Consider the following 56,979-nt stretch of genomic DNA (forward strand, 5'->3'; position numbering starts at 1 on the left):
GTTTGGCAGCATGGTGATAATCACGTCGCACTGTTCGGCAATGGCCTTCGCGGTGGATGCCGCTTCCGCACCGGCGGCAATCACCTCAGCCACCGATTCAGGGTTACGATCGGAAACCACCAGCGAGTAACCGGCTTTGATGAGGTTTTTGCTCATTGGTTTGCCCATAATGCCCAGGCCAATAAAACCCACTTTCAGCGTCATAATCTGTTTTCCTCAAGGATGGTTATTTTTTAAAAGCGTCCGCAAGCTTCTGCGTGGCGGAGCGGAAGATGCCCAGGTCGCTGCCGACGGCAACGAAAGTCGCGCCCCACTCCAGGTAGCGCCGCGCGTCCGCCTCAACCGGAGCCAGAATGCCGGACGGCTTACCGTGCGCCCTGGCGCGCGCAAAAATGTGCTGGATCGCGCGCTGCACCTCGGGATGACCGGCGTTGCCCAGATGGCCCAGCGCCGCGGCCAGGTCGCTCGGCCCGACGAAGATGCCGTCGACGCCGTCGGTGGAGGCGATGGCGTCAACGTTATCCACGCCCTGCAGGCTCTCAATCTGCACCAGGATGGTGATGTTCTTGTTCGACTGCGTAAAGTAGTCCGGCACGGTGCCAAACATATTCGCGCGGTGGGAGACGGAAACGCCGCGAATGCCCTCCGGCGGGTAGCGGGTAGAGGCCACGGCCCGTACCGCCTCTTCCTCGGTTTCCACAAACGGGATCAGGAAGTTATAGAAACCAATGTCCAGAAGACGCTTGATGATCACCGGTTCGTTGGTCGGCACGCGCACCACCGGCGCGCTGCTGCTGCCCTTCAGCGCCATAAGCTGCGGAATAAAGGTGGTGATGTCATTCGGCGCGTGTTCACCGTCCAGCACCAGCCAGTCGAATCCGGCCAGGCCAAGCACTTCGGTGCTGATGGGGTTTGCCAGCGCGGACCAACAGCCAATCTGGACCTGGTGTGCCGCAAGGGCGGCTTTAAACCTGTTCGGGAAGATATCGTTATTCATCGCGTTTACCTTTTTAATTCCGCAGCCGTATTCGGTATTAATGTTTGTCCGTTATTTATTCTCAGACTTAAATTCAGGGTGATAAAATCGTCATTCAGTATAATGCCCCCTCCCCGGCAGCACATTGTTCTAATGCTCAAGTATCGCGGCCCTTGCTAATAATAGTTTGAGCATATGCACGAACCACTGGGCGCTGATGCACAGAATCAGACATCGCGGGTTCGGGCGCGATCGCGATCACATTTTCTCGTCTATTCTCCTGACATGCTTTATTTCTGAAAGCCGCGTTTTTATTTCTGCCATAAGAAAATTGGCTGCATTTATTATCAGATTCTTTGCTGGAGAATATTGAGCAATGGCCGACATTGAAATTCGACAACCGCCGTCGACGGCGTTTTATATCAAAGTTCACGACACCGATAACGTGGCGATTATTGTTAACGACAACGGCCTAAAGGCCGGAACCCGCTTCCCCGATGGGCTGAAGCTGATTGAGCATATCCCGCAGGGGCATAAGGTCGCGCTGGTGGACATCCCCGCGGGGGGTGAAATCGTGCGCTATGGCGAAACGATCGGCTACGCGGTGCGGGCTATCCCACGCGGCAGCTGGGTCGAGGAATCGCTGGTTGAACTGCCAGAAGCCCCGCCGCTGAACACGCTGCCGCTGGCGACGCGCGTGCCGGAGCCGCTCCCGCCGCTTGAGGGCTACACCTTCGAAGGCTACCGCAACGCCGACGGCAGCGTAGGCACCAAGAACCTGCTGGGCATCACCACCAGCGTGCACTGCGTGGCGGGCGTAGTGGACTACGTAGTGAAAATTATCGAGCGCGACCTGCTGCCGAAATACCCGAACGTCGACGGCGTGGTCGGGCTTAACCACCTTTACGGCTGCGGCGTGGCGATCAATGCGCCCGCCGCCGTGGTGCCGATTCGAACCATCCACAACCTCGCCCTGAACCCGAACTTTGGCGGCGAGATTATGGTCATCGGGCTGGGCTGCGAGAAGCTTCAGCCTGAACGCCTGCTGCAGGGCACGGAGGACGTGCAGGCCATTGCGGTGGACAGCGCCAGCATCGTGCGCCTGCAGGACGAGCGTCACGTGGGCTTCAGGTCGATGGTCGACGACATTCTACAGGTCGCGGAGCGCCATCTGGAGAAGCTCAACCGGCGCCAGCGCGAAACCTGCCCCGCCTCCGAGCTGGTGGTCGGGACGCAGTGCGGCGGCAGCGACGCGTTTTCCGGCGTTACGGCCAACCCGGCGGTCGGCTATGCGTCGGATCTGTTCGTGCGCTGCGGCGCCACGGTGATGTTCTCCGAGGTGACCGAAGTGCGCGACGCCATTCACCTGCTTACGCCGCGCGCCGTCAACGAGGAGGTGGGCAAGCGCCTGCTGGAGGAGATGGCCTGGTACGATAATTACCTGGATATGGGCAAAACGGATCGCAGCGCGAACCCGTCTCCGGGCAACAAAAAGGGCGGCCTGGCGAACGTGGTGGAAAAGGCCCTCGGCTCGATTGCCAAGTCCGGCCAGAGCGCGATTGTCGAAGTGCTCTCGCCGGGGCAGCGTCCGACGAAGCGCGGGCTGATTTACGCGGCAACGCCTGCCAGCGATTTCGTCTGCGGCACGCAGCAGGTGGCGTCCGGCATTACGGTGCAGGTGTTCACGACCGGGCGCGGCACGCCGTACGGGCTGATGGCGGTGCCGGTAATCAAGATGGCCACCCGCACCGAGCTGGCAAACCGCTGGTACGATCTAATGGACATCAACGCGGGCACCATTGCCACCGGCGAAGAGAGCATCGAGGACGTGGGCTGGAAGCTGTTCCACTTCATTCTGGACGTGGCGAGCGGGCGGAAGAAGACGTTTTCCGACCAGTGGGGATTGCATAACCAGCTGGCGGTGTTTAACCCGGCTCCGGTGACGTGATTGTTCCCCTCACCCTGCCCTCTCCCCACAGGGGAGAGGGTGAAAATCGCACCGAACTGTCCCCTCTCCCCTTTGGGGAGAGGGTTAGGGTGAGGGGTAAAACTCCCTTACACCAGCACCACCTCAATCCCGCTTTTACGCAGCCCTTCCAGGCTCTCCACCGGAATATCCTCATCCACGATAATCATATCGATACGCTGCGTGTCGATAATCTTGTGCAGGCTCGAGCGGTTAAACTTGCTGGAGTCGGTCACGACGATAATCCGCTCCGCCACCTCGCACATTTTGCGGTTTAGCCGCGCCTCGTCTTCGTTGTGGGTGCTGACGCCGCGATCGAGATCGATGGCGTCGACGCCCAGAAACAGCAGGTCAAAGTGGTAATTCTGCAGCGACTGCTCCGCCTGGTCGCCGTAGAACGATTGCGACTGGCGGCGTAAATGCCCGCCGGTCATCAGCAGCTCCACCCCTTCCGCCTCCAGCAGCGCATTCGCCACGTTCATGCCGTTGGTCATCGCGATCACGTCCGTATGCTGGCGCAGCATGCGCGCGATTTCAAACGTCGTGGTGCCCGAATCCAGAATGATGCGATGCCCCGGCTTCACCAGCCCGGCCGCCGCCTGCGCAATGCTGCGCTTCACCGCGGTATTCAGCGAGCTTTTGTCCTCGACGGAAGGCTCCGCGCCAGGGGCATTGCCCTCACAAATCAGCGCGCCGCCGTAAGCGCGAACCGCGATGCCCTGCTTCTCCAGAAACGCCAGATCGTTACGGATCGTCACCGTCGACACGCCGTAAAGCTGAGAAAGATCGTTAACCTGCACGCTTCCCTGCGCCCGCAACCGCTGAATAATGTGCTCTCGCCTTTCGCTGGTGCCGGTGATGCGCTTTTCCGCGGATGAATCGGTGCTGCTCATACGAGCTCCTTAATCAATAAACTTTCGTTTCATCTCGTTTTGCCTATTAACGCCTTTCTTTTGCGCGAATGCAAGTTCTGTCTGGCGCGTAGACGAAAGCGACACGGGCGCTGAAACCTTTCATTATGTTTCTTTTGTGAAACAGATCGGAAAACCATTATCTTTCGTTTTATTTTTACCACACCATAATGCAGTATCAAATGAAACAAAACGAAAGATGAATGCCATCACCATCCGAAATGGAGAGGAAAGTGAAACATCTGACAGATATGGTGAAACACCATAAACGGGGGAATACAAGCGGAATCTATGCCGTCTGTTCCGCGCATCCGCTGGTTCTTGAAGCCGCAATTCGTTACGCCCATACCCACCAAACGCCGCTGCTGATTGAGGCCACCTCCAACCAGGTGGATCAGTTTGGCGGCTACACCGGCATGACGCCCGCCGATTTTCACGGGTTTGTCTGCCGCATGGCCGAATCGCTCGGCTTCCCGACCTCGCAGCTGATCCTCGGGGGAGATCACCTGGGGCCAAACCGCTGGCAAAACCAGCCGGCGCAGCAGGCGATGGCGCACGCCGACGATCTGATCAAAAGCTACGTCGCCGCCGGGTTCAAAAAGATCCACCTCGACTGCAGCATGTCCTGTGAAGACGATCCGGTCCCCTTAACCGACGCCATCGTCGCCGAACGCGCGGCGCACCTGGCCAGGATTGCCGAAGAGACCTGCCGTGAGCGCTTTGGCGCATCCGACCTGGTCTACGTGATCGGCACCGAGGTGCCCGTCCCCGGCGGCGCGCACGAAACGCTGACCGAGCTGGAAGTCACCACGCCGGACGCCGCCCGCGCCACGCTTGAGGCGCATCGTCACGCCTTCGAAAAGGAAGGGCTAAGCGACATCTGGCCGCGCATCATTGGCCTGGTGGTCCAGCCCGGCGTCGAGTTCGACCACGCCCACGTCTGCGACTATCAGCCGCAGAAAGCCGTCGCGCTCAGCAGGATGGTGGAAGCCTACGACACGCTGGTGTTTGAAGCGCACTCCACGGACTACCAGACGCCGCAGGCCCTGCGCCAGCTGGTGAAAGATCACTTCGCCATCCTCAAGGTCGGCCCGGCGCTCACCTTCGCCCTACGCGAAGCGCTGTTTTCGCTTGCCGCCATTGAAGAGGAGCTGCTGCCCGCCAAAGCCAGCTCCGGCCTGCGCCACGTGCTGGAAAACGTCATGCTCGACCGCCCGGAATACTGGCAAAGCCACTACCACGGCGACGGCCACGCCCGGCGGCTGGCGCGCGGCTACAGCTACTCTGACCGCGTGCGCTACTACTGGCCCGACGCGCAGATCGATGACGCGTTCGATCGCCTGGTGCGCAACCTGGCGGACGAGCCGATCCCGCTGCCGCTGATCAGCCAGTACCTGCCGTTGCAGTACGTAAAAGTTCGCGAGGGTGCTCTCAAGTCCACGCCGCGGGAACTCATCATTGACCACATTCAGGACATACTCCAGCAGTACCACGCCGCCTGTGAAGGCGTAACGGCTCAAAACGCATAATTAAAAACGAGGAAAACGCTATGCCAAACATTGTTTTATGCCGCATCGATGAGCGCCTGATCCACGGTCAGGTCGGCGTGCAGTGGGTGGGGTTTGCGGGGGCAAACCTGGTGCTGGTGGCCAATGACGAGGTTGCAGAGGATCCGGTTCAGCAAAACCTGATGGAAATGGTGCTCGCGGAAGGGATCGCCGTGCGCTTTTGGTCGCTGCAAAAAACGATCGACAACATTCACCGCGCCGCCGATCGGCAGAAAATTCTGCTGGTCTGCAAATCGCCCGCGGATTTTCTCAGGCTGGTGGAGGGCGGCGTTCCCGTCGCCCGTATCAACGTGGGAAACATGCACTACGCCAATGGCAAACGGCAAATTGCCAAAACGGTATCTGTAGACGCTAACGATGTTGCGGCCTTTAACGGTTTGAAGGCCGCCGGTGTGGAATGCTTCGTTCAGGGCGTTCCAACAGAAACTGCTTTGGATCTCTTTACACTACTTTGAGGGATTCACAATGGAAATCAGTCTATTGCAGGCATTCGCGTTAGGCATCCTTGCCTTTATCGCGGGCCTGGACATGTTTAACGGGTTAACGCATATGCACCGCCCGGTGGTGCTCGGGCCGCTGGTTGGCCTGATTCTGGGCGATTTGCATACCGGCATTTTGACCGGCGGTACGCTGGAGCTGGTCTGGATGGGGCTGGCCCCGCTGGCGGGCGCGCAGCCGCCGAACGTCATTATCGGCACCATCGTTGGCACCACGTTCGCCATCACCACGGGCGTGAAGCCGGACGTCGCCGTTGGGGTCGCCGTGCCGTTTGCGGTGGCGGTTCAGATGGGGATCACGTTCCTGTTCTCGGTGATGTCGGGCGTGATGTCCCGCTGCGACCGCATGGCGGCCAATGCCGATACCCGCGGCATCGAGCGGGTTAACTACCTCGCGCTGCTGGCGCTCGGCGTCTTCTACTTCCTGTGCGCTTTCCTGCCGATCTACTTCGGCGCGGAACACGCGAAAACCGCCATTGACGTCCTGCCGGAGCGCCTGATTGACGGCCTCGGCGTGGCGGGCGGCATCATGCCCGCGATCGGCTTCGCCGTGCTGCTGAAGATCATGATGAAAAACGTCTATATCCCCTATTTCATTATCGGCTTTGTCGCCGCGGCCTGGCTGAAGCTGCCGGTGCTGGCGATTGCCGCCGCCGCGCTGGCCATGGCGCTGATCGACCTGATGCGAAAATCGCCTGAACCGTCTGCTCCCGCTGCGCAAAAAGAGGAATTTGAAGATGGCATCTAACCACACCGTTCTGCCGGGCGCGTCCGAGAGCGAGGAAACCCTGCTCACCGGCGTCAATGAAAACGTCTACGAAGACCAGGGCATCGGCGCCGAGCTGACGAAAAAAGACATCAACCGCGTGGCCTGGCGCTCCATGCTGCTGCAGGCCTCGTTTAACTACGAGCGTATGCAGGCCTCCGGCTGGCTTTACGGACTGCTGCCCGCGCTGAAAAAGATCCACACCAACAAGCGGGACCTGGCGCGCGCCATGAAGGGCCACATGGGCTTCTTCAACACCCACCCGTTCCTGGTGACGTTTGTGATCGGCATTATCCTGGCGATGGAGCGCTCCAAGCAGGACGTGAACAGCATTCAGAGCACCAAGATTGCCGTGGGCGCGCCGCTCGGCGGCATCGGCGACGCCATGTTCTGGCTAACGCTGCTGCCCATCTGCGGCGGCATCGGCGCCAGCCTGGCGCTCCAGGGTTCCATACTCGGCGCCGTGGTCTTTATCGTGCTGTTTAACGTGGTCCACCTCGGCCTGCGGTTTGGCCTGGCGCACTACGCCTACCGCATGGGCGTGGCGGCGATCCCGCTGATAAAAGCCAACACCAAAAAGGTCGGACACGCCGCCTCCATCGTCGGGATGACGGTCATCGGCGCGCTGGTGGCAACCTACGTGCGCCTCAACACCACGCTGGAGATTAAGGCCGGGGATGCGGTGGTCAAGCTGCAAGCCGACGTTATCGACAAGCTGATGCCCGCCTTCCTGCCGCTGGTCTACACCCTGACCATGTTCTGGCTGGTGCGCCGCGGCTGGAGCCCACTGCGCCTGATTGGCATCACCGTGGTGCTGGGCGTGGTCGGCAAGTTCCTTCACTTCCTGTAAAAGCAAAGAGGTTGCGATGTTAGGCATTATTTTGACGGGCCACGGCGGCTTTGCCAGCGGGCTTGAGCAGGCGATGAAGCAGATCCTCGGCGAGCAGCCGCAGTTTATCGCCATCGATTTTCCCGAGTCGTCCACCACCGCGCGGCTCACCGAGCAGCTTGAGCAGGCGGTGAACAGCCTGGACGCGCGGCACGATATTGTGTTTCTCACCGACCTGCTGGGCGGCACGCCGTTTCGCGTGGCCTCGACGCTGGCGATGCAAAGACCGGGTAGCGAAGTGATAACCGGCACCAATCTTCAACTCTTACTGGAGATGGTGCTGGAGCGCGACGGGCTCAGCAGCGAAGCGTTTCGCCTGCAGGCGCTGGCGTGCGGGCACCGCGGGCTGACTAGCCTGGTTGACGAGCTGGCGCGCTGTCGCGAGGACGCGCCCGCCGAGGAAGGCATATGAGCCAGCTGCTGCGCGCGCGTCGGCTGCTCACGGAAGCGGGCTGGCTGACCGACCACCAGCTGCGCATGGATGACGGCGTCATCACCGCAATCGAACCGATTCCCGCGGGCGTGACGGCCCGCGAGGCCGAGCGCCTTTGCCCGGCCTACATCGACATCCACGTCCACGGCGGCGCGGGCGTGGATGTGATGGACGATGCGCCCGGCGCGCTTGATACCTTAGCCATGCACAAGGCGCGCGAAGGCGTGGGGGCGTTTGTGCCCACGACCGTTACCGCGCCGCTGGCGGCCATTCACGCGGCGCTCGGGCGCATCGCCCGTCGGGTTGCGTCCGGCGGTCCCGGCGCGAACGTTTTGGGCAGCTACCTGGAAGGGCCCTATTTTACGCCGCAGAACAAAGGCGCTCACCCGCCGGAGCTGTTTCGGGAGCTGGACATCGCCGAGCTGGACGCGCTGATTGCCGTCTCGCGGAACACGCTGCGCGCGGTGGCGCTGGCCCCCGAAAAAGCGGGCGCGCTCGCGGCAATTCGCCACCTCAAGCAGCGGGGCGTGCGCGTCATGCTCGGGCACAGCGCCGCCACGTGCGAGCAAACCCGCGCCGCCTTTGACGCGGGGGCGGACGGGCTGGTGCACTGCTACAACGGCATGACCGGGCTGCACCATCGCGAGCCGGGCATGGTGGGCGCAGGGCTTACCGATGCGCGGGCGTGGCTGGAGCTGATTGCCGACGGCCACCACGTGCATCCGGTCGCCATGCGGCTTTGCACCTGCTGCGCGAAGGATCGCGTGGTGTTAATCACCGACGCGATGCAGGCCGCAGGCATGCCCGACGGGTGCTACACGCTGTGCGGTGAGGACGTTGTTATGCAAAGCGGCGTGGTGCGCACCGCGTCCGGCGGGCTGGCGGGCAGCACGCTTTCGCTGGATGCCGCCGTGCGGAATATGGTCGAGCTGGCAGGCGCAGCGCCTGAAGAGGCGATACATATGGCTTCGCTGCATCCGGCCCGCCTGCTGGGCATCGACGGCAAGCTTGGCTCGCTGAGGCCGGGCAAGCGCGCAAACCTGATCGCGCTAGACGACGGTTTACACCTGCAGAATATCTGGATTCAGGATCAGGCTCTCCCCCTTTAGACCTTTCTTTGTCTGTCCATTTGGCCTTGCGACGCCCAATCGTAAGGCCTTTCTTTTCCTTTCCTTCGTTGTTCGCATTTCCTTTGCGATCACACTTTTCGTTTTATTTCCTTTCTCTCATTGAACTTTCGATTTCTTTTCTATAGATTTTATTTAACTGCTTACGTGAACAAGTGAAACGAAACGAAAGATAGCAACCTGTTTGCCTGCGTCTGAAGTGACATTCACGCGACTAAGGACTGAGTTATGCCTGAAATGAATACCGCCGCCACCGGCACATGGACAGAAAGCGAGATCCGCCAGCAGCCCGACAGCTGGATCCGCTCGCTCAACAATATCGACAACCTGCGATCGTCGATCGACGGCTTCCTGACGCCGCTGCTGCGCAAAAGCGATCTGCGGATCGTGCTGACCGGCGCGGGAACCTCCGCGTTTATCGGCGACATTATTGCCCCGTGGCTCGCCAGCCGCACCGGGAAAAACATCAGCGCCGTGCCCACCACGGACCTGGTCACCAACCCGATGGATTACTTCAGCCCGGCGCGCCCGCTGCTGCTGGTCTCGTTTGCCCGCTCCGGCAACAGCCCGGAAAGCGTCGCGGCCGTCGAGCTGGCAAACCAGTTCGTGCCGGAGTGCTACCACCTGTCGATCACCTGTAACGAAGCGGGAAGCCTCTACCAGAACGCCATCGACAGCGATAACGCCTATGCCCTGCTGATGCCCGCCGAGACGCACGATCGCGGCTTCGCGATGACCAGCAGCATCACCACCATGATGGCGAGCTGCCTGGCGGTATTCGCGCCCGAGACGATCAACGCCAGCACCTTCCGCGACGTGGCCGATCGCTGCAGGGCGATCCTCACCTCGCTAGGCGATTTCAGCCAGGGCGTGTTCGGCAGCGAGCCGTGGAAAAGGATTGTTTACCTCGGCAGCGGCGGGCTGCAGGGCGCGGCGCGCGAGTCGGCGCTGAAGGTGCTGGAGCTGACGGCGGGCAAGCTGGCCGCGTTTTATGACTCCCCTACCGGCTTTCGCCACGGGCCGAAATCGCTGGTGGACGGTGAGACGCTGATCGTCGTGTTTGTTTCCAGCCATCCGTATACCCGCCGGTACGATCTGGATCTGCTGGCCGAGCTGCGACGGGATCGCCAGGCGATGGGCGTGGTGGCGATTGCCGCTGAAAGCGATCCGATCGTCGAAGCCGGGCCGCACATTCTGCTGCCGCCGTCGCGGACGTTTATCGACGTGGAGCAGGCGTTTTGCTTCCTGATGTATGCCCAGGTCTTCGCGCTCACCCAGTCCCTGAGCGTGGGCAACACCCCCGATACGCCGTCCGCCAGCGGCACCGTAAACCGCGTCGTGCAGGGCGTCATTATTCATCCGTGGCAGGCTTAAGAGGATCGCACCATGAGCATTATCTCAACCAAATACCTTCTGCAGGACGCGCAGGCCAAAGGCTACGCCGTGCCCGCGTTCAACATTCACAACGCCGAGACGATCCAGGCGATCCTCGAAACGTGCAGCGAAATGCGATCGCCGGTGATCCTCGCTGGGACGCCCGGCACCTTCAAGCACATTGCGCTGGAAGAGATCTACGCCCTGTGCAGCGCCTACTCCCAGACCTACGACATGCCGCTGGCGCTGCACCTCGATCACCACGAGTCGCTGGACGACATTTGCCGCAAGGTGAACGCGGGCGTGCGCAGCGCGATGATCGACGGCAGCCACTATCCGTTCGAGCAAAACGTGAAGCTGGTGAAATCGGTGGTCGATTTCTGCCACCTCAACGACTGCAGCGTAGAGGCCGAGCTGGGCCGCCTGGGCGGCGTGGAGGATGACATGAGCGTTGATGCCGAAAGCGCGTTCCTGACCGATCCGCTGGAGGCGAAGCGCTTCGTCGAGCTGACCGGCGTCGACAGCCTGGCCGTCGCCATCGGCACCGCGCACGGGCTGTATACCAAACGCCCAAAAATCGACTTCCAGCGGCTGGCGGAGATCCGCGAGGTGGTCAGCATTCCGCTGGTGCTGCACGGCGCGAGCGACGTGCCGGACGAGGACGTGCGCCGCACCATCGAGCTGGGGGTGTGCAAAGTGAACGTGGCGACCGAGCTGAAAATTGCGTTCGCCGCCGCGGTGAAAGAGTGGTTTGCCGAAAACCCGCAGGGCAACGACCCGCGCTACTACATGCGTGTCGGCATGGACGCCATGAAAGAGGTGGTGAAAAGCAAAATCACCGTCTGCGGCTCGGCTAACCGACTGCTGCTACCGGCAGAAGCCTGATCCCATCGCGCATTACGTCAGAACCTAAAAAATAACTATAAGCCTCGCAAATATGAAGGCGCGTTCTTATTCACGACCGCGCCTTCCATTACCATAAAAAAATTCCGAGGAGTACCCTACATGACACAGGAAAAGTCATTCAAATCGAAAGCGTGGGAGTTTTTTCAAAGCCTGGGAAAGACCTTTATGTTTCCGGTCTCCCTTCTGGCGTTTATGGGCCTGCTGCTGGGCATCGGCAGCTCGGTAACCAGCCCTTCCACGATTAAAAGCTTTCCTTTTCTCGGCGGCGAACTCACGCAGCTGACCTTTGGCTTTATCGCGATGGTGGGCGGCTTCGCCTTTACCTATCTTCCGCTGATGTTCGCCATGGCGATCCCCATGGGCCTCGCCAAACACAATAAGGCCGTGGGCGCGTTTGCCGGGTTTGTTGGCTACATGCTGATGAACATGAGCATCAATTATTACCTGACCGCCACCCACCAGCTCGCCGATGCCGCCACCATGCGCCAGGTGGGCCAGTCCATCGTGCTCGGGATCCAAACCCTGGAGATGGGCGTGCTGGGCGGCATCGTCGTGGGGGTAATCACTTACTTCCTGCACGATCGCTTTCAGGACACGGTGCTGCACGACGCTTTCGCCTTCTTTAGCGGCATCCGCTTCGTGCCGATTATCACCGCCCTGACGCTCTCCCTGGTGGGGCTGTTTATTCCGCTGCTGTGGGAATACGTCGCGCTGGGCATCGCCGGGATCGGCCACATCATCCAGAGCACCAGCGTCTTTGGCCCGTTCCTCTACGGCGTGGGCGTGCTGCTGCTCAAGCCGTTTGGCCTGCACCACATCCTGCTGGCGATGGTGCGCTTCACCCCCGCGGGCGGCATTGAGATGGTAAACGGACACGAAGTCGCCGGGGCGCTGAACATTTTCTACGCCGAGCTGAAGGCGGGCCTGCCGTTCAGCCCGCACGTCACCGCGTTCCTGTCGCAGGGCTTTATGCCGACCTTTATCTTTGGCCTGCCGGCGGTCGCCTACGCCATCTACCGCACCGCGCGCCCGGAAAACCGCCCGGTGATTAAGGGCCTGCTGCTCTCCGGCGTGCTGGTGTCGGTGGTGACCGGCATTTCAGAACCGATCGAGTTTCTGTTCCTGTTTATCGCCCCCGCGCTGTACGCCTTCCACATCGTGATGTCCGGCCTGGCGCTGATGGTGATGGCGCTGCTGGGCGTGACCATCGGTAACACCGACGGCGGGATCCTCGACCTGCTGATCTTCGGCGTGATGCAGGGCATGTCCACCAAATGGTATCTGGTATTCCCGGTCGGTATCGCCTGGTTCGCCATCTACTTCTTCGTCTTCCGCTGGTACATCCTCAAGCACGATATCAAAACGCCGGGACGCGAAGTGGATCCTCAGGGCGCGCTGCAGGCCGTGGAGGCCAACACCCGCGCGCGCGGTAAATCGAAATACGATCACGGGCTGATCCTGCGCGCGCTGGGCGGCAAAGAGAACATTGATTCGCTCGACAACTGCATCACCCGCCTGCGCCTGGTGGTGAAGGATATGGGGCTTATCGACCAGCAGGCGCTGAAGGAAGCGGGCGCCCTGTCGGTGGTGGTGCTGGATGCGCACAGCGTGCAGGTGATCATCGGCCCGCAGGTGCAGAGCGTCAAAACCGGCATTGAAGCGTTAATTTAACAGGGGGTTGTTGTGTTTGATTTCGACAAAATCATTGAGCGCAAAAGCGATAAGTGCCGCAAGTGGGACCACGCGTTCGTCTGCTCGCGCTTCGGCAGCGTTCCGGAGGGGTTTATTCCGCTGTGGATTGCCGACATGGATTTCACCTCGCCGCTCGCGGTGATTGAGGGCTTTCAGCGCATCGTGGAGCACGGCACCTTCGGCTACACGTGGTGCTTCGACGAGTTTTACGACGCGGTGATGAGCTTTCAACGCACGCGCCATCGGGTTGAGGTGGAGAAATCGTGGATTACCCTCACCTACGGCACCGTTTCCACGCTGCACTACACGGTGCAGGCGTTCTGCGCGCCCGGCGACTGCGTGATGATGAACACGCCGGTGTACGACCCGTTCGCAATGGCCACGCAGCGCCAGGGCGTGCGGGTGCTCGCTAACCCGCTGCGCGTGGAGGAGAACCGCTATCAGCTCGATTTCAACCTGGTTGAAGAGCAGCTCAGGACGCAGCGTCCGAAGCTGTGGTTCTTCTGCTCGCCGCACAACCCTTCGGGCCGGATCTGGCGCGCCGAGGAGATCCGCCTGGTCTCCGATCTGTGTAAGCGCTACGGCACGATCCTGGTGGTCGATGAGGTGCACGCCGAGCACCTTCTGGACGGCGAGTTCGTCAGCTGTCTGGCACCGGGCTGCGCCGCGCGGGACAACCTGATCGTGCTGACCTCGCCGAATAAGGCCTTCAACCTCGGCGGCCTGAAAACGTCCTATTCGATGATCCCCGACCCGGTCCTGCGCCAGCGCTTTCGCCAGCAGCTGGAGAAAAACTCCATTACCTCGCCCAACATTTTCGGCGTGTGGGGAATTATCCTCGCCTACCGGCACGGCCTGCCGTGGCTGGACGCGCTGAACGACTATCTTCGCGGCAACGCGCGCTATCTGGCGGATGCCATCCAGACCCACTTCCCGGCCTGGAAAATGATGAACCCGGAATCGTCGTACCTGGCGTGGGTAGACGTCAGCGCCGACGAGCGCAACGCGACGCAGCTGACGGAACACTTCGCCCGCCAGGCTGGCGTGGTCATTGAAGACGGCAGCCACTACGTGCAAAACGGCGAAAACTACCTGCGCATTAATTTCGGCACCCAGCGCTACTGGCTGGAGCAATCCGTTCAACGAATGCTGACGCATTATTAAAGAAGGAGCAAAACCTGATGAAAAACGTGCTCGCACTCTCGATGCTTGCCCTGCTGGCTTCCCACGGCGCGCTGGCGGCGAACTACGCGCTGGAAAACGACAAGATTGCCCTCTCGTTTGACGATGCCAACGCCGCGGCGGTGGTGAAAGACAAGCTCGCCGGTCATCCGCTTGCGCCGCAGGAGCTGTTTTTCCTGACGCTGCCGGATGAAACCAAAATCCACACCGCGGATTTTAAAATCAAAGGCGTGGAAAAACGCGACAACGCGATTGTTATCAACTTCACCCGCCCGGATTTTAACGTGACCGTGGCGCTAAACCTGGTGAAGGGTAAATACGCCAGCATTGATTACACCGTCGCGGCCGTCGGCCAGCCGCGCGATGTGGCAAAAATCACCTTCTTCCCGACCAAAAAGCAGTCTCAGGCGCCCTACGTTGACGGCGCAATCAACAGCTCGCCGATCGTCGCCGATTCGTTCTTTATCCTGCCGGATAAGCCGATCGTGAATACCTACGCCTACGAGGCCACCACCAACCTGAACGTGGAGCTGAAAACGCCTATTCAGCCCGAGACGCCGGTCAGCTATACCACCTACTTCGGCACGTTCCCGGAAACCAGCCAGCTGCGCCGCAGCGTGAATACCTTCGTCAACGACGTGCGCCCGCGCCCGTATAAGCCGTACCTGCACTACAACAGCTGGATGGATATCGGCTTCTTTAACCCCTACAGCGAGCAGGACGTGCTGGGGCGAATGGACGAGTGGAATAAGGAATTTATCACCGGGCGCGGCGTGGCGCTGGACGCGTTCCTGCTTGACGACGGCTGGGACGACCGCACCGGACGCTGGCTGTTTGGCCCGGCGTTCAGCAACGGCTTTGGCAAGGTGAAGGAAAAAGCCGACAGCCTGCACAGCTCGGTCGGGCTGTGGCTCTCGCCGTGGGGCGGCTACAACAAGCCGCGCGACGTCCGCGTTTCCCATGCGAAGGAGTACGGCTTCGAAACGGTGGACGGCAAGCTGGCGCTGTCTGGCCCGAACTACTTTAAGAACTTTAACGAGCAGATCGTCAAGCTGATCAAAAACGAGCACATTTCCTCGTTCAAGCTGGACGGCATGGGCAACGCCAACTCGCACATCAAGGGCAGCCCGTTTGCCTCCGATTTTGACGCCTCGATCGCCCTGCTGCACAACATGCGCAGCGCGAATCCGAACCTGTTCATCAACCTGACCACCGGCACCGACGCCAGCCCGTCTTGGCTGTTCTACGCCGATTCCATCTGGCGGCAGGGCGACGATATCAACCTGTACGGCCCCGGCACGCCGGTGCAGCAGTGGATGACCTACCGCGACGCCGAAACGTACCGCTCCATCGTGCGTAAAGGCCCGCTGTTCCCGCTGAACTCGCTGATGTACCACGGGATCATCAGCGCCGAAAACGCCTATTACGGGCTGGAGAAGGTGCAGACGGACGGCGATTTTGCCGATCAGGTCTGGAGCTATTTCGCCACCGGCACCCAGCTGCAGGAGCTGTACATTACCCCGTCAATGCTGAACAAGGCGAAGTGGGACACGCTGGCGAAAGCGGCGAAGTGGTCGCGGGATAACGCCAGCGTGCTGGTCGACACCCACTGGATTGGCGGCGACCCGACGGCGCTTGCGGTTTACGGCTGGGCATCGTGGAGCAAAGACAAGGCGATCCTCGGCCTGCGTAACCCGTCGGACAAACCGCAAAGCTACTATCTGGATCTGACGAGAGACTTTGAGATCCCGACGGGAGAGGTGGCGCAGTTCAGCCTGAAGGCGGTGTACGGCAGCAACTCAACCGTGCCGACGGAGTATAAGAACGCGGTAGTCATTACCCTGCAACCGCTGGAAACGCTGGTGTTTGAGGCGGTGCCAGGCAAATAAAATTGCTCAACTGGCAGGTCAAGACAGGACCTGCCAGCTTCCCCCCTTTCTGGCTCCGAGGCGTTTTAATTTGCCTTTTGCCTGCAACGCCTGGAGATGACGTTCCGCAGTGCGGGACGTTACGCCCAGCGCGGATGCCAGCTTCACCGCCGTCATTTGCGGCTGAGCGGCAAGAAGCTCAAGGATAGCGCTTTCCTTTTCCGACAATTCTTCCGACACCTTTTCCGACATTGCGGAAGTGGTACCCATTCCTTCCCGCAGCGCTTCGGCCATGTTTTGCAGCATAAACTCCACGAATGGCGTGCAGTCACTGGCCCGATCGCATTGTCCTAAAATCTGGTAATAGCGCGCCTGCTGGAAGTGAATGAGCGTCTCAACGGGCAGCCAGGCAAGCTCAGCACGCCACTGGCTTAAGATCAGCGTTTGCCACAGCCGCCCCATGCGCCCATTTCCATCCGCAAAAGGGTGAATAAATTCAAACTCATAATGAAATACCGAGCTTGCAATGAGCGGGTGAAGATCGGTTTGCTTAAGCCAGGAGAGCAGATCGTCGATAAGCCGGGTCATCTGCGAGGCGGGCGGCGCCATGTGCACGAGCTGCTTTCCGCGGTATATCCCTACATCGCCATTCCTGAGCTTTCCAGGACGATCGACCAGACCCACCATTAACGTTCGGTGCGCGCTCAGTAAGTCAGCGAGCTTCCAGGGCTTCCATTCGGGCAATTTCTCATAAGCAACAATAGCGTTGCGTACTTCCTGAATATCTTTTTCAGGGGCTAGCACGCGCTTGCCATCCATGATCGCCGTTACCTGCCCGGTCGTTAGCGAGTTGTGTTCAATGGCCAGCGATGCCTGAATCGTGCGTATACGGTTCTCTTTACGAAGGAGTGGCGAAGTTCTGCCTGAACGCGCCGCCCAATGCCCCAACAGCTCACCAATCTCAACCACCTGATTGAGGATTAAGGGCGTAATGGTGAAAGGAGGCTGATAGCGGCTCATTTGGCTTACTCCCCCTGCTGCTCCAGCGCATATTTATACAGCGCATTCTTCTTCACGCCGTGGATCTCCGCGGCCAGCGCGGCGGCCTTCTTGAGCGGCAGTTCAGCCTGCAGCAGCGCCAGCGTGCGCAGCGCGTCGGCGGGCAGGGCGTCCTCCTGGGCTTTATGCCCTTCGACAATCAGCACCATCTCGCCCTTGCGGCGGTTTTCGTCTTCTTTCACCCACGCCAGCAGTTCGCCCACCGGCGCGCCGTGGATGGTTTCCCAGGTTTTGGTCAGCTCGCGCGCCAGCACCACGTAGCGGGATTCGCCCCAGACGGTCACCATATCGTCCAGGCTTTCCAGCAGGCGATGGGTGGATTCGTAAAAAATCAGGGTGCGCGGCTCGGCTTCGAGCGCTTTTAGCGCGTCGCGGCGGCCTTTGGATTTGGCGGGCAGGAAGCCTTCATAGCAGAAGCGATCGGACGGCAGGCCCGCGGCGCTGAGCGCGGCGATGGCGGCGCACGGGCCCGGCAGCGGCACCACGCGGATGCCCGCTTCGCGGCAGGTGCGCACCAGATGGTAGCCCGGATCGTTGATCAGCGGCGTTCCGGCATCGGAAACCAGCGCGATGTTCTGCCCCTCTTTCAGCTTGGCCACCAGCGTTTCGGCTTTTTGTTGCTCATTGTGATCGTGCAGGGCAAACAAACGGGCGTTAATCGCAAAGTGTTGAAGAAGCAAACCGGTGTGGCGGGTATCTTCAGCAGCAATTAAATCAACAGCTTGCAGTACGGTGAGCGCACGTTGGGTAATATCAGACAAATTCCCGATAGGAGTAGGTACAATATAAAGCTGGCCTTGAGAATTATCTGCCGATTCGTGTTGTTTCATTGTTTCGTCCGTATTGCCGATTTAATATTGAGCATTGCGAAAAAAAATTCACTGGATACAGTATGGTACCGTTAACGTTTCTTCGAAAAAAAGCCGCGCGCAGCGTGCCTGTTCTGCTGGCAGCCCTGATCTTTGCAGGCTGTGGCACCCAGGCGCCGGACCAGAGCGCTGCCCATATGCAGGGCGCAGCCCAGGCTGACTCCGGCTATTACCTGCAGCAAATGTCGCAGAGTTCAAATGATACCAAGACCAACTGGCAATTACTCGCCATTCGTGCACTGCTGAAAGAGGGCAAGACCGCGCGGGCCGCTGAGCTGTTTAACCAGCTGCCGCAGGATCTGAACGATACGCAGCGCCGCGAGCAAAGCCTGCTCGCAGCCGAGCTTAAGGTCGCGCAGAACGATGTTGACGGGGCGAAAAAGATCCTCGGCAGTATCGATATCGGCGCGCTGGATAAAAACCAGCAGGCCCGCTTCTGGCAAACCGGCATTGCTGCCGAGCAGGGCCGCCCTTCCCTGCAGCTCCTGCGCGCGCTGATCGCGCAAGAACCGCTGCTTTCAGGAAAAGATAAACAGCAAAACGTTGATGCCACCTGGCAGGCGCTCTCCTCCATGACGCAGGAACAGGCGCAGGCGCTGGTGATCAACGCTGATGAAAACGTCCTGCAGGGCTGGCTGGATCTGCAGCAGATGTGGTTTAACAACCGCAGCGATCCGAAAATGCTGAAAGCCGGGATTACCGACTGGCAGACCCGCTATCCGCAAAATCCTGGGGCAAAAATGCTGCCAACGCAGCTGGTGAATGTGCAGAACTTCACGCCGGCCTCCACCAGTAAAATCGCCCTGCTGCTGCCGCTGAACGGCCAGGCGGCGGTGTTTGGTCGCACCATCCAGCAGGGTTTTGAGGCCGCTAAAAACGGCATCACGGCCGTCACGGGCAGCGCGGTGCCGATGCAGGCCGCGCAGGCGGCCAATGTGAACGACGTGGTAAGCCCGTCCGCCGCAGAAACCACTGATTTAACCACCGCTCAGGCTCCGGCGCAGGGAACGATGCAAAACCCGGTCACCGCGCCGACTACGCCACCGGCCACAACTCCAGCGCCTGCCGCTCCGGCTCAGGCTCCGGCAGACGCCCAGGCCGCACCGGCGGCTGACGCCACCGCGGAACAGCCTCAGCCAGCGCCACAGCCCGCTGCGCAGCCGCAGGCACCGGTGACCACCAGCGCCAACCCGGGCGCCGAGCTGAAAATCTATGACACCAGCGCCCAGCCGCTGGATCAGGTTCTTGCTCAGGTTCAGAAAGACGGTGCCAGCATCGTCGTTGGCCCGCTGCTGAAGAACAACGTGGAGGAGCTGATGAAGAGCAATACCACGCTGAACGTGCTGGCGCTCAACCAGCCGGAACAGGTGCAGAACCGCGCCAACATCTGCTACTTCGCCCTCTCTCCGGAAGACGAAGCCCGCGACGCCGCGCGCCATATCCACGAGCAGGGCAAACAGGCTCCGCTGCTGCTGCTGCCGCGCAGCGCGCTGGGCGATCGCGTCGCCAGCGCCTTTGCCGACGAGTGGCAGAAGCTGGGCGGCGGCATCGTGCTGCAGCAAAAATTTGGCTCGGCCAACGAGCTGCGCGCGGGCGTGAACGGCGGCGCGGGTATCGCGCTGAACGGCAGCCCGGTGACCGCCAGCCTGCCGCAGCAGCAGAGCGTGACCATCGGCGGCCTGACCATCCCTGCGCCACCGTCCGACGCGCAGATTAGCGGCGGCGGCAAGGTGGACGCGGCCTACATCGTCGCCACGCCGGAAGAGATCGCCTTTATCAAGCCAATGATTGCCATGCGTAACGGCAGCCAGAGCGGCGCAACGCTCTACGCCAGCTCCCGCAGCGCGCAGGGCACGGCGGGCCCGGACTTCCGTCTGGAGATGGACGGCCTGCAGTACAGCGAAATCCCGATGCTCGCAGGCAGCAACCCGCAGCTGATGCAGCAGGCGCTCGGCGCGGTGCGTAACGATTACTCGCTGGCGCGCCTGTACGCGATGGGCGCGGACGCGTGGGCGCTGGCCAACCACTTTAGCCAGATGCGTCAGGTGCCGGGCTTTGAGCTCAAGGGCAATACCGGCGATCTGACCGCAACCCAGGACTGCGTGATCAACAGGAAGTTATCATGGCTCAAATACCAGCAGGGGCAAATCGTCCCGGCCAGTTAAGCCGTAAAGAGACCGGCGACGCGTGGGAGCTTAAAGCGCGCCGCTGGCTTGAAGGCAAAGGACTGCGCTTTATCGCTGCCAACGTCCGCGGGCGCGGCGGCGAGATTGACCTCATCATGAAGGACGGTCGGGTGACCGTGTTTGTCGAAGTACGCTACCGACAGTCGTCCCGTTTTGGCGGTGCTGCCGCCAGCGTGACGCTCGCCAAACAACATAAATTATTACAGACTGCCCACTTGTGGCTTGCCCGCCATAATGGGAGTTTTGATACTGTGGATTGCCGGTTCGATGTGGTAGCCTTCACCGGAAATGAGATCGACTGGCTTAAAAACGCTTTTGGCGAAGACGCATAAATAAGATTTAAAAGGGATAACGTGCTCGAACGAATTAAAGTGTGCTTCACAGAAAGCATTCAAACGCAGATTGCCGCAGCGGAAGCGCTTCCGGACGCGATCTCGCGCGCGGCCATGACGCTGGTACAGTCGCTGTTGAACGGAAACAAAATCCTCTGTTGTGGCAACGGTACATCGGCCGCCAACGCACAGCATTTTGCTGCCAGCATGATCAATCGTTTTGAAACAGAGCGCCCCAGTTTACCCGCCATTGCACTTAATACCGATAATGTGGTCTTAACAGCGATTGCAAACGATCGTCTCCACGACGAGATTTACGCAAAGCAGGTGCGCGCCCTAGGCCACGCCGGAGACGTGCTGCTGGCGATTTCCACCCGCGGCAACAGCCGCGACATTGTGAAAGCCGTAGAAGCCGCCGTGACCCGCGATATGACCATCGTGGCCTTAACCGGCTATGACGGCGGCGAGCTGGCGGGTCTTTTGGGACCGCAGGACGTGGAAATCCGCATTCCGTCTCACCGCAGCGCGCGCATTCAGGAGATGCATATGCTGACGGTGAACTGCTTATGCGATTTGATCGATAACACGCTTTTCCCTCACCAGGATGATTAAGGAGTTCTCATGAAGGCTTTATCGACCCTTGCAGTTCTTACGTCTGCACTGTTGCTTCAGGGATGTATCGCTGCGGCCGTTGTGGGCACTGCTGCCGTGGGCACCAAGGCCGCGACCGATCCGCGTACCGTGGGTACCCAGGTGGACGACGGCACGCTGGAGCTGCGCGTTAACAGCGCGCTGTCGAAAGACGAACAGATTAAGAAAGAAGCGCGCATCAACGTGACGGCTTATCAGGGCAAAGTGCTGCTGGCAGGCCAGGCGCCGAACATGGATCTTGCCAGCCGCGCCAAGCAGATTGCCATGGGCGTAGAAGGCACCACCGAGGTCTTTAACGAAGTGCGTCAGGGCCAGCCGATTGGCCTGGGCACCGCGTCGTCCGATACCTGGATCACCACCAAAGTTCGTTCCCAGCTGCTGGGCTCTGACCAGGTGAAATCTTCTAACGTGAAGGTGACCACCGAAAACGGCGAGGTGTTCCTGCTGGGCCTGGTGACCGAACGCGAAGGGAAAGCGGCGGCGGATATCGCCAGCCGGGTGAGCGGCGTGAAGCACGTCACCACCGCGTTTACCTACATCAAGTAACCTGAACCTGACAACAGGCCCGGTGCGCGCTAGCGCCACCGGGCTTTTTTTTACAGCAGCGCAATACTCCCCACCATCACCCCGCTTAACGCCACCAGCCCCGCCGTCAGCCACAGCGCTTTTGCCGGGAATGACTTACGCAGCATAATCAGCGACGGCAGGCTTACCGCAGGCAGCGTGATTAACAGCGCCAGCGCAGGCGCGGTGCCCATCCCGGCCAGCATCATGGTCTGGACAATCGGGATTTCCGCGGCGGTCGGGATCACAAACAGGCAGCCTGCAATCGCCATCGCCACCACCCACAGCAGCGTGTTGTCGATAGCGCCGTCCGCGTGCGGGAACAGCCAGACGCGCGCGGCCCCAAGCACCAGCACCGCCAGGATATAAACCGGGATCGTGCTCCAGAAAAGCTGCCACAGCGCTTTACCCCAGCGCGCGAAGAAGCCGCCCTGCGGTTCGCTGATGTCCAGCTCAACGGTTGCGGGCTCCGTCGGGCTCTCCTTCACCAGCTTTTGCACCAGCGAGGCGACGATAAGCACCGTCAGCAGCCCTGCCGCCAGGCGAATAAACGCAAAATACCAGCCCAGCACAAAGCCCATAAACACCAGCGTCGCCGGGTTGAGCAGCGGATTGCCCATCCAGAACGCCAGCGCCCCGCCCATCGAGACGCGCTGGCGACGCATGCCCGCGGTGACGGGCGCGGCGCAGCAGGAGCACATCATGCCCGGAAGCGAGAAAATCGTGCCCAAAAGCGTGCCCTGAAAGCGCGGCTGCCCAAGGGTTTTAATCAGCCAGGTGCGCGGGATCAGCACCTGGATCAGCGATCCTAAAATCACGCCGAGCACGGCCGCCTTCCAGACGGCAAGGAAGTAGACCACGGCGTAATCCCACGCCGCCTGCAGCGGGCTGGAATCAGCCTGAGCGAGAATGGATTTACCGATGCTGTGGGTGTCGGCAGCGGTGAAAGCTTTGCCGTAATACGGCTGCCATTTCACGTACCAGAGGCCAATAATGACCACAAGAAAGAAGAGCGCGGGCTTCCACCATTGAACAGGTGTTGCCGCCTGAGATGAAGACTGACCAGTCATAGCATTCCCCGGGGAGTGTTGTTTAATTAGCCGGGGGAGTTTACGCCTCGCCCTGCGCGATTTCACGCAGTTTTGCCGACGGGATAATATTCACCCCTTCCTGCGACGGCGAAAGCGCCTCTTTCAGCATCGCGCGCGCCACGTCCCGCGCCTCGATGGACTTCCAGTTGCCGGGGAAAATGCGAAACAGCGGGGCAAAAACCGACTCGTTAAAGCGCCGCTCGTCGCGGTGCCCGAGCAGCATCGACGGGCGCACGATCGTCAGACGCTCCCACTTCTGGGCGATCAGCGCCTCTTCCATCTTGCCTTTCACCTTGTTGTAGAAAAACGGCGAGCCGGCGTTGGCTCCCATGGAGCTGACCACGAGGAAATGCTTCGCGCCCAGCCTTTTCGCCGTCAGCGCCGTATCCACCACCAGCGTGTAGTCCGCATGGACAAAGGCCTCTTTGCTGCCCGCCTCGCGCCGGGTGGTGCCGAGGCAGCAAAACGCGATATCAATCGGATCCTGCACCTGCGCAAGCGCATCGGTCAGCTGGGGATCGTGCGGATTAAAGACGCCGGACACGTCGGCCAGCGGGCGGCGCGTGGGGGCCGCAATGTAGTTCACCCGACGCTCCTGAATCAGCAGCCGCAGCAGGTGATCGCCCACCAGCCCGGTGGCGCCCGTCATTAATACCTGGCTCATGTTACCTCCTTTACAGAATTGTCCGTTTGCGATCTCGTCGTGCTCGACCACACTTAAAAGTCTGTTACCGGTAAGTATTTACCACAAACGGGAAAAAAACAGTCTGAAGCGAAAACAACGGAGGAAGCATGGGTAAAAAAATCGCAGTCTTGATTACCGACGAGTTTGAAGATTCAGAATTTACGTCGCCAGCCGAGGCGTTCCGCAAGGCGGGACATGAGGTCATCACCATTGAGAAAGAGGCGGGCAAAACGGTGACGGGCCATAAGGGCGAAGCAAAAGTCACCATTGACGAAACCATCGACAGCGTGAGCCCGTCCGACTTTGACGCCCTGCTGCTGCCCGGTGGCCATTCGCCGGATTCGCTGCGCGGGGACGATCGTTTCGTCACGTTTACCCGGGACTTTGTCGCCACCGGCAAACCGGTATTTGCCATCTGCCACGGCCCGCAGCTGCTGATCAGCGCCGACGTGGTGCGCGGGCGCAAGCTCACCGCCGTGAAGCCGATCGTTATCGATCTGAAAAACGCGGGGGCGGAGTTTTACGATCAGGAGGTGGTCAATGATAAAGACCAGCTGATCACCAGCCGTACCCCGGACGATCTGCCGGCGTTTAACCGCGAAGCGCTACGCCTGCTCGGCGCGTAGCCAGTGCAGCTTCTTGCCAAAGCCCAGGGTGTTGTCGGTAAATTTGATCTCATCGAGGCGAATTTCCCACACCGGGGCTTTTAGCGCAGCGGCAACGGGGAAGCGGCGCGTGTAGCGTTTACGCGACGCGTCGCTCTCTTCTTCACCCAGGCGGCGGATCTCACCTTTAAACTGCACCCCGCGGATCAGCGCCACCGTTTTCGGCTGGCCGTTGACCGTGCCCGCCACGTTCGCCCGGCTGCCGGTCATCTGCGCGTGCCGCGTTTTGTCTTCACTTAGCACGTAAAAGGCCACGCGTTCGGGATCGTAATAGTAGAAGGCGTTCGCGCACCACATCTCACCGTCGTCGTACACGCACCAGGTCACAACGTGCTGCTTTGCCAGCCAGCGGCTAATGGCGTCCAGTGTTTCCATTTTTGCTCCCTCTCATGCTATGGTGCGCTCACCTTAACATACTGAATATGCCTACCGTGTGCTGGTTTCTCTATCTCGTCCGTACCGCGGATAACTCACTGTATACCGGAATTACGACCGACGTCGCGCGGCGCTTCCTCCAGCATCAGACTGGGAAAGGGGCAAAGGCGCTGCGGGGGAAAGGTGAGCTACAGCTGGCGTTTTCAGCGCCCGCAGGAGATAAATCGCTGGCGCTCAGGCTGGAATACCGCATCAAGCAGCTGACGAAGCGCCAGAAAGAGCGCCTCGTCACCGGGGACGGCACCTTTGAGGCGCTGCGCGAGAGCCTGACTAAAAGCGATTGAAGTGGTCGTGATACTCCACCAGGCCGTTTACGCCGTTCAGCGCATCGTCGGCAAGGCGGTGGACCTGGAACGCGGATTCCGTTCCCGGCCAGCGGCAGCGCAGATCGTACGGAGCCGCAGCCTCAAAGCCTAAGCGGCCATAGAACGCCGGATCGCCCAGCGCGACAACGGCCGCATAGCCAAACTCGTTGAGCGAATCCAGCCCTTCATAAACCAGCTGGCGCGCAAGCCCCTGACCGCGGTAGTTTTCATCGACCGCCAGCGGGGCCATTCCGACCCACTGAAGATCTTCGCCCTGCACGAGCACCGGGCTAAAGGCAACGTAGCCAACCACCTGACCTTCGTCATCGGTGGCAACCAGCCCCAGCGTGATCAGGCCATCTTCACGGAGATCGTGGACCAGTTGAGCTTCGGCATCGCTCGCAAACGCGCGGCGCAACAGTGCATCGATACCCGGTGCATCAATCCCAATTTCGACTCGAATCAGCATGGCTCACCTACTGAAGTGTGTTTACCGTCCGGCGGGGTTTTCAGCCCGGCCTCAACGAAATCTGCCATTTGCATCAACATCATGCGCAGCGCTTTCGGCATCTGCTCCAGCTCAATGGCATCCATTAAATTCTTAACGTACAGGCCAAGCTCCGTATCGCCTTCAATGACCAGACGGCGCTGGAAGAAAAGCGTATCCGGGTCCTGCTTGCGCGCGGCAATCATCAGCAGGTCGCTGGCGTTGGCGCTAAAGCTCACGTCCGCCTCGGCGGATTCGCGAACGATCAGCTGGTCATTCTCTACGGAGGTAAACCAGCGCAGCCCGATATCACGTACGTGAATACTCAGCCAGCGCCCTTCCAGAAACTCCAGCTCACCGTCCTGCAAAGCCTGACGGAACTGCCAGCTCAGCACCTGCTCCAGCACCTGACGTTTTAGCGCAAACGGCGCCAGCCTGACCGGCACGCTCAGCATTGATGGGCCAAATTGTACGAGACGCGAACGCAGTTTATCCAGCACGAGCTTTACTCCCTGATATCTATAGTCCTGATAGTTTGCCATATCCCTTGAGGAACATAGCGGCATAAATCAACAAACCGACGTCCGGCTTACTCCATTATTGGTGTCATCAATACGCCATTAGCTGCCTTAAATCAAAAATTGTCGCGTATGGGTTAATTAAAATCCCAGCTCGTTAACAATTTTGCGATCGCTTCGATCGTCAACAGCAGGATACATTATGGAGCTGCTCTGCCCAGCCGGAAACCTTCCGGCGCTTAAGGCGGCCATCGAAAATGGGGCCGACGCGGTCTATATCGGGCTAAAGGATGACACCAACGCCCGCCATTTCGCTGGCCTAAACTTTACGGAGAAAAAGCTTCAGGAAGCCGTTAACTTCGTCCACCAGCATCGCCGCAAGCTGCATATTGCCATCAATACCTTTGCCCATCCTGACGGCTACGCCCGCTGGCAGCGCGCGGTGGATATGGCTGCACAGCTGGGTGCGGATGCGCTGATCCTGGCCGACCTCGCCATGCTTGAGTATGCGGCAGAACGCTATCCGCATATTGAGCGCCACGTCTCCGTTCAGGCTTCCGCCACGAACGAAGAGGCCGTGCGTTTTTATCATCGCCATTTTGACGTGGCCCGCGTGGTGCTCCCGCGCGTGCTCTCCATTCATCAGGTGAAGCAGCTCGCGCGCGTCACGCCCGTTCCGCTGGAAGTCTTCGCCTTTGGCAGCCTGTGCATCATGGCCGAAGGCCGGTGCTATCTCTCCTCGTATTTAACCGGCGAATCGCCTAACACCGTTGGGGCGTGCTCGCCTGCCCGCTTTGTTCGCTGGCAGCAAACGCCGCAGGGGCTGGAGTCGCGCCTGAACGACGTGCTGATCGACCGCTATCAGGACGGCGAAAACGCGGGCTACCCAACCCTGTGCAAAGGCCGCTACCTGGTGGACGGCGAGCGTTACCACGCGCTGGAAGAGCCGACCAGCCTGAACACGCTGGAGCTTTTGCCGGAGCTGCTGGCCGCCAACATCGCGTCGGTGAAAATTGAAGGACGCCAGCGCAGCCCGGCCTACGTGAGCCAGGTGGCGAAAGTGTGGCGTCAGGCGATCGACCGCTGCATGGCCGACCCGCAGAACTACGCCGCGCAGCCCGCGTGGATGGAGACGCTGGGGGCGATGTCTGAAGGCACCCAAACCACGCTTGGCGCGTATCACCGTAAATGGCAGTGAGATAACCATGAAATATTCATTAGGGCCGGTGCTGTACTACTGGCCAAAAGAGACGCTGGAAGACTTTTACCAGCAGGCGGCCAACAGCAGCGCCGACGTGATTTATCTCGGCGAGGCCGTGTGCAGCAAGCGCCGCGCCACCAAAGTGGGCGACTGGCTGGATATGGCGAAAAGCCTGGCGGGAAGCGGCAAGCAGGTGGTGCTCTCGACGCTCGCGCTGGTTCAGGCCTCTTCCGAGCTTGGCGAGCTGAAGCGCTACGTTGAGAACGGCGAGTTCCTGCTGGAAGCGAGCGATCTCGGCGTGGTGAACCTGTGCGCCGAACGCAGGCTGCCGTTCGTCGCGGGGCACGCGCTGAACTGCTACAACGCGGTTACGCTGCGCCTGCTGCTGAAGCAGGGGATGACGCGCTGGTGTATGCCGGTCGAACTCTCCCGCGACTGGCTGGTTAACCTGCTGGACCAGTGCGATACGCTGGGCATCCGCGATCGGTTTGAGGTAGAAGTGCTGAGCTACGGCCATCTTCCGCTGGCCTACTCTGCCCGCTGCTTTACCGCGCGTTCCGAAGATCGCCCGAAAGACGAGTGCGAGACCTGCTGCATCAAGTATCCGAACGGGCGCAGCATGGTGTCGCAGGAGAATCAGCAGGTGTTTGTGCTGAACGGCATTCAGACCATGAGCGGCTATGTCTACAACCTGGGCAACGAGCTGGCGTCGATGGACGGTCTGGTAGACGTGGTGCGCTTATCCCCGCTGGATACCGGCGTGTTTGCGATGCTTGACGCCTTCCGCGCCAACGAAAAGGGGGCGTCGCCGCTGCCGTTAACCGCCAACAGCGACTGTAACGGCTACTGGAAACGCCTGGCGGGGCTCGAACTGCAGGCGTAAAAAAAGCTCACTTTGTTAACAACGGTTATCATTTTTTAATGCAGTATTAAAGATTCACCGTCGACAAAGTGAGCTGTTATGACTGACAAAACCATTCCGTTCTCGGTGCTGGATCTGGCGCCGATCCCACAAGGCTCCTCTGCGCGAGACGCCTTTTCGCACTCTCTCGATCTGGCTCAGCTGGCCGAGAAGCGCGGCTATCATCGCTACTGGCTGGCGGAGCATCACAACATGGTGGGCATCGCCAGCGCCGCGACCTCGGTGCTGATTGGCTATCTGGCCGCAAATACCACCACGCTTCACCTCGGTTCCGGCGGCGTGATGCTGCCGAACCACGCCCCGCTGGTGATTGCCGAACAGTTTGGCACCCTGAACACGCTATATCCGGGTCGTATCGATCTCGGGCTTGGCCGCGCGCCGGGCAGCGATCAGCCGACCATGCGCGCGCTGCGTCGCCACATGAGCGGCGATATCGATAACTTCCCGCGCGACGTGGCGGAGCTGGTGGACTGGTTCGACGCGCGCGATCCTAACCCGCACGTACGCCCGGTGCCGGGCTACGGTGAGAAGATCCCGGTGTGGCTGCTGGGTTCAAGCCTGTACAGCGCGCAGCTTGCCGCCCAGCTGGGGCTGCCGTTTGCGTTTGCCTCGCACTTCGCGCCGGATATGCTGCACCAGGCGCTGCATCTGTACCGCACTAACTTCAAGCCGTCCGAGCGGCTGAAGAAACCGTACGCGATGGTGTGTATCAACATCATTGCCGCCGACAGCAACCGCGACGCGGAGTTCCTGTTCTCCTCGATGCAGCAGGCGTTTATGAAGCTGCGCCGCGGCGAGACGGGCCAGCTGCCGCCGCCGGTGGAAAATATGCATCAGCTGTGGTCTGCGTCCGAGCAGTACGGCGTGCAGCAGGCGCTGAGCATGTCGCTGGTCGGCGATAAGGCGAAAGTGCGTCACGGGCTGGAAGCGGTGCTGCGCGAGACGCAGGCGGACGAAATTATGGTTAACGGCCAGATTTTCGATCATCAGGCGCGCCTGCACTCGTTCGATCTGGCGATGCAGGTGAAAGAGGAGCTGGTGGGGTAGCCGTTATTTTGCCCGGTGGCGCTGCGCTTACCGGGCCTACAAGACCGAGTAGGCCGGATAAGGCGCAGCCGCCGTCCGGCTTTTTGTTTACTGATACACAGGCAGCAGATTGAAGCTCGACAGCACGTGTACCAGCGCGTTGCCGATGCCAAACACCAGGATCAGCGCAATCATCGGCTTGCCGCCCCAGACGCGAAACGTCGGGCTGCCGAAGCGCTTACGCGACTTACGCGCCAGCAGCGCCGGCACCACGGCAGCCCAGACGGTAGCCGCCAGCCCTGCATAACCGATGGCGTACAGGAAGCCGTTCGGCCATAGCAGGCCGCCCACAATCGGCGGCAGGAAGGTCAGCAGCGCGGTCTTGAAGCGGCCCAGCGCGGAATCATCAAAGCCAAACAGATCCGCCAGGTAGTCGAACAGGCCCAGCGTCACGCCGAGGAAAGAGCTCGCCACCGCAAAGTTGGAGAAGATAACCAGCAGCAGATCCAGGCTGCGGCTGTTCAGCACGCCGCTCAGCGCCTGCACCAGCACGTCAATGTTGCCGCCTTTCTGCGCAATGTCGATGAACGCCGGGCGCGGAATGTTGCCCATCGTCCCCAGCAGCCAAATCACGTACAGCCCCAGCGCCAGCAGCGTGCCGTAGACCAGACATTTAACAATCGTGCGCGGATCTTTGCCGTAGTACTTCATCAGGCTCGGCACGTTGCCGTGGTAGCCGAACGACGCCAGGCAGAATGGCAGGGTCATCAGCAGGTACGGCGTGTAAGAGGCGTTAGCTTCCGCCACGTTGAACAGCGTGGTCGGCGTGACGTGCCCCAGCAGGCTGCCGAAGGTCAGGAAGAAGGTAATCACCTTCGCGCCCAGCACTATCGCCGTCATGCGGCTGACCGCTTTGGTGCTCATCCACACGATAAACGCCACGCCCAGCGCGAAGCACAGCCCGGCCAGGCGCGCCGGGACGTTCAGCGACATTTCCGAGAAGGTGTGGTGCAGAATCGAGCCGCTCGCGGAAATGTACGCGTAGGTCAGGATATAGAGCACAAAGGCGATGGACACGCCGTTGACCAGGTTCCAGCCTTTGCCGAGCAGGTCTTTGGTGATGGTGTCGAAGCTGGAACCGATGCGGTAGTTCAGGTTGGCTTCGAGGATCATCAGCCCGGAATGCAGCATGCAGAACCAGGTGAAGACCAGCGCCGCCAGCGACCAGAAGAACCACGCGCCGGACATGACCACGGGCAGGGAGAACATCCCAGCACCAATGATGGTTCCGCCGATGATCACCACGCCGCCAAGCAGCGAAGGTGACGTTTGGGTGGTGGTTAGTGTCGCCATACAGCCTTTTCTCCAGTCAATAATGCGGTGACGCATGTTAATGTGCAGCACTGTACCAGTACAAGAGTACAAAAGGAATAAAAAAAGCCCCGATAGCGTTTATCGGGGCTGTATATTTTACTTTACGTCAGAGCGTAAGGCTTACGCGTCACCGAAACGACGACGAGCGGTGCCTTCTTCGCGACGTGGACCACGGTTTTCACGGCGTTCGCCGGAGAAACGACGACCTTCACCACCGCGACCTTCGCTACGACCGCCTTCACGACGCTCGCCACCGAAGCTGCGGCCGCCGCCACGACGTTCGCCACCGCGGTCAGGACGCGGCTGCGCATCGCCCAACAGCTGCATGTTCATCGGCTTGTTCAGGATGCGGGTGCGGGTAAAGTGCTGCAGAACCTCGCCCGGCATGCCTTTTGGCAGCTCGATGGTTGAGTGGGATGCGAACAGCTTGATGTTACCGATGTAACGGCTGCTGATGTCGCCTTCGTTAGCGATCGCGCCAACGATATGACGCACTTCAACGCCATCATCACGACCCACTTCAATGCGGTACAGTTCCATATCGCCAGCGTCACGACGCTCGCGACGTGGACGGTCTTCACCACCACGCTCTGGACGGTCACCGCGCGGGCCACGATCGTTACGGTCGCCACGACGTTCGAAACGATCGTCACGGTCACGGAACTCACGCTTAGGACGCATCGGCGCATCTGGTGGCACGATCAGGCTACGTTCGCCCTGGGCCATTTTCAGCAGTGCTGCGGCCAGGGTTTCCATGTCCAGCTCTTCGCCTTCAGCGGTTGGCTGAATCTGCGACAGCAGCGCACGGTACTGATCCAGATCGCTGCTTTCCAGCTGCTGCTGTACTTTCGCGGCGAATTTCTCCAGACGGCGTTTGCCCAGCAGCTCTGCGTTTGGCAGCTCAGCTTCTGGAATGGTCAGCTTCATGGTGCGTTCGATGTTACGCAGCAGACGACGCTCGCGGTTCTCAACGAACAGCAGCGCACGACCCGCACGGCCCGCACGACCGGTACGACCGATACGGTGAACGTAAGACTCGGAATCCATTGGGATGTCGTAGTTCACAACCAGGCTGATACGCTCAACGTCCAGACCACGTGCTGCCACGTCGGTTGCAATCAGGATATCCAGACGACCGTCTTTCAGACGCTCCAGAGTCTGCTCGCGCAGGGCCTGGTTCATGTCGCCGTTCAGCGCGGCGCTGTTGTAGCCGCTACGCTCCAGGGCTTCAGCCACTTCCAGCGTCGCGTTTTTGGTACGAACGAAGATAATCGCCGCATCAAAATCTTCCGCTTCCAGGAAACGTACCAGCGCTTCGTTTTTGCGCATGCCGTACACGGACCAGTAGCTCTGGCTGATGTCAGGACGCGTGGTCACGCTTGACTGAATGCGCACTTCCTGCGGCTCTTTCATGAAGCGGCGGGTAATGCGACGAATCGCTTCTGGCATGGTGGCAGAGAACAGAGCGGTTTGATGACCTTCCGGGATCTGCGCCATGATGGTTTCGACGTCTTCGATGAAGCCCATACGCAGCATTTCGTCTGCTTCATCCAGTACCAGACCGCTCAGCTTAGAGAGATCCAGAGTACCGCGCTTCAGGTGATCCAGCAGACGACCCGGCGTACCGACGACGATCTGTGGGCCCTGACGCAGGGCGCGTAACTGCACGTCATAACGCTGGCCGCCATAAAGGGCTACCACGTTTACGCCGCGCATATGTTTAGAAAATTCCGTCATTGCTTCAGCAACCTGAACAGCCAGTTCACGGGTTGGAGCCAGGACGAGGATCTGCGGTGCGCGCAGGTCCGGATCGATGTTATTCAGCAGCGGCAGCGAGAACGCCGCAGTTTTACCGCTACCAGTCTGGGCCATGCCCAGCACGTCACGACCAGAAAGCAGGTGTGGGATACACTCAGCCTGGATCGGAGATGGTTTTTCGTAACCCAGATCGTTAAGGGCTTCAAGGATAGGAGCCTTCAGGCCCAGATCTGCAAAAGTGGTTTCGAATTCAGCCATGTAGTACAAGTGCCTCGATATTAATGGCGGCCAGTCTACTTAGCTCATCGTGAAAATGATTAGCAATTTTCATTGAAAAGTGTGAACCGGCTCAAAGTAGGTGTATTGACGAACAACAACGCCCTCACCAGTTAAGGTGATGGCAATCAAAAGATTACGGGCTGATGTTTATGTCGTCAGCTATTGCTGGTCCGATTCTGCCAGGTCGTCTTGCTCCTGGCCCAAGAGCGATAATTCCAACAATGCATAACGGTGCTCAACGAAGTTGTGTACGTTGTTAGCAACCGCTAATTTGAACAGTGCCGTGGCGCTGTCCATATCCCCCAGACTTAGGTAGTACTTACCTAAATAGAAGTTGGTTTCACTGAGATGCTCAGCGAGCGAGGTGTTATCCGTTGCGTCCGCCTTGAGGCGCTCCATTAGCGTTGCTTCGCTAATGTTCCCCAGGTAGAACTCGACAATGTTCCATCCCCACTGTTCCTTGTCCGATTTGTCGAAGCGCTGTTTCAGTGCCTCTTTTGCCTGCTTCTCATTGAGCTTCTGCTCAACGATGTAAAGCCACAGGCTGCGGAAAGGATCGTTAGGATCGTCATGATAAAACGCCAGCAGATCATCTTGCGCTAACTTATCACGACCGCCGTAGTACAATGCGATACCGCGATTCAAGTGCGCGTAGTTGTAAGTTGGATCAAGCTCAAGTACAGAATCAAACGCTTCATAGGCAGCATCAAAATTGCCTGCCTGCGTTAAATAAATGCCTAAGTAATTGAATACTTCAGGCATATCAGGTCGGATTGCCAGCGCTTGTGAAAAATCATTCCGCGCTAATGCCCTCAGACCGAGACTATCATACAACACTCCGCGCTCATATAAAAGCTGTGCGCGTTCGTCATCGGTTAAAGCCCGACTGGCAAGAATTTGTTCCATGCGTGCCAGAATCACTTCCTGCTGTAGCGTCGGTTGCAATGGCACTGCGAGGACTTCGCTCTTACGCCAGGCAGAGTTGCTGCATCCTGCCAGCGTTAAAGCTGTCGCAACGAAACACCAGCGCAAAAAAGGCTTCATTTCCCACTCCCGAAGACAACTGTTGGATGAACGTCCTGTCCCCCGGCGGCTTAACAAGGCGTCCTGCCTGATAATAGTCCCTCCGCCGAAGCGGAGGGCAAATGGCAACTTACTCGCCCTGCTGTTCTGCGGCCGGTGCTTCTGGCGCAGCAGCTGGCTGAGTCTGCTCGGTTGCTTCTTTGATGCTCAGACGGATACGGCCCTGGCGGTCAACTTCCAGAACTTTAACCGGAACTTCCTGACCCATCTGCAGGTAATCGGTCACTTTCTCAACGCGCTTATCAGCGATTTGAGAGATGTGTACCAGACCTTCTTTACCGCCACCGATGGCAACGAACGCGCCAAAGTCAACGATACGGGTCACTTTACCATTGTAGATACGGCCCACTTCGATTTCTGCGGTGATTTCTTCGATGCGACGGATTGCGTATTTCGCTTTCTCGCCGTCGGTCGCTGCGATCTTCACAGTGCCGTCATCTTCGATTTCGATGGTGGTGCCGGTTTCTTCGGTCAGCGCACGGATCACAGAACCACCCTTACCGATAACATCTTTGATCTTGTCCGGGCTGATCTTGATGGTGTGGATACGTGGAGCGAACTGAGAAATGTCGCCACGCGGCGCGTTAATCGCCTGTTCCATCACGCCCAGGATGTGCAGACGTGCACCTTTAGCCTGGTTCAGCGCAACCTGCATGATCTCTTTGGTGATACCTTCAATTTTGATATCCATCTGCAGCGCAGAGATACCGTCGCGGGAACCCGCTACTTTGAAGTCCATATCGCCCAGGTGATCTTCGTCGCCCAGGATGTCAGACAGAACAACGAAGTTGTCGCCTTCTTTCACCAGACCCATCGCGATACCCGCAACGGCTGCTTTGATTGGCACGCCAGCGTCCATCAGAGCCAGAGAAGCGCCGCACACGGAAGCCATTGAGGAAGAACCGTTGGATTCGGTGATTTCAGACACCACACGTACGGTGTACGGGAATTTGTCAGCTTCCGGCATTACGGCCAGCACGCCGCGCTTCGCCAAACGACCGTGACCAATTTCACGACGCTTCGGCGAGCCAACCATACCGGTTTCGCCTACGGAGTACGGAGGGAAGTTGTAGTGGAACAGGAAGCTGTCGGTGCGCTCGCCCATCAGTTCGTCGATGTTCTGTGCGTCACGTGCGGTACCCAGAGTCGCGGTAACCAGCGCCTGCGTTTCACCACGGGTGAACAGCGCAGAACCGTGAGTACGCGGCAGTACGCCAGTACGCACGTCCAGACCACGGATCATGTCTTTCTCGCGGCCATCGATACGCGGCTCGCCGGACAATACGCGGCTACGAACAACGTTTTTCTCGATAGCGTGCAGGATTTCGCCAATCTCGTTAGCGTCCAGCGCTTCATCTTCAGCAACCAGAGTCGCGGTAACGTCAGACTTGATCGCGTCAACCTGAGCGTAGCGCTCCTGTTTGTCGGTGATGCGGTACGCATCGCTCAGACGAGATTCAGCCAGTGCAGCAACGCGTGCGTTCAGCGCGTCGTTTACCGCTTCAGGCTGCCAGTCCCAGCGTGGTTTACCGGCTTCTTTCACCAGGTCGTTAATGTTCTGAATAACGATCTGCTGCTGGTCGTGACCGAATACAACGGCGCCCAGCATCTGGTCTTCGCTCAGCAGTTCCGCTTCGGATTCAACCATCAGCACAGCTGCTTCAGTACCGGCAACCACCAGGTCCAGCTTACTTTCTTTCAGCTCTTCCTGAGTTGGGTTCAGCACGTACTGGTCATTGATGTAACCTACGCGCGCCGCACCGATTGGGCCATTGAATGGGATACCAGACAGTGACAGAGCAGCAGACGCACCGATCATCGCCACGATGTCCGGGTTAACCTGTGGGTTAACGGAAACAACAGTTGCGATAACCTGCACTTCGTTTACGAAGCCTTCCGGGAACAGCGGACGAACCGGGCGGTCAATCAGACGCGCGATCAGGGTTTCGCCTTCGCTTGGACGGCCTTCACGACGGAAGAAGCCACCCGGGATTTTACCGGCAGCGTAGGTACGCTCCTGGTAGTTAACGGTCAGAGGGAAGAAGTCCTGACCTGGTTTTGCTTTTTTCTGGCCAACAACGGTCACGAATACCGCGGTGTCATCCATGCTTACCATAACGGCAGCAGTCGCCTGACGCGCCATCATGCCGGTTTCCAGTGTGACGGTATGTTGACCATACTGGAATTTACGAACGATCGGATTCAGCAAAATTCTGTCCTTTCTTAAATGAATGACAGCACACCACCGGTGTGCTGACGATTTAACCCGATCTTCTTCGCATCCTCGCGACTAATGACAACCAACACCCCCCTGGGTGAAGCCTCTCATTAGCCGCGCGAACCTCTGCAATGAAGATCATTTATAGCAACAATACAATAGTTTCCATTGAATTGCTGCCGTCTGGTTGAAAAAAGGGGCCATCAGGCCCCCTTTTCTGAAACTCGCAAAACTTAGCGACGCAGACCCAGACGCTCGATCAGCGCGGTGTAGCGCGCAACATCTTTACGCTTCAGGTAGTCGAGCAGTTTACGACGCTGGGAAACCATGCGCAGCAGACCACGACGGCTGTGGTGATCTTTTTTGTGCTCAGAGAAGTGACCCTGCAGGTGGTTAATCTGTGCAGTCAGCAGAGCAACCTGAACATCGGTAGAACCGGTGTCGTTTGCGTCACGACCAAACTCAGAAACGATTTTAGCTGTAGCTTCAGTACTTAGAGACATTTTAAAACTCCAAAGTAAAAAGAATGAAGGGATGCCGATCTCTAATTCAGCATTCCCAATGTGCACGCCCCGTCGATTGTTAAACAATTTTCGGAACGTTAAGCGGCGATATTCTACTCGTCTCCCCTGCTTACCGCAAGGTGAGCCGTTAAGCAGGATACTCCACCACCAGACGACGCGGAGCCACGCGGCCCTCGCCATCCATTTCGCCCATCCCGATGAACTTACCGTCCTCACCTTCGGTGACGCGTACGAGGCCGTTTTGCGGCGCATCGGCGGTGCGAACCGGATTTCCGTTTTTAAAGTAAACGGACGAGGTTAAAGGAAGATTAACGATCGGAAAGTCCGCTGCCGGACTGTCCATCGGCATGAGTAAAGGGTCCAGCAGATCGGCAGGGGCGATCCCCTGCTCTTCGGCCTGTTCAACCAGCGCACGAAGCTGCTCCAGCGTGACCATACGCTCAACCGGATATTTGCTGACGGCCAGGCGGCGCAGGTAAATCACGTGCGCGCCGCAGCCCAGCTTTTCGCCCAGGTCATCGATGATGGTGCGAATGTAGGTTCCTTTTGAGCAGTGAACCTCCAGTTCGAGCTCATCACCTTCGTGGCGAATGAAGAGCAGCTCATACACGGTAATCGGGCGCGCTTCGCGCGGCACCTCGATTCCCTGGCGCGCATATTCGTAAAGCTTCTTGCCCTGGTATTTGAGCGCCGAATACATGGACGGCACCTGCTGCGTGTCGCCACGGAAGCTTTCCAGCGCGGCGTCGAGCTGTTCCGCGCTGAAGGTCACCGGGCGCTCCTCGACCACCTGACCGTCCGCATCGGACGTATCCGTGCGCTGGCCAAGCTTCGCGATAACGCGGTAGCGCTTATCGGAGTCGAGCAAATACTGGGAAAACTTCGTCGCTTCACCCAGGCAGACGGGCAGCATGCCCGTCGCCAGCGGATCCAGCGCGCCGGTGTGTCCCGCGCGGTTGGCGTTGTAAATGCGCTTCACTTTTTGCAGCACGTCGTTGCTGGATGCGCCCTGGGGTTTATCCAGCAGCAGCACGCCGTGCACGTCGCGACCGCGACGACGAGGACGACTCATTAGTCCTCCTTGCTGTCGTCCGCTGGGTTAACACGACGCTCATCGTCATGTTTCACCACGCTGGTCACCAGGTTGGACATACGCATACCTTCAACCAGCGAGTTGTCGTAGAAGAAGGTCAGTTCCGGCACGATGCGCAGGCGCATCGCTTTGCCGAGCAGAGAGCGGATAAATCCGGAGGCTTCCTGCAGGGCTTTGATGCCGTTTTTAACGGCTTCTTCGTCTTTATCGTTCAGGAACGTCACGAATACCTTGGCATAGGCCAGGTCGCGGGACATTTCCACGCCGGATACCGTGGTCATCATGCCGACGCGTGGGTCTTTGATTTCGCGCTGCAGGATGAGCGCGATTTCTTTTTGCATCTCTTGCGCCACGCGCTGCGGGCGACCAAATTCTTTCGCCATAATAAATTCTCCAGACAAAAAAGGGGCTAAAGGCCCCTTTTGAAATAATTGCCGGGTGGCGCTTCGCTAACCCGGCCCACAATGTGGATTAATCGATGCTGCGTTGAATCTCGATGATTTCGAATACTTCGATCATATCGCCAACGCGAACGTCGTTGTAGTTCTTCACGCCGATACCACATTCCATGCCGTTACGGACTTCGTTAACGTCATCTTTGAAGCGGCGCAGGGATTCCAGCTCGCCTTCGTAGATAACCACGTTGTCGCGCAGTACGCGGATTGGGTTGTGACGCTTGATGTTGCCTTCGGTAACCATACAGCCGGCAATCGCACCAAATTTCGGTGATTTGAACACGTCACGTACTTCAGCCAGACCGATGATCTGCTGTTTCAGTTCCGGAGACAGCATGCCGCTCATCGCTGCTTTCACTTCGTCGATCAGGTTATAGATGACGGAGTAGTAACGCAGATCCAGGCTTTCCGCTTCGATCACGCGGCGAGCAGAAGCATCAGCACGCACGTTGAAGCCAACCAGAATCGCGTTGGACGCTGCGGCCAGGGTTGCGTCGGTTTCGGTGATACCACCTACGCCGGAACCGATGATCTTCACTTTCACTTCGTCCGTAGACAGCTTCAGCAAGGAGTCGGAGATCGCTTCCACAGAACCCTGAACGTCAGCTTTCAGCACGATGTTCACTTCGTGAACTTCGCCTTCAGCCATGTTCGCAAACATGTTCTCAAGCTTGGATTTCTGCTGACGAGCCAGTTTAACTTCACGGAATTTGCCCTGACGGTACAGTGCAACTTCACGCGCTTTCTTCTCGTCACGCACAACGGTCACTTCATCACCGGCAGCCGGAACGCCGGACAGGCCCAGGATTTCCACCGGAATGGATGGACCCGCTTCCAGCACTTCCTGACCCAGTTCGTTACGCATCGCACGCACGCGGCCGTATTCGAAGCCACACAGAACGATATCGCCTTTGTTCAGCGTACCTTCACGAACCAGTACGGTTGCAACCGGACCACGACCTTTATCAAGGAAGGATTCGATGACCGCTCCGCTCGCCATACCTTTACGAACCGCTTTCAGCTCCAGAACTTCAGCCTGCAGCAGGATGGCGTTCAGAAGGTCGTCAATACCGGTACCTGCTTTTGCAGACACAGGGATGAACTGCGCTTCACCGCCCCACTCTTCCGGCATAACGCCGTACTGGGACAGTTCATTTTTAACGCGATCCAGATCGGCTTCTGGCTTATCAATTTTGTTGACTGCAACAACCAGAGGCACCTGCGCCGCTTTCGCGTGCTGGATAGCTTCAATGGTCTGCGGCATCACGCCGTCGTCTGCTGCAACAACCAGTACAACGATATCCGTTGCCTGAGCACCACGAGCACGCATGGAGGTAAACGCGGCGTGGCCCGGGGTATCCAGGAAGGTGATCATACCGTTGTCGGTTTCGACGTGGTATGCACCGATGTGCTGGGTAATACCACCCGCTTCGCCGGACGCCACTTTCGTAGAACGAATGTAGTCGAGCAGAGACGTTTTACCGTGGTCAACGTGACCCATGATGGTCACAACCGGTGCGCGCGGTTCAGCCGCTGCGCCAGTGTCACGGTCGCTCATTACCGCTTCTTCCAGCTCGTTTTCACGACGCAGGATAACTTTGTGGCCCATCTCTTCGGCAACCAGCTGTGCGGTTTCCTGGTCGATGACCTGGTTGATGGTGGCCATTGCGCCCAGTTTCATCATCGCTTTGATGACCTGAGAGCCTTTAACCGCCATCTTGTTCGCTAAGTCGCCAACGGTGATGGTTTCGCCAATCACAACGTCGCGGTTAACGGCCTGCGCAGGCTTCTGGAAGCCCTGCTGCAGAGCGGAACCTTTACGCTTACCGCCTTTGCCACCGCGAACGGCCGCACGTGCTTCTTCACGGTCAGCTTTAGATTCAGCGTGCTTGTTGCCTTTTTTCGCTGGACGCGCAGCTTTCGTGCTGCGAGTACGGCCACGGCCGCCTTCAACTTCACGGTCGTTGTCGTCTTCAGCCTGACGGGCGTGCTGAGAAGTGGTCACGTGATAATCGCTGTTGTCTTCAGTCGGCTCAGCGGTATTCACGCCATTCTTCTCGTTTTCTTCTGCCATACGGCGCGCTTCTTCAGCAACGCGACGCGCTTCTTCTTCAAGCTTGCGGCGTGCTTCTTCTTCCGCTTTACGCTTAAGCTCGGCAGCTTCATTTTCACGGCGGGCTTTTTCAGCCTGGGCGGTTTTTGTCATTTCGTCGGTCTGTTGATTGCTCACTTTGTCTTTTTCCGCAGCGTCACGCTTCGCCTTATCACCGGCATCGCGTTTCGCTTTTTCTGCGGCCTCACGTTCAGCTTTTAATTCTGCTTCACGTTTGGCAGTGGCTTCTGCCTCACGCTGAGCTTGTTCTTCCGCTTCACGCTGTGCCTGCTCTTCCGCGGCAAGGCGTTCTGCCTCTTGCGGATCACGTTTTACAAAGGTGCGTGTCTTGCGGACTTCAATTTGTACCGACTTACTTTTTCCACCGGTACCCGGAATATTTAACGTGCTGCGCGTTTTGCGCTGCAGCGTTAACTTGTCAGGCGTAGAACCGTGTTCGCGGTTCAGGTGCGCTAACAAGGTTTGTTTTTCTTGCGCGGTCACCGAGTCTTCAGCGGACTTCGGGATCCCTGCATCAGCAAATTGCTGTACCAGGCGGTCCACGGAGGTCTGAATCTCAGCAGCCAGCGATTTTACAGTTACATCAGTCATGCTGTTCCTTCCTGCTACAGTTTATTACGCTTCGTCGCCGAACCAGCAAATATTACGTGCGGCCATGATGAGCTCGCCGGCTTTCTCGTCGGTTAAACCTTCGATATCAGCCAGGTCATCAACGCCTTGCTCAGCGAGATCTTCCAGCGTACAAACACCACGGGCAGCCAGCTTGAACGCAATCGCACGATCAAGACCTTCCAGATTCAGCAGGTCATCAGCCGGCTTGTTATCGCCAAGGCTTTCTTCCTGAGCCAGTGCCAGGATGGTCAGTGCGTTTTTAGCGCGTTCACGCAGGGCTTCAACGGTTGGCTCATCCAGACCGTCAATTTCCAGCAGCTCTTTCATTGGCACGTAGGCCAGTTCTTCCAGCGTAGAGAAACCTTCTTCAACCAGAACGGTGGCGAAATCTTCGTCAATGTCCAGGTATTTAGTGAAGGTATCGATCGCAGCATGGGCCTCAGCCTGGTGCTTAGCCTGCAGGTCATCAACGGTCATAACGTTGAGTTCCCAGCCGCTCAGCTGTGACGCCAGACGTACGTTCTGACCGTTACGGCCGATTGCCTGCGCCAGGTTACCCGCTTCAACGGCGATATCCATGGTGTGCTTGTCTTCGTCAACAACGATAGACGCCACATCCGCTGGAGCCATTGCGTTAATCACGAACTGCGCTGGGTTATCGTCCCACAGAACGATATCAATACGCTCGCCGCCCAGCTCGGTAGAAACCGCCTGAACGCGCGCACCGCGCATACCGACGCAAGCACCGACCGGGTCGATACGCTTGTCGTTGGTTTTCACCGCGATTTTCGCACGAGATCCCGGATCGCGCGCAGCCGCTTTGATTTCGATAACTTCTTCGCCGATTTCCGGTACTTCGATACGGAACAGCTCAATCAGCATTTCGGGTTTAGCACGGGTAACGAACAGCTGTGCACCGCGCGCTTCAGGGCGAACGGCATACAGAACGCCGCGAATACGGTCGCCTGGGCGGAAGTTTTCACGCGGCAGCATATCTTCACGCTGAATCACCGCTTCAGCGCTTCCCGGCATCCCTTCGGATTTCAGTTCCAGAGAGATATTGTCGCGGTTCACTTTTTTCACCACGCCGGTGACGATTTCGCCTTCCTGATCGCGGAACTGGTCAACAACCAGCGCACGCTCGGCTTCACGCACTTTCTGCACGATAACCTGTTTCGCGGTCTGCGTGGTGATACGGTCGAAGGTGACAGATTCAATCTGATCTTCAACGTACTCGCCAACGTTCAGGCTTTCGTCTTCGTAACGCGCCGCTTCCAGCGTGATCTCTTTGGTCGGCTGGGTCACTTCTTCTACAATAACCCAACGACGAAATGTATCGAAGTCACCGCTTTTACGATCGATTTCTACGCGAACATCGATCTCTTGCTCGTATTTTTTCTTGGTTGCTGTAGCCAGTGCACTTTCCAGCGCTTCGAAAATCTTCTCACGCGGCAGTGATTTCTCGTTGGAGACGGCTTCAACAACAGCCAAAATTTCTTTGTTCATCGCGGGCTTTTCACCTCAATCCAGACTGTTAAAAGTGGGGAACCAGGTTCGCCTTCTGGATATTACTCAGCGCGAACACTTCATCTTTGCCTTCGACTGTTACCGTGATCATTTCACCATCAACGGCTTTGATAATTCCCTGCCATTTACGGCGGTTCTGTACGGCCATACGCAGAACGAGAGCCACTTCTTCACCGGTAAAGCGCACGTAGTGCTCGGCCGTGAACATCGGACGATCGAGGCCAGGTGAGGAAACTTCCAGGTTGTACGCAACGGTAATTGGGTCTTCAACATCAAGAACCGCACCCACCTGGTGGCTAACATCAGCACAATCATCAACATTGATGCCATCTTCACTATCAATATAGATGCGCAGCGTCGATGTACGGCCGCGAACAAATTCGATGCCGACCAGTTCGTAGCCCAGTGCTTCGACTGGTGCAGTAATCATCTCTGTTAATTTTTGCTCTAATGTGGACAAGCCCACCCCCAAGACATAAAAAAAGGGCGTAAAGCCCAGTTATTCTGTAGTCAGATAACAAAAAACCCCGATAAATCGGGGCTTTAGATAACTGAACCCTATAGCCACAACTGTGGCCTGGAGCACTCTCCGAAAGCGTTTTTTCAAATCCAGCTACGAAGGCTCGACGTCTTCACAGTATATTTGAAAAAGAACTTAATGGGAAAGTGGTTGCGGGGGCCGGATTTGAACCGACGACCTTCGGGTTATGAGCCCGACGAGCTACCAGGCTGCTCCACCCCGCGCCTGAAACGTGGCAAATTCTACGCGTTTTGGACAGAATTTGCAAATAATGCTGGGATTTGGTACCGAAGACGGGACGTTAAATCGGCGTTCAGTATATTGATAGTGACCCCTCTCTGTCAACCCAACTTCTGGGAGAGGAAACAGAGGGAAATTTTTACAAAAAACGCACGAGTCTCTTTCGGTCGTCGATAAAAGATGATTAAATGAATACTCACTTATTTTGCATAAACATGCATCGAGAGCGAAAGCGGTCTCTTATCAGTCAATCAAGCAGGGTTTTAATTTATGACGACGATTCTCAAGCATCTCCCGGTTGGACAACGTATTGGCATCGCTTTTTCCGGCGGCCTGGATACCAGCGCTGCACTGCTGTGGATGCGCCAGAAGGGAGCGGTTCCTTATGCATATACTGCGAACCTGGGTCAGCCTGACGAGGAAGATTATGACGCCATTCCTCGTCGTGCCATGGAGTATGGCGCAGAGAACGCGCGCTTGATTGATTGCCGTAAACAGCTGGTTGCCGAAGGCATTGCGGCTATTCAGTGCGGTGCTTTCCATAACACCACCGGCGGACTGACCTATTTCAACACCACGCCGCTGGGCCGTGCGGTAACGGGCACCATGCTGGTTGCGGCAATGAAGGAAGACGGCGTGAATATCTGGGGCGATGGCAGCACCTATAAAGGCAACGATATTGAACGCTTCTATCGTTACGGCCTGCTGACCAACGCCGAGCTGCAAATTTACAAGCCGTGGCTGGATACTGACTTCATCGACGAGCTGGGTGGCCGTCATGAGATGTCTGAATTTATGATCGCCTGCGGCTTCGACTACAAGATGTCGGTCGAGAAAGCTTACTCTACGGACTCCAACATGCTGGGTGCGACGCACGAGGCAAAAGACCTTGAATTCCTCAACTCCAGCGTGAAGATCGTCAACCCGATCATGGGCGTGAAGTTCTGGGACGAAAACGTCAAAATCCAGGCAGAAGAAGTCACCGTGCGCTTCGAGCGCGGTCATCCGGTTGCGCTGAACGGCAAAACCTTCGCTGACGACGTTGAGCTGATGCTGGAAGCAAACCGCATTGGCGGCCGCCACGGTCTGGGCATGAGCGACCAGATTGAAAACCGTATTATTGAGGCGAAAAGCCGCGGCATCTACGAAGCCCCGGGGATGGCGCTGCTGCACATTGCCTACGAGCGTCTGCTGACCGGTATTCACAACGAAGATACCATTGAGCAGTATCACTCCCACGGCCGCCAGCTGGGCAAGCTGCTGTATCAGGGCCGCTGGTTCGATCCTCAGGCGCTGATGCTGCGTGATGCGCTGCAGCGCTGGGTGGCAAGCGCGATTACCGGTGAAGTGACGCTGGAGCTGCGTCGCGGTAACGACTATTCGATTCTGAACACCGTCTCTGACAACCTGACCTACAAAGCAGAGCGTCTGACGATGGAGAAAGGTGACTCCGTATTTTCTCCGGACGATCGTATTGGCCAGCTGACCATGCGTAACCTGGACATCACCGATACCCGCGAGAAGCTGTTCAACTACGTTGAAAATGGCCTGCTTTCAGCAAGCGCCGGTAACGGCCTGCCGCAGGTAGAAAACCTGGAACATAGCGATAAGAAGTAATCGCTATTCAGAAATGCAGAAGGCACCCTTAGGGTGCCTTTTTTATGGCCTTCACAGGCCCGTTAAGCGAAGCGCGATCGGGCAAAACGGCGGGTGGCGCTGCGCTTACCCGCCCTACACAACCACCCCGTAAAATACAGACGAAAAAAAAGACGTCTTTCGACGTCTTTCTTCTGGAATATTGGTACCGAGGATGGGACTCGAACCCACAAGCCCGTTAGGGCACTACCACCTCAAGGTAGCGTGTCTACCAATTCCACCACCTCGGTACTGAATACTTAGTGCGGGATATCGCTGGTCGGCTTAGCCGGTGCAGCTGGCTGAGTCTGCTCAGTTTTCGCTGGCGCGCTCAGATTTTCCCACTCGCTTCCTTTGCTGGTCTTGTTGCTGTTGATATTGCCAAGCACCAGGCTGATGATGAAGAACAGCGTAGCCAGAATCGCCGTTGTGCGGGTCATGAAGTTCGCAGAACCACTTGAACCAAACAGCGTACCGGAAGCGCCTGCTCCGAAAGAGGCTCCCATATCAGCACCTTTACCTTGCTGCAGCATGATCAGCGCTACGAGAGCGATGGCTACAATAAGGAAAATAACTAAAAGAGCTTCGTACATAATCAACCTGTTCCTTGCGGATTTGCCGCATACCAATGCTTCGACCAATTAGCAGGATTTCGTGTTTCCCACTGAAGCGGGTGTGAATACTAACCAAAGCGAATGACCTTCGCAAGGGTATTTTACACCGACTTTATCAACTGAGGAAAAAAACAGCAAAAGCAGTTTCTTACGAACAAAAAATCAGCATAACAATGAGTAACGCTTACTTCGCGCTCGCCTTCGCGACCTCAGATTCAATCTTGCGCAGCTTATATTTGCCGAACTTGCTCACAATCCGCCACGCACCTTCTTCCGTTTCAATAATCTCTTGCGGACTGTACATCTCCATTTTGCGTCCAATACGCACGCCAACCTGGAGTGTTTTGCCCTCACCAATAATGATTGAAATCTTCGGCGTCATATCAATGGGCTCAGGAGCCGGGGCCGGAGCTGGCGTCTCTACCTCACTCGCGGGCGCAGAAAGTTCATCGGCAGATATAACAGATGAACGCTGCTCAAAGTCAATCGTCATAGGATCGATCATCTGATGGTTATGGCTGACCTCCAGATGTAAATGTGGCCCGTTTGTGCGCCCGGTATTCCCGGAGAGCCCTAAAACGTTCCCTTTCTGCAAATAGTGATTTTTGGCGGTGAGCAACTGGTTCAAATGAAGATAACGGCTGCTCCAGCCATCGGCATGCCGAACCGTCACATAAAAACCGGTTACGGGACCGTATCCCGTCTCCACCACCACACCGTCGGCAATCGCCATCACCTCACTATTAAGCGCTGCACGGAAATCCGTTCCTTCATGACGCATAAAGGAATGAATAACCGGGTGATAGCGCAAGCCATAAGGCGATGTGACAACCTTGTCAGTGGTCAGCGGGAAGAGAAAATTTTCGGATGTCGATTTCTTGCTGAACAGCGGACGCCACACGGGCGGCTCGGCGCTCGAGGTCGGGATGGTGGCATTCATCACGCTAAATACGCTGCTGCCGGCCTCGCCGTCTTCTGCCTGATTGACCTTATCTTCTTCCGTTGGCGCGGAGGATCCATCCTCTATCTTCACGCCACCCGATGCTTCATCAGCATGTTTAGCCTCCTTTAAAAGTGAGGCCGCGCTAAAGGGCTGAGTTTGCTCCAGTGCTGCCGAAAGACGAAGGGAAGACGCTGCGTGGTTATCCCAAAATGACTGGTACTCCGCCACCCCGGTAACGTCAATGCCTCGCGCCGCGTTTGCACAGTCGTTTGTCGGAACGCGTTGAGGCAGCCCCGCCCGAACGAGCAATTCATCAGACTTAAAGGTACGCGTTAAGGCCCGAAAGTGTGGAAATTCACATTCGGCCTGAATGGGATAAATGGGGTGCAGCGTAAGGAGCGCCCCTGAGAAAAGAAGGAAAGACATTAATTAAGCACCTCCATGTGCATAATCACAACCGCAGTAATGGCAATCGCAGGACCAAAAGGAATGTACCCGGCATCATCGCCGTTGTTCTGTCGCGAGCGTAGCGATCGCAGCAGGAAGAAGAGAGCCCCTAACGCAGCAGAGCCGAGCATAAGGTGCGCTATATAGTCACTGCCAACCCACGTCGCGCAGGCAGCAAAAAGCTTGACGTCCCCATTTCCAAATCCTTCACGGCCGACAATCCACGCGTATCCCTGCGCCATCAGCCACGTGAAGCCCCAGATAAATGCGGCGCCGATTACGCTATCGCGCGGTGAAACGGGTATGACATTGCGCACTGAGGCGATCAGCCCGGCCCAGAGCAGTAAAAACACCAGGCTGTCGGGCAGCAAGAATGTTTTTATATCAATCATGGCAAGCGTATAGAGCAGGCTCAGAAAGAGCGCCATAAACGCGATCTGCACCAGGCTGTAATGTGGATAGTAAGCAAAGACTAACCCATAGAAAGCGATACCGATTAACGCTTCACTCAGCGGATACTGAAGCGGTATTGAACAATGACAGCTGCGGCATTTGCCGCGCAGCAATAACCAGCTCAGCACCGGAACGTTGTCCCACGGCTTTATAGCATGGTTGCAGACCGGGCAATGCGAAGGTGGCCACCACAGATTAACGTCGGGAAGCGATGATTTTTCATTTTCATCTTCCAGTTCGCGCATCAACATCACTGGCAAACGGTAAATGACTACGTTTAAAAAGCTGCCAATCAGCAACCCTAACATCAGGGCAAGCCAGGGGTAATACGGGGCAAAAAACGCTTCCATGCGCATTTAAGTTATCCTTTACATGAATCCGGGACAGAATCAAGCTGCTGCTGAGTGTAGGTCTCCATTGCAACGGTAGGGACATGAATCCCCGCGCCAATCCCCGTCAACTCGACCATAACACCGGAAGTTAAGGAGGGATCAAATAGGTCTGGCATATTGACACTACTCAGATAAGAGTCAGGCAGTGAGGAGCCCCATTCTTTTAGTGCTAATTGGCTACCCCTGCCCGCCGCGCGATATTCAAAATAGATCGGCTCAACCAAACGCACATCATCCAAAGTCCTACTACCGGAGATCGCGTAATATTCTATACGGAGCAATTTAACTTTACGCGCAGGTAAATAGACATTAGACCAATACCCATCCGTGTCTGGGGTTAATTTGGCCACGTGGACATCTTCATTTGGAAACTCAGCAACCAGCTCATTATATTTGGTTGCCCCACGGTTGACACTACCGTCACCGTTTGGCGCACAAGCGGATGCCCCTTGACAAAACGCTTCCGTTCCCGGAATCGCGACAAGAGGAGACGTAATCCATGTGGATGTCCCATCAGGCGCATGGTAAAGTTCCTTGTATTTCGCTAAGTTCTCAACAGTATTATCGTCAATCCATATGATATTGACCTTAAAAGTCACGCCCTTGAACTTTCCGTGTGTAACTCTTAATGGAAAGAACGTTCCCCAAAGCGGGCAATTTTTATTGCTCGCACTACTGAATCCATAGGTTCCTGCAGCTAAGGTATTCCCTACAGGAAAAAGCATGCCGGCAGAAATGAGCACAGCACCTATTGTTGAAATCAATTTACGCATTCTTTATGAACCCGTCATTTTCGATAATGTATCCATCAGCGCAAACAGGGAAACGAACACCCAGATTACGCAACCGCCCAGCGTTACCGTCGCCAGGTTCTTCAACAGCGCCGCCAGCTTTTTAATATATTCCTGGATACGCTCCCTGGCGCGATTGGAAACCGCGAGCAAAACCTCATTAAATGACGGCAGTTCGGCATATAGGCTGATATTCAGTAATTCTTCCGTGCCCATCAATCCGGACGAAAGCGCCTTGCTGTAGTGCATCCCTTGCGCCATGTTGTCGATCATCACGTCCAGGTGCCAGCGTAACCATCGGTTCGCATTCAGGCGAATAATCGCCAATGAATCAGTCAACGGTATGTTGTTACTTAACATCAATGATAAGTTGTTAAGAAATATTGACGACGCCAGCTGACGATAGGTAGAAAACGGTAAAATCCTATCCAGTACTTTATTTCTCAACGGACCGTTCAGGTTTGCCATGCCTATTTTGATGGCGATAACCAGCAGAATGAATCCAATTAATATTTTCACCCAGAGGCCATGGTAAAGCGCGGTGCCAAAATTGTATAAATTCTGCGTCACTCCCGGCCATTTATCTACCGGCACAACGGAGGCAAACGCCGGGAACACTTTCATTGCGTAGCCGGCAATAACCACCAATGAGATAGAGATCATAATTAATGGGAACATAAGTGCCCCCGTAATCTTCTTACGTATCTCATCGTTATATTCAATAACGGATACCAGCGTCATGAAACCATCGGCGAGGCTACCACTCTTCTCAGCCGCCGTAATCACGCTCAGCTCGGTACTGGGAACCATGCCTGAAAAAACGGCGGAAACGGATGTTTCCTGCTTCATTTTCATCAGTACGCCAGCCAGCTTATCGCTGAACGATTTTCCTAACAACGGACGCCCCTCCTGCTGCAGCTTTTGAAGGGAGTCGAATAGCGGAAGCCCGGCTTTAACCATGTCTGCGCAAAACTGGTAAATATAAATGCGCTGTTTCTTAGCGAATTTTTTCAACGATCGTCTCCAGATCTTCCTGAGCCAGTTCGCCAAACTCCATGGCGAACCATCGGGCATCAATGCGCCCTTTTAATACGTGCGCCATGACTTTTTCCCGGATCTCGAAACCTTCCGTAAGCCCTGGCGCGGCCTTTCGTTTTTTACGCCATAGCGTAAACGTGCTCAACCATTCCTGCCGGGAGATAGTTGCCATCTCCTCATACGTAGGCAGGAAATACTCCATGACCAGCTGACGGCCCTTGATGCCGCTTTGCTTGCACTGCGGGCAACCGTTTTCCCCGGCGGTGTAAACCGTAAATTCCCGGCCCGAAATGGTGCGAGTCTCTAGCTCCGTTTTGCAATGTTCACACAGCACGGGCACCAGTTTCTGGCACTGCAAGCCTGCAATAAAGCCAGGCGTCGAAAGCTTGTCGCTTCCAATTCCAAGCGCAGACATACGCTGCAGCAGGGAGACAATGTTTCCCGCGTGAACGGTGGTAAAGCAGTAGTGGCCACTCTCAACAGCACCGGCCAGCGCGTTCGCAGAGACCGAGTCACGGATCTCACCCACCATCAGTACGTCCGGATCTCGACGCAGCGCTGATTTAATCGCCGCGTGAAAACCCCCGTTTTCAACGCCGACAACCGAGCTCTGCTTCGCCCCGTAGATTTGATATTCAACGGGGTCCTCAACGGTAAGGAAGCAGCCACGATCGTCGTAGCGGTTAATCTGCAGCCATTCCATCAGGTTTTTGAGGGTTGTCGACTTACCCGAGCCCGTTGTACCGGCAATAACATAGGCCCCATAGGGGTTACTTAATATTTTTTTGAGATCGTTAATCTCTTCTTCCGATATGTTTAGCTTATCAAGCGAGCCAACGTTGTTTTTCTGTAGCCCTGACGGAATAATCCTCAGTACCGCATGGTAGCAATCAGGCGTTTCGCCAAAGATCGGGAAATGCGCATAGCGAAAACGGAAAGATCGATTATCAAGCGTATAGAGAATGTTCGCGTTTTGGGGAATAGCACGGTTCCACGTTGTATCTCGCGTTGTAGCCTCTACGTTATACAGAACAAAGACAAGCTCATCACACAGCTGAGATTTGATTTGCATAAACGGCATTAATACACCGTTCACGCGAGCTTCCAGCAGGGCTAAAACATCGTTGCGGGTTATATGGAGGTCGCTCGCCCCCATATTAACCGCACGAAGTAGAATGCTTGCCAGCCGTTTCTGCGTATCGGTGATATCAATATCCTTGCTGGCATTTTTCAGCTCCTGCAGTGATATCAACTCAACGACCTGGAAATACTCATCCTCAGAAACTCGCGCGAAACCTACAACCTGGCGTTTGTACTGAGTTCTCAGGCGCTCAACATTGATACGCAGCTCAAAAAGTCGATCAATTGACAAATCCGTGACCAGCAGATAATCCTGCAGATCGCGGGAAGCCGTTATACCGATACCCTCGAACTCCTGATATTCCCATCCGTCCGTAAAAAGGTCATCTGGTGATATCTGGACAAACGCTAAACTCACTTTGCGGCACCCTCAACGCATAAAACTGACTTACGATCCGCGCCCAGCTTGAAGTGATATCCATCAACTTCAAAGACTTCGCCCGGCGTGACGTACATGAGATGCTCGCCAGCGACGACAGCAACCCGAGACAAGCCGCCAATCTGGCTATCTAACACTACGCGCGGGGCTGGCATTGATTTTTGAGCAGGCTGCGCGGTTTCACCCGACTTCGGTGCCACAGGCTGAGCGGCGGCCACGGGTTTATTTTTACCTTCGCCACGCAGTTTGCGAATTTCACTGCGCATTTTCTCCATCTCAAGCTCGTTCTTTAATTCGCGACGGGCTTTCTCATAGCTGTAGTCCTGCTCGACCATCTCTTTAATATGGGTTTGCATATCAGCTGCATCAGATACCGGTTTGATCTCAGGCTGCGTTGAAGCAAGCGAGAGATTATCAATAACCTTAGATACAGAAGTTTGAGAATTAGGCTGATCCGGAGAAGGCATAGCCGTTGTCGGTGCGGCTAAAGCCATACCAACGCATAATGGAATTAAGCAACCCGCTACCGTTAATTTTAACCTTTGCATACCAGTCCTCCAGAAACCTTTATTCCATTTTTCAGTGTTTCAATTTTATTAACTAAAAACGCATCTTTATAAGCCTGCTTATACAGCAGGGTTTGTAAATTTAGCTCATTCATCATATCAAGAACATGTGATGAACTGGATTGCGTTGTCATTTCCCAACTTCCGGATAGCATATCGTAGCGCTTGACACTACCCACCAGCGTCTTTTCAAGATCGGCGACTTTTGAATTCGGCGCGCTCTTAATAACCAACATCTCATCGGTATTTTTTGAACTTCCACCTTTTCCTCTTTTAACCAGAGAGTTATAGGTGTTTACATAGCTCATAATATCATTGCATGAATAAAGGCCCAGATCTTTACTTCCAGACTTATATGCAGCAAGGATTTTGCTTCCAGTCATTTTGGAATCGAGGTTGGAATACTCCAGGTCATATTTCTCATTTTTTCCTTTTTTAGCAATCGGTACGGACGCCTTGTAAGGCTTGTCCCAAAAAATGAGCTCCGGCTGAGTCAGAAGTGCATCTTTGTCAAGTTTCAAATTCAGATTGCATTTTTTGTTATCACAGCTAAAGCTTCGAGATTCAAGACTCATCAGCGAATCAATAGGGTAAATACCCTTTCGAATTTCGCCTAACACCGCGATCGCTTTATCAAAATCCGCTCCAGATAAGGATTTTGCATAGTAGTCCTTAACCGAAGCGATATTGCTTTGCCTCTCCTGAATTTCTCTCTGCTTTTGTTCAGCCTGCTGATCGGCAGGAATTTTAACAAAGTAATACCAGCCACCGCCGCCGCCCGCAGCACACAGCACGATAAGAACAAGTGCAATGATGATGATATTTAATGCACCACCGCCGCCATTCTTATTTTTCCAGAAATAAACATTTTCTAGCATAGGTTATCCTGCTACCCAAAAATGAAGCGCTAAGGCCAGCACCATTAACAATATGATGCCCCCTATAAAGATACTGCTAATAAAGAAACGTCGACGACGCTTCAGGAAGACCTGTCGCGCCTTGCATCTCTCAATTACCGCGTCAATTTGCAACTCTGTTAATGGCGTAACTTCCAGGTTGGCATAGGTATTACCGTGATTTATCAACTCGCTAAATAACATACGGTCAACAAAGCAATCCGTTCCGCCAACAATACGACCATTACTAACAATCAGAAGATAGGTTGAATTATCATCTTCATGTGCAAAATAGATCCCATCGCCATAGAGTTCTTTAACATAAATGGCAAAAGGCTCATATAGGGTTGAAATCTTACTGCTGTATCCTGTTGCAGCCTTGCCATCGCCATCCCGATATTGAAGCTTTCGGTTTCCCTTTATCATCCCGCGGAATAGGGCCTGCGTTGCAGGCTCCAGCTCCGTAAGATTGGCAGGTTCCCAATATAGTTCTGTCAGAATGTTATTGCTTTTTAGCACTTCGTTCATTGTTCCTCCGGTCATTAGCGGGAGGTCAATGGCTGACGATAATAGTCAATCCCTACGGCCATAACTACTGTGGCAGTGTCATTACTATCCTTGCTCTCAGCGCCTAATACCTGGAAGCCAAGTCCACCTTTCTCTTCTTTCACATCGTATTTAGCCACAATAAGCAAATCGCCAGGCATAATGATCGAGGAGTTGAAAGATTCCGTCGTGCTTACATTAGGTAATTGCACATCATCAAACGTTTCAATAGATTCCAGATAGCGCTTCGTGAAGCCGCTTACAACTTCAATTCGGCCATCTGACAGCACGCGCGGCGTAAGAATAAAGCTCGTACCGGTGACCATCTCAGACGTTTCGACAGCAATACTCACTTCACCATTGTCATCCGTGGTACGTGTACGACTGGAAACATAATATTGTGATTTCGTCATGTTCAGCGGTACCGGCATGTTATTACGCGTAATAAATGAACCGCTTTGAAGCGAACGACTACCCGTTAACTGATAAAGAGCATCTAAACCACCGTTGATATCTAAGTGGCTATTTTTCCATCCGGCAGATACGCCACCGCTTAGTGAACTCAGCATGCTGGACGTCAGCGTTGTGGTATTGTGCGCATCTGAAAACTTCAGATCGATTCCACCGCCGATTTCTTTCAATTTAGTTTTATCCAGCGTGAAGATTTTATACGTCACGATAAACTGGCGGCTGTTGTCCGCTTTATATCGGTCCAGCGCCTGGCTCAGCGCTTCGTACTCTGACGGACGCGCGTTGACCATCAGTACTGCGCTGTCTTTAAACAAGTTATAGTTGCCGGATGAAACGTAGTTTTTCGCCATATCTTCGACGTCATCCCAGAAGGAGGACTCAAACTTCGTTTCAGATTTTCCGGTCAGGCCGCCGCCCGACGTTGCTTCGTTTCCGGACAGATCGAGCGTGGTTTCTGATTTGTTATTCTCTCCATAGAAATCAAGCTTGATGGCGTAGGATTCAAATACATTCACCTTGAGCACGCTGTTATCATCCAGCTTTGGGCTTACATCATAGAGCGCAGCGATGTAGGTCATGAACTCTTCGAACGTACCATCAAACTTGACTGAATGTGGAATATCCCAATCTTCCGCACCTTTGGCTGCCCCCGCCGCCCCTAAAGGCGTGGTGTTGATGCGATAGCTGACGCCGGTCTGTGCAGATACCGCTTCAAGAATTGTGGCCAGTGTCGTCGGCTCGTAGGAGGCGATTTTCACATGCTTTTCCATAATTCGCTGCTGCTCAATGCTGTATTTGACCTGTTTACCCAAAAAGGCGCCATCGTACTTAATGTACGGTTTAGTCTTGGCAGACTCCTGCGATGTCACCGTCGGCATTTGTTCTTTCAAGGCATTTTCGGCGTCATATTTTTTGTCAAAATCGCTGACACAGCCCTGTAAAATGAACGTGACGAGAAGAACTCCTGCTTTAATTTTCATTGGTATATCCATTACATTTCATCGATCACAATGACGCGATTTTTTTGATAGTTTTTCACTACCAGACCATAATTTTCGGCAAAGAAGAGCTCTCCTAGCGCCTGGAAGATCTCATCATCGGAATTGCCATTAATCGTTATAGCGCTATATACAACAAAATCTTTCTTACTGTTCCAGAACAGTTTGTAGCCGCTACCGTTTACCCAGCTTTTAATACTTTCGCTGAGCAGTTGATTCTCATGAATCACCAAAGGTTTCACATTACTTTTTGCAATCATATCTGTCGTTGGCGCAAAAGGATTAACCCCACTTGTTTTCGTCGGGTTTGCCACACCGTTAGGCTGAGTAACGGGTGTATTATTCATTACCGCTAATGCATCAACTGACATCAATAAAACCATGCCACCCAAACCATAACGCCAGTATCTTACCATTCCATCAACCATACTAAACTCCATGTACTTTACTTATTGATACACATAGCTATCTAATAAATCCGCAGGGGTTCCGCTTTGAGGAACAGTGCTGCACCACCTCGTCACCGTATATGCAATACCTCTTGGATTGATAATGTTTTTACCTTCTCCAGTGTCCGGATCAAACATTCCCATTGTTGCGCTCATAATCCAGATATACTTGCTATTTTCATACCTCAAATGCTCTGCGGCATTACGTGACGCTGATGATTGTCCATGGTCTAAATTTTGTTCTGCAAAATTAATCTGGACCGTCACCCCGCCCAATTGTCCAACATGAATATTGTTACTCAACAATGTACGAGTAGTACTCGGATCATCAGTCAGGATCGACTCATTTAACTTATAAGCAGACACCGATGAAATGGCCGCGCTGAGTCTCGGGAAAAGATAGCGCTTAATTTCAATTTTTTTAACTTCACCATCACCGTCTGTAATAGGCTCACCTTTACTATCTCGCAGTACAATACTCTGCTTGACCATTGGGCATGTTTGTACCGGAAAACGAATGCCGTACATTTCAGTACCCACTTTCCCATCATCATATTCTGGATGATAATCATCTGTCGCTGGGTCCATATCTCTAAAATGGTTAGCCACATAGTCCACAACCGGCGGAGTAACCAATTCGTACGCATCCCATGTTGTCCAGAGATAGCTTGTAGTGAACTCCTCATGTGAGTCTGTCTTATTGGGATCGTTTGCCTGAGCTATCATATTTTGGTCGTCAATAGCCAACTCACCGGTAAAAGTTAGCGAGTTATCATTGGGATCGACATAAGTTATGCGTTCTGGCGAATCGACTGAAGGATACAGCGAACCATTCCAACGCTTAAAGAGATAGACACGGCGAGACGTATTTTCCATCACCACGTTACTCGCCATCGTCCCCAATTTCTGCGATGCCGGATCGTCTTTATCGGCCATGTTCAGCGCGACAACTTTGTCCTCTCCGTGATCCCCGATACCCTCATTGTTTTCAAGACACATCGTCACTTTTGATTCGTTGGCATTCCAGCAAAGACTGGCACCACCACCGGAACCACCGCTGCCATTCGGATCGTTATCGCTCATGTTAAATGAGAAGCGTACGCCGAACTGATCTGAAGCATAATTGTTCAACGTCCCAATATTGTTGGCGACATCAGCAAATTCTACCGGTGAATTAACATCATTCTTGTGCATAACGACCTGCCAGTTAGCCGATGAACTGGCCCGATGCACTACAACCGCGCTGGAGATTGCCAGGCGGGCATTGGCTAGCGCCCTACTTAGCGAAGGATAATACTCGGCAAACGTTAAATTTTCTTTTTTAGTATCGCTTTTAAACGCAACAATAATATCAAGGCGATTTACAGCAAATTTATCCGTTGTGCTGGAGCTTCCACCGCTCGTCGAGCTGTCGTCAGGGGCATAAAAACCGACCCGGTTAATTTTGGCATTATTGTTTTTTGCCACATTGCTGAGCTGACAGGGCAGATATCCCTTGCCAAACTCATACTCTGACTTCAGCGCGGACTTGCATGATTTGCTTATAAAATTAAAGCGCTGTTGGTTGACGGGGTCATTCCCATCGCCCCAAAGATAATAATTAGACGTGTTCCCCGTATCTTTATCATTAGGTTTGTTCTCAATACGACGATGATACGCATTATATTTACTATCACTCAAATACAGCGGGTTGCCATCTTCGGTTGCATCAGCGTCCAGCGTAAATGCAACTATTCCTTTCATTTCCTGAACTAATGCTGAAGAAACATTTTCGCGAGCAGTACGGTCGGCTTCCTTTCTGGCGTACACCGCGTAGAAAGTCAAGACAACACCCGTAATTGCCAGAACTATTATCATTTCCAGTAGCGTAAAACCGGAATCCTTGCGCGGCCTAATCATATTCATTCCAGTGACAAAACATAATATCCGCCCCTAATGGGACGGATATAGAGATACAATAAAAATTAACGGCTACCTAACACGATAACGTTGTCAGTACCTTCGTTTTTACAAGTTCCAACAATAGATGTAGCGTTCAGGTTGTTTGTAGTCAGAGTTTTCAGAACGTCCTTACCTGATCCACTGGTCAGGTCGGTAGGCAGGCCAGTTACTTGAGTACCTGTTTTGCCAGAAACAACTTGTACGTAATCCCATTTGTCGCCAATCTGAGAGATAAAGTTACGGCAGGTTTCAGAATCCACGCCGTTAACCAGCACGTAGAACGCTTTATTACCGCTCGCGGAAGGAGAACTCAGTACGCCACCGATCTGGAAT

Annotated in this window: 56 protein-coding genes and 2 tRNA genes (2 of these 58 running past the window's edge); 22 read left to right on the forward strand and 36 right to left on the reverse strand. The window is 56.0% G+C overall.

What is annotated here, in order from left to right; all coding sequences use genetic code 11:
* A protein-coding gene (gene garR / locus AB8804_RS12775; RefSeq protein ID WP_297116552.1) for a 2-hydroxy-3-oxopropionate reductase crosses the window boundary here: on the reverse strand, window positions 1–204 show its 5' end (the start). 690 nt of this gene lie to the left of the window's left edge; 204 of the gene's 894 nt are visible here — the first part of the coding sequence; the start codon lies at window positions 202–204; its stop codon lies off the left edge, out of view.
* A 22-nt stretch (window positions 205–226) separates the two neighbouring features.
* Window positions 227–997 (reverse strand): 2-dehydro-3-deoxyglucarate aldolase, encoded by a 771-nt coding sequence (gene garL, locus AB8804_RS12780; RefSeq protein ID WP_371186649.1) that lies wholly within the window; start codon window positions 995–997, stop codon window positions 227–229.
* A 355-nt stretch (window positions 998–1,352) separates the two neighbouring features.
* On the opposite strand from garL, the gene garD reads away from it, so the two are divergent.
* On the forward strand, window positions 1,353–2,924 hold the full coding sequence (garD, locus tag AB8804_RS12785) for a galactarate dehydratase (RefSeq protein WP_371186651.1): 1,572 nt from the start codon (window positions 1,353–1,355) through the stop codon (window positions 2,922–2,924).
* A gap of 107 nt (window positions 2,925–3,031) precedes the next feature.
* Here garD and AB8804_RS12790 read toward each other — a convergent pair whose 3' ends face one another.
* Window positions 3,032–3,835 carry a DeoR family transcriptional regulator gene (locus AB8804_RS12790; protein ID WP_371186653.1) on the reverse strand — a complete coding sequence of 268 codons (804 nt, stop codon included), beginning with the start codon at window positions 3,833–3,835 and terminating at the stop codon, window positions 3,032–3,034.
* 239 nt (window positions 3,836–4,074) lie between these two features.
* Between AB8804_RS12790 and kbaZ the strand changes: the two genes are divergently transcribed.
* The 11 genes from kbaZ to AB8804_RS12845 all read left to right on the forward strand — a co-directional run bounded on the left by kbaZ (window position 4,075) and on the right by AB8804_RS12845 (window position 16,176).
* The gene (kbaZ, locus tag AB8804_RS12795) at window positions 4,075–5,382 is read left to right on the forward strand and encodes a tagatose-bisphosphate aldolase subunit KbaZ (RefSeq protein WP_371186758.1); all 1,308 of its coding nucleotides are present in this window, start codon (window positions 4,075–4,077) and stop codon (window positions 5,380–5,382) included.
* Between the two features lie 20 nt (window positions 5,383–5,402).
* Complete coding sequence (agaV, locus tag AB8804_RS12800; RefSeq protein WP_371186655.1) at window positions 5,403–5,876, forward strand: PTS N-acetylgalactosamine transporter subunit IIB; 474 nt, start codon at window positions 5,403–5,405, stop codon at window positions 5,874–5,876.
* A gap of 10 nt (window positions 5,877–5,886) precedes the next feature.
* Complete coding sequence (gene agaW / locus AB8804_RS12805; RefSeq protein WP_371186657.1) at window positions 5,887–6,666, forward strand: PTS N-acetylgalactosamine transporter subunit IIC; 780 nt, start codon at window positions 5,887–5,889, stop codon at window positions 6,664–6,666.
* Entirely contained in the window at window positions 6,656–7,534 is an 879-nt protein-coding gene (gene agaE / locus AB8804_RS12810; protein ID WP_371186660.1) for a PTS N-acetylgalactosamine transporter subunit IID, read from the forward strand. The genes agaW and agaE overlap by 11 nt, the downstream gene beginning before the upstream one ends.
* 16 nt (window positions 7,535–7,550) lie before the next feature.
* A complete protein-coding gene (agaF, locus tag AB8804_RS12815) occupies window positions 7,551–7,985 on the forward strand; it encodes a PTS galactosamine/N-acetylgalactosamine transporter subunit IIA (protein ID WP_371186662.1) in 435 nt (144 codons plus the stop codon).
* Window positions 7,982–9,115: an N-acetylglucosamine-6-phosphate deacetylase gene (nagA, locus tag AB8804_RS12820; protein WP_371186664.1), complete on the forward strand. Its 1,134-nt coding sequence runs from the start codon at window positions 7,982–7,984 to the stop codon at window positions 9,113–9,115. The genes agaF and nagA overlap by 4 nt, the downstream gene beginning before the upstream one ends.
* A 246-nt stretch (window positions 9,116–9,361) precedes the next feature.
* Window positions 9,362–10,507 carry an SIS domain-containing protein gene (locus AB8804_RS12825; protein WP_371186666.1) on the forward strand — a complete coding sequence of 382 codons (1,146 nt, stop codon included), beginning with the start codon at window positions 9,362–9,364 and terminating at the stop codon, window positions 10,505–10,507.
* Window positions 10,508–10,519: 12 nt separating this feature from the next.
* On the forward strand, window positions 10,520–11,392 hold the full coding sequence (kbaY, locus tag AB8804_RS12830; protein WP_371186668.1) for a tagatose-bisphosphate aldolase subunit KbaY: 873 nt from the start codon (window positions 10,520–10,522) through the stop codon (window positions 11,390–11,392).
* A gap of 120 nt (window positions 11,393–11,512) precedes the next feature.
* Entirely contained in the window at window positions 11,513–13,084 is a 1,572-nt protein-coding gene (gene malX, locus AB8804_RS12835) for a maltose/glucose-specific PTS transporter subunit IIBC (protein ID WP_371186670.1), read from the forward strand.
* A gap of 12 nt (window positions 13,085–13,096) precedes the next feature.
* Complete coding sequence (locus tag AB8804_RS12840; protein ID WP_371186672.1) at window positions 13,097–14,269, forward strand: MalY/PatB family protein; 1,173 nt, start codon at window positions 13,097–13,099, stop codon at window positions 14,267–14,269.
* Between the two features lie 17 nt (window positions 14,270–14,286).
* Complete coding sequence (locus AB8804_RS12845) at window positions 14,287–16,176, forward strand: enterotoxin (protein WP_371186674.1); 1,890 nt, start codon at window positions 14,287–14,289, stop codon at window positions 16,174–16,176.
* Window positions 16,177–16,194: 18 nt separating this feature from the next.
* On the opposite strand, the gene AB8804_RS12850 is transcribed toward AB8804_RS12845, so the two are convergent.
* Together AB8804_RS12850 and rsmI are read right to left on the reverse strand one after the other, a co-directional pair.
* Window positions 16,195–17,175 carry a Fic family protein gene (locus tag AB8804_RS12850; protein ID WP_371186676.1) on the reverse strand — a complete coding sequence of 327 codons (981 nt, stop codon included), beginning with the start codon at window positions 17,173–17,175 and terminating at the stop codon, window positions 16,195–16,197.
* Window positions 17,176–17,180: 5 nt separating this feature from the next.
* Entirely contained in the window at window positions 17,181–18,044 is an 864-nt protein-coding gene (gene rsmI, locus AB8804_RS12855) for a 16S rRNA (cytidine(1402)-2'-O)-methyltransferase (protein ID WP_371186678.1), read from the reverse strand.
* Between the two features lie 62 nt (window positions 18,045–18,106).
* On the opposite strand from rsmI, the gene AB8804_RS12860 reads away from it, so the two are divergent.
* Genes AB8804_RS12860 through dolP form a run of 4 tightly spaced genes read left to right on the forward strand, consistent with a single transcriptional unit; the run spans window position 18,107 to window position 21,798 of the window.
* Window positions 18,107–20,248, forward strand: coding sequence for a penicillin-binding protein activator (locus tag AB8804_RS12860; protein ID WP_371186681.1), 2,142 nt, complete (start codon window positions 18,107–18,109; stop codon window positions 20,246–20,248).
* Window positions 20,206–20,601, forward strand: a complete 396-nt coding sequence (locus AB8804_RS12865) for a YraN family protein (protein ID WP_112010869.1) — start codon at window positions 20,206–20,208, stop codon at window positions 20,599–20,601. The genes AB8804_RS12860 and AB8804_RS12865 overlap by 43 nt, the downstream gene beginning before the upstream one ends.
* 21 nt (window positions 20,602–20,622) lie before the next feature.
* Window positions 20,623–21,213 carry a DnaA initiator-associating protein DiaA gene (gene diaA / locus AB8804_RS12870; RefSeq protein WP_003861754.1) on the forward strand — a complete coding sequence of 197 codons (591 nt, stop codon included), beginning with the start codon at window positions 20,623–20,625 and terminating at the stop codon, window positions 21,211–21,213.
* 9 nt (window positions 21,214–21,222) lie between these two features.
* Entirely contained in the window at window positions 21,223–21,798 is a 576-nt protein-coding gene (dolP, locus tag AB8804_RS12875) for a division/outer membrane stress-associated lipid-binding lipoprotein (RefSeq protein WP_371186687.1), read from the forward strand.
* Window positions 21,799–21,848: 50 nt separating this feature from the next.
* On the opposite strand, the gene AB8804_RS12880 is transcribed toward dolP, so the two are convergent.
* Window positions 21,849–22,886, reverse strand: a complete 1,038-nt coding sequence (locus tag AB8804_RS12880; RefSeq protein WP_371186690.1) for a permease — start codon at window positions 22,884–22,886, stop codon at window positions 21,849–21,851.
* Window positions 22,887–22,926: 40 nt separating this feature from the next.
* Window positions 22,927–23,571 carry an NAD(P)H-binding protein gene (locus tag AB8804_RS12885; protein WP_371186692.1) on the reverse strand — a complete coding sequence of 215 codons (645 nt, stop codon included), beginning with the start codon at window positions 23,569–23,571 and terminating at the stop codon, window positions 22,927–22,929.
* Between the two features lie 128 nt (window positions 23,572–23,699).
* On the opposite strand from AB8804_RS12885, the gene AB8804_RS12890 reads away from it, so the two are divergent.
* Entirely contained in the window at window positions 23,700–24,218 is a 519-nt protein-coding gene (locus AB8804_RS12890) for a type 1 glutamine amidotransferase domain-containing protein (RefSeq protein WP_112010872.1), read from the forward strand.
* Here the strand turns inward: AB8804_RS12890 and AB8804_RS12895 are convergent.
* Window positions 24,198–24,632 carry a YhbP family protein gene (locus AB8804_RS12895; RefSeq protein ID WP_371186694.1) on the reverse strand — a complete coding sequence of 145 codons (435 nt, stop codon included), beginning with the start codon at window positions 24,630–24,632 and terminating at the stop codon, window positions 24,198–24,200. The two genes, AB8804_RS12890 and AB8804_RS12895, sit on opposite strands and share 21 nt — an antisense overlap.
* A gap of 14 nt (window positions 24,633–24,646) precedes the next feature.
* Between AB8804_RS12895 and AB8804_RS12900 the strand changes: the two genes are divergently transcribed.
* Entirely contained in the window at window positions 24,647–24,976 is a 330-nt protein-coding gene (locus AB8804_RS12900) for a GIY-YIG nuclease family protein (RefSeq protein ID WP_371186696.1), read from the forward strand.
* Here AB8804_RS12900 and AB8804_RS12905 read toward each other — a convergent pair.
* Together AB8804_RS12905 and AB8804_RS12910 are read right to left on the reverse strand one after the other, a co-directional pair.
* Window positions 24,963–25,466 carry a GNAT family N-acetyltransferase gene (locus tag AB8804_RS12905; protein ID WP_371186698.1) on the reverse strand — a complete coding sequence of 168 codons (504 nt, stop codon included), beginning with the start codon at window positions 25,464–25,466 and terminating at the stop codon, window positions 24,963–24,965. The genes AB8804_RS12900 and AB8804_RS12905 overlap by 14 nt on opposite strands.
* Window positions 25,460–25,984: an SCP2 domain-containing protein gene (locus AB8804_RS12910; RefSeq protein WP_371186700.1), complete on the reverse strand. Its 525-nt coding sequence runs from the start codon at window positions 25,982–25,984 to the stop codon at window positions 25,460–25,462. The genes AB8804_RS12905 and AB8804_RS12910 overlap by 7 nt, the downstream gene beginning before the upstream one ends.
* A gap of 220 nt (window positions 25,985–26,204) precedes the next feature.
* Here AB8804_RS12910 and AB8804_RS12915 point away from each other — a divergent pair, with 220 nt between their 5' ends.
* The 3 genes from AB8804_RS12915 to AB8804_RS12925 all read left to right on the forward strand — a co-directional run bounded on the left by AB8804_RS12915 (window position 26,205) and on the right by AB8804_RS12925 (window position 29,172).
* A complete protein-coding gene (locus tag AB8804_RS12915; RefSeq protein ID WP_371186702.1) occupies window positions 26,205–27,200 on the forward strand; it encodes a peptidase U32 family protein in 996 nt (331 codons plus the stop codon).
* Window positions 27,201–27,207: 7 nt separating this feature from the next.
* Complete coding sequence (locus tag AB8804_RS12920) at window positions 27,208–28,086, forward strand: U32 family peptidase (protein WP_371186704.1); 879 nt, start codon at window positions 27,208–27,210, stop codon at window positions 28,084–28,086.
* 78 nt (window positions 28,087–28,164) lie between these two features.
* Window positions 28,165–29,172 carry a luciferase-like monooxygenase gene (locus AB8804_RS12925; protein ID WP_371186706.1) on the forward strand — a complete coding sequence of 336 codons (1,008 nt, stop codon included), beginning with the start codon at window positions 28,165–28,167 and terminating at the stop codon, window positions 29,170–29,172.
* A gap of 87 nt (window positions 29,173–29,259) precedes the next feature.
* On the opposite strand, the gene mtr is transcribed toward AB8804_RS12925, so the two are convergent.
* From mtr to AB8804_RS12985, 12 genes are all read right to left on the reverse strand, one after another.
* Window positions 29,260–30,504: a tryptophan permease gene (gene mtr / locus AB8804_RS12930; RefSeq protein WP_371186708.1), complete on the reverse strand. Its 1,245-nt coding sequence runs from the start codon at window positions 30,502–30,504 to the stop codon at window positions 29,260–29,262.
* Between the two features lie 141 nt (window positions 30,505–30,645).
* Entirely contained in the window at window positions 30,646–32,541 is a 1,896-nt protein-coding gene (locus AB8804_RS12935; protein WP_371186710.1) for a DEAD/DEAH family ATP-dependent RNA helicase, read from the reverse strand.
* The gene (gene yrbN / locus AB8804_RS12940) at window positions 32,534–32,614 is read right to left on the reverse strand and encodes a protein YrbN (RefSeq protein ID WP_097397692.1); all 81 of its coding nucleotides are present in this window, start codon (window positions 32,612–32,614) and stop codon (window positions 32,534–32,536) included. Before yrbN ends, AB8804_RS12935 begins: the two co-directional genes overlap by 8 nt.
* Before the next feature lie 107 nt (window positions 32,615–32,721).
* A complete protein-coding gene (nlpI, locus tag AB8804_RS12945; protein ID WP_371186712.1) occupies window positions 32,722–33,606 on the reverse strand; it encodes a lipoprotein NlpI in 885 nt (294 codons plus the stop codon).
* Window positions 33,607–33,715: 109 nt separating this feature from the next.
* Complete coding sequence (gene pnp / locus AB8804_RS12950) at window positions 33,716–35,854, reverse strand: polyribonucleotide nucleotidyltransferase (protein ID WP_371186714.1); 2,139 nt, start codon at window positions 35,852–35,854, stop codon at window positions 33,716–33,718.
* 242 nt (window positions 35,855–36,096) lie between these two features.
* Window positions 36,097–36,366, reverse strand: a complete 270-nt coding sequence (gene rpsO / locus AB8804_RS12955) for a 30S ribosomal protein S15 (protein ID WP_096755535.1) — start codon at window positions 36,364–36,366, stop codon at window positions 36,097–36,099.
* Between the two features lie 148 nt (window positions 36,367–36,514).
* The gene (gene truB / locus AB8804_RS12960) at window positions 36,515–37,459 is read right to left on the reverse strand and encodes a tRNA pseudouridine(55) synthase TruB (protein ID WP_371186716.1); all 945 of its coding nucleotides are present in this window, start codon (window positions 37,457–37,459) and stop codon (window positions 36,515–36,517) included.
* Window positions 37,459–37,863: a 30S ribosome-binding factor RbfA gene (gene rbfA, locus AB8804_RS12965; protein WP_112010885.1), complete on the reverse strand. Its 405-nt coding sequence runs from the start codon at window positions 37,861–37,863 to the stop codon at window positions 37,459–37,461. Before rbfA ends, truB begins: the two co-directional genes overlap by 1 nt.
* Before the next feature lie 88 nt (window positions 37,864–37,951).
* Window positions 37,952–40,639: a translation initiation factor IF-2 gene (gene infB / locus AB8804_RS12970; protein ID WP_371186718.1), complete on the reverse strand. Its 2,688-nt coding sequence runs from the start codon at window positions 40,637–40,639 to the stop codon at window positions 37,952–37,954.
* Window positions 40,640–40,663: 24 nt separating this feature from the next.
* Window positions 40,664–42,166, reverse strand: a complete 1,503-nt coding sequence (nusA, locus tag AB8804_RS12975; RefSeq protein ID WP_371186720.1) for a transcription termination factor NusA — start codon at window positions 42,164–42,166, stop codon at window positions 40,664–40,666.
* A gap of 28 nt (window positions 42,167–42,194) precedes the next feature.
* Complete coding sequence (gene rimP / locus AB8804_RS12980; RefSeq protein ID WP_371186722.1) at window positions 42,195–42,647, reverse strand: ribosome maturation factor RimP; 453 nt, start codon at window positions 42,645–42,647, stop codon at window positions 42,195–42,197.
* A 207-nt stretch (window positions 42,648–42,854) separates the two neighbouring features.
* A tRNA-Met gene (locus tag AB8804_RS12985) sits at window positions 42,855–42,931 on the reverse strand.
* Between the two features lie 286 nt (window positions 42,932–43,217).
* On the opposite strand from AB8804_RS12985, the gene argG reads away from it, so the two are divergent.
* The gene (argG, locus tag AB8804_RS12990; RefSeq protein WP_371186724.1) at window positions 43,218–44,564 is read left to right on the forward strand and encodes an argininosuccinate synthase; all 1,347 of its coding nucleotides are present in this window, start codon (window positions 43,218–43,220) and stop codon (window positions 44,562–44,564) included.
* Window positions 44,565–44,746: 182 nt separating this feature from the next.
* Here argG and AB8804_RS12995 read toward each other — a convergent pair.
* The 14 genes from AB8804_RS12995 to AB8804_RS13060 form a co-directional block, all read right to left on the reverse strand.
* Window positions 44,747–44,833: transfer RNA gene (locus AB8804_RS12995), tRNA-Leu, on the reverse strand.
* 9 nt (window positions 44,834–44,842) lie between these two features.
* Complete coding sequence (gene secG, locus AB8804_RS13000) at window positions 44,843–45,175, reverse strand: preprotein translocase subunit SecG (RefSeq protein WP_023333590.1); 333 nt, start codon at window positions 45,173–45,175, stop codon at window positions 44,843–44,845.
* 205 nt (window positions 45,176–45,380) lie between these two features.
* Complete coding sequence (locus AB8804_RS13005; protein ID WP_371186727.1) at window positions 45,381–46,565, reverse strand: M23 family metallopeptidase; 1,185 nt, start codon at window positions 46,563–46,565, stop codon at window positions 45,381–45,383.
* Entirely contained in the window at window positions 46,565–47,395 is an 831-nt protein-coding gene (locus AB8804_RS13010; RefSeq protein ID WP_371186729.1) for an A24 family peptidase, read from the reverse strand. Before AB8804_RS13010 ends, AB8804_RS13005 begins: the two co-directional genes overlap by 1 nt.
* A gap of 5 nt (window positions 47,396–47,400) precedes the next feature.
* On the reverse strand, window positions 47,401–48,204 hold the full coding sequence (locus AB8804_RS13015) for a hypothetical protein (protein ID WP_371186731.1): 804 nt from the start codon (window positions 48,202–48,204) through the stop codon (window positions 47,401–47,403).
* A gap of 3 nt (window positions 48,205–48,207) precedes the next feature.
* Entirely contained in the window at window positions 48,208–49,236 is a 1,029-nt protein-coding gene (locus AB8804_RS13020) for a type II secretion system F family protein (RefSeq protein ID WP_371186733.1), read from the reverse strand.
* Entirely contained in the window at window positions 49,220–50,758 is a 1,539-nt protein-coding gene (locus AB8804_RS13025; RefSeq protein ID WP_371186736.1) for an ATPase, T2SS/T4P/T4SS family, read from the reverse strand. Before AB8804_RS13025 ends, AB8804_RS13020 begins: the two co-directional genes overlap by 17 nt.
* Window positions 50,755–51,327: a hypothetical protein gene (locus AB8804_RS13030; RefSeq protein ID WP_371186738.1), complete on the reverse strand. Its 573-nt coding sequence runs from the start codon at window positions 51,325–51,327 to the stop codon at window positions 50,755–50,757. The genes AB8804_RS13025 and AB8804_RS13030 overlap by 4 nt, the downstream gene beginning before the upstream one ends.
* Complete coding sequence (locus AB8804_RS13035; RefSeq protein WP_371186740.1) at window positions 51,315–52,223, reverse strand: hypothetical protein; 909 nt, start codon at window positions 52,221–52,223, stop codon at window positions 51,315–51,317. Before AB8804_RS13035 ends, AB8804_RS13030 begins: the two co-directional genes overlap by 13 nt.
* Window positions 52,224–52,226: 3 nt before the next feature.
* Window positions 52,227–52,769: a pilus assembly protein gene (locus AB8804_RS13040; RefSeq protein ID WP_371186742.1), complete on the reverse strand. Its 543-nt coding sequence runs from the start codon at window positions 52,767–52,769 to the stop codon at window positions 52,227–52,229.
* Between the two features lie 14 nt (window positions 52,770–52,783).
* Window positions 52,784–54,238, reverse strand: a complete 1,455-nt coding sequence (locus AB8804_RS13045; RefSeq protein WP_371186744.1) for a type II and III secretion system protein — start codon at window positions 54,236–54,238, stop codon at window positions 52,784–52,786.
* Between the two features lie 11 nt (window positions 54,239–54,249).
* Window positions 54,250–54,684, reverse strand: a complete 435-nt coding sequence (locus tag AB8804_RS13050; protein WP_371186746.1) for a TcpQ domain-containing protein — start codon at window positions 54,682–54,684, stop codon at window positions 54,250–54,252.
* Window positions 54,685–54,705: 21 nt separating this feature from the next.
* The gene (locus AB8804_RS13055; RefSeq protein WP_371186748.1) at window positions 54,706–56,604 is read right to left on the reverse strand and encodes a type II secretion system protein; all 1,899 of its coding nucleotides are present in this window, start codon (window positions 56,602–56,604) and stop codon (window positions 54,706–54,708) included.
* A gap of 65 nt (window positions 56,605–56,669) precedes the next feature.
* Window positions 56,670–56,979: the end of a type IV pilus major pilin gene (locus AB8804_RS13060; RefSeq protein ID WP_371186750.1), read on the reverse strand. The gene runs 392 nt beyond the window's last position; only the last 310 of its 702 coding nucleotides appear in the window; the start codon falls outside the window, past its right edge; the stop codon is at window positions 56,670–56,672.

The sequence above is a fragment of the Enterobacter sp. KBR-315C3_2022 genome (assembly GCF_041399425.1).
Classification (GTDB): Bacteria; Pseudomonadota; Gammaproteobacteria; order Enterobacterales; family Enterobacteriaceae; genus Enterobacter.

What these genes read in the sequence shown, in the direction of transcription:
- garL (WP_371186649.1), bottom strand. Translation starts at nt 997, where the DNA reads ATGAATAACGATATCTTCCCGAACAGGTTTAAAGCCGCCCTTGCGGCA.
- garD (WP_371186651.1), top strand. Translation starts at nt 1,353, where the DNA reads ATGGCCGACATTGAAATTCGACAACCGCCGTCGACGGCGTTTTATATC.
- AB8804_RS12790 (WP_371186653.1), bottom strand. Translation starts at nt 3,835, where the DNA reads ATGAGCAGCACCGATTCATCCGCGGAAAAGCGCATCACCGGCACCAGC.
- kbaZ (WP_371186758.1), top strand. Translation starts at nt 4,075, where the DNA reads ATGGAGAGGAAAGTGAAACATCTGACAGATATGGTGAAACACCATAAA.
- agaV (WP_371186655.1), top strand. Translation starts at nt 5,403, where the DNA reads ATGCCAAACATTGTTTTATGCCGCATCGATGAGCGCCTGATCCACGGT.
- agaW (WP_371186657.1), top strand. Translation starts at nt 5,887, where the DNA reads ATGGAAATCAGTCTATTGCAGGCATTCGCGTTAGGCATCCTTGCCTTT.
- agaE (WP_371186660.1), top strand. Translation starts at nt 6,656, where the DNA reads ATGGCATCTAACCACACCGTTCTGCCGGGCGCGTCCGAGAGCGAGGAA.
- agaF (WP_371186662.1), top strand. Translation starts at nt 7,551, where the DNA reads ATGTTAGGCATTATTTTGACGGGCCACGGCGGCTTTGCCAGCGGGCTT.
- nagA (WP_371186664.1), top strand. Translation starts at nt 7,982, where the DNA reads ATGAGCCAGCTGCTGCGCGCGCGTCGGCTGCTCACGGAAGCGGGCTGG.
- AB8804_RS12825 (WP_371186666.1), top strand. Translation starts at nt 9,362, where the DNA reads ATGCCTGAAATGAATACCGCCGCCACCGGCACATGGACAGAAAGCGAG.
- kbaY (WP_371186668.1), top strand. Translation starts at nt 10,520, where the DNA reads ATGAGCATTATCTCAACCAAATACCTTCTGCAGGACGCGCAGGCCAAA.
- malX (WP_371186670.1), top strand. Translation starts at nt 11,513, where the DNA reads ATGACACAGGAAAAGTCATTCAAATCGAAAGCGTGGGAGTTTTTTCAA.
- AB8804_RS12845 (WP_371186674.1), top strand. Translation starts at nt 14,287, where the DNA reads ATGAAAAACGTGCTCGCACTCTCGATGCTTGCCCTGCTGGCTTCCCAC.
- AB8804_RS12850 (WP_371186676.1), bottom strand. Translation starts at nt 17,175, where the DNA reads ATGAGCCGCTATCAGCCTCCTTTCACCATTACGCCCTTAATCCTCAAT.
- rsmI (WP_371186678.1), bottom strand. Translation starts at nt 18,044, where the DNA reads ATGAAACAACACGAATCGGCAGATAATTCTCAAGGCCAGCTTTATATT.
- AB8804_RS12860 (WP_371186681.1), top strand. Translation starts at nt 18,107, where the DNA reads ATGGTACCGTTAACGTTTCTTCGAAAAAAAGCCGCGCGCAGCGTGCCT.
- AB8804_RS12865 (WP_112010869.1), top strand. Translation starts at nt 20,206, where the DNA reads ATGGCTCAAATACCAGCAGGGGCAAATCGTCCCGGCCAGTTAAGCCGT.
- dolP (WP_371186687.1), top strand. Translation starts at nt 21,223, where the DNA reads ATGAAGGCTTTATCGACCCTTGCAGTTCTTACGTCTGCACTGTTGCTT.
- AB8804_RS12880 (WP_371186690.1), bottom strand. Translation starts at nt 22,886, where the DNA reads ATGACTGGTCAGTCTTCATCTCAGGCGGCAACACCTGTTCAATGGTGG.
- AB8804_RS12885 (WP_371186692.1), bottom strand. Translation starts at nt 23,571, where the DNA reads ATGAGCCAGGTATTAATGACGGGCGCCACCGGGCTGGTGGGCGATCAC.
- AB8804_RS12890 (WP_112010872.1), top strand. Translation starts at nt 23,700, where the DNA reads ATGGGTAAAAAAATCGCAGTCTTGATTACCGACGAGTTTGAAGATTCA.
- AB8804_RS12895 (WP_371186694.1), bottom strand. Translation starts at nt 24,632, where the DNA reads ATGGAAACACTGGACGCCATTAGCCGCTGGCTGGCAAAGCAGCACGTT.
- AB8804_RS12900 (WP_371186696.1), top strand. Translation starts at nt 24,647, where the DNA reads ATGCTATGGTGCGCTCACCTTAACATACTGAATATGCCTACCGTGTGC.
- AB8804_RS12905 (WP_371186698.1), bottom strand. Translation starts at nt 25,466, where the DNA reads ATGCTGATTCGAGTCGAAATTGGGATTGATGCACCGGGTATCGATGCA.
- AB8804_RS12915 (WP_371186702.1), top strand. Translation starts at nt 26,205, where the DNA reads ATGGAGCTGCTCTGCCCAGCCGGAAACCTTCCGGCGCTTAAGGCGGCC.
- AB8804_RS12920 (WP_371186704.1), top strand. Translation starts at nt 27,208, where the DNA reads ATGAAATATTCATTAGGGCCGGTGCTGTACTACTGGCCAAAAGAGACG.
- AB8804_RS12925 (WP_371186706.1), top strand. Translation starts at nt 28,165, where the DNA reads ATGACTGACAAAACCATTCCGTTCTCGGTGCTGGATCTGGCGCCGATC.
- mtr (WP_371186708.1), bottom strand. Translation starts at nt 30,504, where the DNA reads ATGGCGACACTAACCACCACCCAAACGTCACCTTCGCTGCTTGGCGGC.
- AB8804_RS12935 (WP_371186710.1), bottom strand. Translation starts at nt 32,541, where the DNA reads ATGGCTGAATTCGAAACCACTTTTGCAGATCTGGGCCTGAAGGCTCCT.
- yrbN (WP_097397692.1), bottom strand. Translation starts at nt 32,614, where the DNA reads ATGAAAATTGCTAATCATTTTCACGATGAGCTAAGTAGACTGGCCGCC.
- nlpI (WP_371186712.1), bottom strand. Translation starts at nt 33,606, where the DNA reads ATGAAGCCTTTTTTGCGCTGGTGTTTCGTTGCGACAGCTTTAACGCTG.
- rpsO (WP_096755535.1), bottom strand. Translation starts at nt 36,366, where the DNA reads ATGTCTCTAAGTACTGAAGCTACAGCTAAAATCGTTTCTGAGTTTGGT.
- truB (WP_371186716.1), bottom strand. Translation starts at nt 37,459, where the DNA reads ATGAGTCGTCCTCGTCGTCGCGGTCGCGACGTGCACGGCGTGCTGCTG.
- rbfA (WP_112010885.1), bottom strand. Translation starts at nt 37,863, where the DNA reads ATGGCGAAAGAATTTGGTCGCCCGCAGCGCGTGGCGCAAGAGATGCAA.
- infB (WP_371186718.1), bottom strand. Translation starts at nt 40,639, where the DNA reads ATGACTGATGTAACTGTAAAATCGCTGGCTGCTGAGATTCAGACCTCC.
- nusA (WP_371186720.1), bottom strand. Translation starts at nt 42,166, where the DNA reads ATGAACAAAGAAATTTTGGCTGTTGTTGAAGCCGTCTCCAACGAGAAA.
- argG (WP_371186724.1), top strand. Translation starts at nt 43,218, where the DNA reads ATGACGACGATTCTCAAGCATCTCCCGGTTGGACAACGTATTGGCATC.
- secG (WP_023333590.1), bottom strand. Translation starts at nt 45,175, where the DNA reads ATGTACGAAGCTCTTTTAGTTATTTTCCTTATTGTAGCCATCGCTCTC.
- AB8804_RS13005 (WP_371186727.1), bottom strand. Translation starts at nt 46,565, where the DNA reads ATGTCTTTCCTTCTTTTCTCAGGGGCGCTCCTTACGCTGCACCCCATT.
- AB8804_RS13010 (WP_371186729.1), bottom strand. Translation starts at nt 47,395, where the DNA reads ATGCGCATGGAAGCGTTTTTTGCCCCGTATTACCCCTGGCTTGCCCTG.
- AB8804_RS13015 (WP_371186731.1), bottom strand. Translation starts at nt 48,204, where the DNA reads ATGCGTAAATTGATTTCAACAATAGGTGCTGTGCTCATTTCTGCCGGC.
- AB8804_RS13030 (WP_371186738.1), bottom strand. Translation starts at nt 51,327, where the DNA reads ATGCAAAGGTTAAAATTAACGGTAGCGGGTTGCTTAATTCCATTATGC.
- AB8804_RS13035 (WP_371186740.1), bottom strand. Translation starts at nt 52,223, where the DNA reads ATGCTAGAAAATGTTTATTTCTGGAAAAATAAGAATGGCGGCGGTGGT.
- AB8804_RS13040 (WP_371186742.1), bottom strand. Translation starts at nt 52,769, where the DNA reads ATGAACGAAGTGCTAAAAAGCAATAACATTCTGACAGAACTATATTGG.
- AB8804_RS13045 (WP_371186744.1), bottom strand. Translation starts at nt 54,238, where the DNA reads ATGAAAATTAAAGCAGGAGTTCTTCTCGTCACGTTCATTTTACAGGGC.
- AB8804_RS13050 (WP_371186746.1), bottom strand. Translation starts at nt 54,684, where the DNA reads ATGGTTGATGGAATGGTAAGATACTGGCGTTATGGTTTGGGTGGCATG.
- AB8804_RS13055 (WP_371186748.1), bottom strand. Translation starts at nt 56,604, where the DNA reads ATGATTAGGCCGCGCAAGGATTCCGGTTTTACGCTACTGGAAATGATA.